Source organism: Pseudomonas sp. Mn2068 (assembly GCF_049319725.1).
In the GTDB taxonomy this organism is placed as follows: domain Bacteria; phylum Pseudomonadota; class Gammaproteobacteria; order Pseudomonadales; family Pseudomonadaceae; genus Aquipseudomonas; species Aquipseudomonas gingeri.
The window spans coordinates 1-57,671 of the sequence record NZ_JBMOUG010000026.1; the positions used below are offsets into that span (position 1 = coordinate 1).

At 62.9% G+C, this 57,671-nt stretch carries 47 protein-coding genes; 25 read left to right on the plus strand and 22 right to left on the minus strand.

The genetic code is table 11. The features are described from left to right. Positions 1 to 185: 185 nt before the first annotated feature. Positions 186 to 563 (minus strand): hypothetical protein, encoded by a 378-nt coding sequence (locus tag ACL9RJ_RS32455; protein WP_017124188.1) that lies wholly within the window; start codon positions 561 to 563, stop codon positions 186 to 188. A gap of 153 nt (positions 564 to 716) precedes the next feature. Here ACL9RJ_RS32455 and phoB point away from each other — a divergent pair, with 153 nt between their 5' ends. From phoB to ACL9RJ_RS32470, 3 genes are all read left to right on the plus strand, one after another. Continuing rightward, complete coding sequence (gene phoB, locus ACL9RJ_RS32460) at positions 717 to 1,406, plus strand: phosphate regulon transcriptional regulator PhoB (RefSeq protein ID WP_003176964.1); 690 nt, start codon at positions 717 to 719, stop codon at positions 1,404 to 1,406. Between the two features lie 43 nt (positions 1,407 to 1,449). Continuing rightward, positions 1,450 to 2,772 (plus strand): phosphate regulon sensor histidine kinase PhoR, encoded by a 1,323-nt coding sequence (gene phoR / locus ACL9RJ_RS32465; RefSeq protein WP_017124187.1) that lies wholly within the window; start codon positions 1,450 to 1,452, stop codon positions 2,770 to 2,772. Between the two features lie 123 nt (positions 2,773 to 2,895). Continuing rightward, a complete protein-coding gene (locus ACL9RJ_RS32470; RefSeq protein WP_042934555.1) occupies positions 2,896 to 4,239 on the plus strand; it encodes a hemolysin family protein in 1,344 nt (447 codons plus the stop codon). 143 nt (positions 4,240 to 4,382) lie between these two features. Here the strand turns inward: ACL9RJ_RS32470 and ACL9RJ_RS32475 are convergent, their stop codons facing one another. The 7 genes from ACL9RJ_RS32475 to ACL9RJ_RS32505 all read right to left on the minus strand — a co-directional run bounded on the left by ACL9RJ_RS32475 (position 4,383) and on the right by ACL9RJ_RS32505 (position 13,574). Then, a complete protein-coding gene (locus ACL9RJ_RS32475) occupies positions 4,383 to 5,279 on the minus strand; it encodes a peptidoglycan DD-metalloendopeptidase family protein (RefSeq protein WP_017124185.1) in 897 nt (298 codons plus the stop codon). Between the two features lie 153 nt (positions 5,280 to 5,432). Beyond that, positions 5,433 to 6,353 carry a response regulator gene (locus tag ACL9RJ_RS32480; protein WP_178990526.1) on the minus strand — a complete coding sequence of 307 codons (921 nt, stop codon included), beginning with the start codon at positions 6,351 to 6,353 and terminating at the stop codon, positions 5,433 to 5,435. Between the two features lie 161 nt (positions 6,354 to 6,514). Further along, positions 6,515 to 7,276: a phosphate signaling complex protein PhoU gene (phoU, locus tag ACL9RJ_RS32485; RefSeq protein WP_017124183.1), complete on the minus strand. Its 762-nt coding sequence runs from the start codon at positions 7,274 to 7,276 to the stop codon at positions 6,515 to 6,517. A gap of 119 nt (positions 7,277 to 7,395) precedes the next feature. Continuing rightward, on the minus strand, positions 7,396 to 8,229 hold the full coding sequence (gene pstB / locus ACL9RJ_RS32490; protein ID WP_017124182.1) for a phosphate ABC transporter ATP-binding protein PstB: 834 nt from the start codon (positions 8,227 to 8,229) through the stop codon (positions 7,396 to 7,398). Between the two features lie 172 nt (positions 8,230 to 8,401). Beyond that, on the minus strand, positions 8,402 to 10,072 hold the full coding sequence (pstA, locus tag ACL9RJ_RS32495) for a phosphate ABC transporter permease PstA (RefSeq protein WP_177108482.1): 1,671 nt from the start codon (positions 10,070 to 10,072) through the stop codon (positions 8,402 to 8,404). A 15-nt stretch (positions 10,073 to 10,087) separates the two neighbouring features. Next, on the minus strand, positions 10,088 to 12,121 hold the full coding sequence (locus tag ACL9RJ_RS32500) for an ABC transporter permease subunit (RefSeq protein ID WP_177118229.1): 2,034 nt from the start codon (positions 12,119 to 12,121) through the stop codon (positions 10,088 to 10,090). A 451-nt stretch (positions 12,122 to 12,572) separates the two neighbouring features. Then, positions 12,573 to 13,574: a phosphate ABC transporter substrate-binding protein PstS gene (locus ACL9RJ_RS32505; RefSeq protein ID WP_422765998.1), complete on the minus strand. Its 1,002-nt coding sequence runs from the start codon at positions 13,572 to 13,574 to the stop codon at positions 12,573 to 12,575. Between the two features lie 338 nt (positions 13,575 to 13,912). Here ACL9RJ_RS32505 and ACL9RJ_RS32510 point away from each other — a divergent pair, with 338 nt between their 5' ends. Then, positions 13,913 to 14,971 (plus strand): helix-turn-helix domain-containing protein, encoded by a 1,059-nt coding sequence (locus tag ACL9RJ_RS32510; protein WP_212810294.1) that lies wholly within the window; start codon positions 13,913 to 13,915, stop codon positions 14,969 to 14,971. Next, complete coding sequence (locus ACL9RJ_RS32515; protein WP_212810295.1) at positions 14,968 to 15,468, plus strand: type II toxin-antitoxin system VapC family toxin; 501 nt, start codon at positions 14,968 to 14,970, stop codon at positions 15,466 to 15,468. The genes ACL9RJ_RS32510 and ACL9RJ_RS32515 overlap by 4 nt, the downstream gene beginning before the upstream one ends. A 1-nt stretch (position 15,469) precedes the next feature. Here the strand turns inward: ACL9RJ_RS32515 and ACL9RJ_RS32520 are convergent, their stop codons facing one another. Then, positions 15,470 to 16,759, minus strand: coding sequence for an MFS transporter (locus ACL9RJ_RS32520; RefSeq protein ID WP_017124178.1), 1,290 nt, complete (start codon positions 16,757 to 16,759; stop codon positions 15,470 to 15,472). 425 nt (positions 16,760 to 17,184) lie between these two features. Between ACL9RJ_RS32520 and ACL9RJ_RS32525 the strand changes: the two genes are divergently transcribed. Beyond that, complete coding sequence (locus tag ACL9RJ_RS32525; protein WP_017124176.1) at positions 17,185 to 17,586, plus strand: acyl-CoA thioesterase; 402 nt, start codon at positions 17,185 to 17,187, stop codon at positions 17,584 to 17,586. Between the two features lie 54 nt (positions 17,587 to 17,640). Continuing rightward, complete coding sequence (locus tag ACL9RJ_RS32530; RefSeq protein WP_212810296.1) at positions 17,641 to 18,543, plus strand: D-hexose-6-phosphate mutarotase; 903 nt, start codon at positions 17,641 to 17,643, stop codon at positions 18,541 to 18,543. Positions 18,544 to 18,576: 33 nt separating this feature from the next. Here ACL9RJ_RS32530 and ACL9RJ_RS32535 read toward each other — a convergent pair whose 3' ends face one another. The 5 genes from ACL9RJ_RS32535 to ACL9RJ_RS32555 form a co-directional block, all read right to left on the minus strand. Continuing rightward, the gene (locus tag ACL9RJ_RS32535) at positions 18,577 to 19,113 is read right to left on the minus strand and encodes a DUF3299 domain-containing protein (RefSeq protein ID WP_017124174.1); all 537 of its coding nucleotides are present in this window, start codon (positions 19,111 to 19,113) and stop codon (positions 18,577 to 18,579) included. An 80-nt stretch (positions 19,114 to 19,193) separates the two neighbouring features. Further along, positions 19,194 to 19,439, minus strand: a complete 246-nt coding sequence (locus ACL9RJ_RS32540) for a GlsB/YeaQ/YmgE family stress response membrane protein (protein WP_017124173.1) — start codon at positions 19,437 to 19,439, stop codon at positions 19,194 to 19,196. A 109-nt stretch (positions 19,440 to 19,548) separates the two neighbouring features. Beyond that, a complete protein-coding gene (locus tag ACL9RJ_RS32545; protein WP_212810297.1) occupies positions 19,549 to 20,631 on the minus strand; it encodes a 5-(carboxyamino)imidazole ribonucleotide synthase in 1,083 nt (360 codons plus the stop codon). Between the two features lie 11 nt (positions 20,632 to 20,642). Beyond that, complete coding sequence (gene purE / locus ACL9RJ_RS32550; protein ID WP_017124171.1) at positions 20,643 to 21,134, minus strand: 5-(carboxyamino)imidazole ribonucleotide mutase; 492 nt, start codon at positions 21,132 to 21,134, stop codon at positions 20,643 to 20,645. A 748-nt stretch (positions 21,135 to 21,882) separates the two neighbouring features. Next, positions 21,883 to 22,800 carry a LysR substrate-binding domain-containing protein gene (locus tag ACL9RJ_RS32555; RefSeq protein WP_017124170.1) on the minus strand — a complete coding sequence of 306 codons (918 nt, stop codon included), beginning with the start codon at positions 22,798 to 22,800 and terminating at the stop codon, positions 21,883 to 21,885. 184 nt (positions 22,801 to 22,984) lie between these two features. Between ACL9RJ_RS32555 and aspA the strand changes: the two genes are divergently transcribed. The 7 genes from aspA (at position 22,985) to ACL9RJ_RS32590 (ending at position 31,791) form a co-directional block, all read left to right on the plus strand. Then, positions 22,985 to 24,409 (plus strand): aspartate ammonia-lyase, encoded by a 1,425-nt coding sequence (aspA, locus tag ACL9RJ_RS32560; RefSeq protein WP_422765999.1) that lies wholly within the window; start codon positions 22,985 to 22,987, stop codon positions 24,407 to 24,409. Positions 24,410 to 24,843: 434 nt separating this feature from the next. Continuing rightward, a complete protein-coding gene (locus tag ACL9RJ_RS32565) occupies positions 24,844 to 26,292 on the plus strand; it encodes an alanine/glycine:cation symporter family protein (protein ID WP_017124168.1) in 1,449 nt (482 codons plus the stop codon). A 135-nt stretch (positions 26,293 to 26,427) separates the two neighbouring features. Continuing rightward, positions 26,428 to 27,432, plus strand: coding sequence for an asparaginase (locus tag ACL9RJ_RS32570; protein WP_177118212.1), 1,005 nt, complete (start codon positions 26,428 to 26,430; stop codon positions 27,430 to 27,432). Positions 27,433 to 27,951: 519 nt separating this feature from the next. Then, positions 27,952 to 28,404 (plus strand): SgcJ/EcaC family oxidoreductase, encoded by a 453-nt coding sequence (locus ACL9RJ_RS32575; protein WP_017124166.1) that lies wholly within the window; start codon positions 27,952 to 27,954, stop codon positions 28,402 to 28,404. A gap of 90 nt (positions 28,405 to 28,494) precedes the next feature. Further along, positions 28,495 to 29,487 (plus strand): AraC family transcriptional regulator, encoded by a 993-nt coding sequence (locus ACL9RJ_RS32580; RefSeq protein WP_017124165.1) that lies wholly within the window; start codon positions 28,495 to 28,497, stop codon positions 29,485 to 29,487. A 159-nt stretch (positions 29,488 to 29,646) separates the two neighbouring features. Further along, the gene (locus ACL9RJ_RS32585; protein ID WP_212810298.1) at positions 29,647 to 30,678 is read left to right on the plus strand and encodes a histone deacetylase family protein; all 1,032 of its coding nucleotides are present in this window, start codon (positions 29,647 to 29,649) and stop codon (positions 30,676 to 30,678) included. Positions 30,679 to 30,690: 12 nt separating this feature from the next. Continuing rightward, a complete protein-coding gene (locus ACL9RJ_RS32590; protein WP_017124163.1) occupies positions 30,691 to 31,791 on the plus strand; it encodes a polyamine ABC transporter substrate-binding protein in 1,101 nt (366 codons plus the stop codon). Between the two features lie 148 nt (positions 31,792 to 31,939). Here the strand turns inward: ACL9RJ_RS32590 and ACL9RJ_RS32595 are convergent, their stop codons facing one another. Together ACL9RJ_RS32595 and ACL9RJ_RS32600 are read right to left on the minus strand one after the other, a co-directional pair. After that, positions 31,940 to 35,293 carry a dermonecrotic toxin domain-containing protein gene (locus ACL9RJ_RS32595; protein WP_422766000.1) on the minus strand — a complete coding sequence of 1,118 codons (3,354 nt, stop codon included), beginning with the start codon at positions 35,291 to 35,293 and terminating at the stop codon, positions 31,940 to 31,942. Between the two features lie 86 nt (positions 35,294 to 35,379). Then, on the minus strand, positions 35,380 to 36,930 hold the full coding sequence (locus ACL9RJ_RS32600; protein ID WP_177118215.1) for a PLP-dependent aminotransferase family protein: 1,551 nt from the start codon (positions 36,928 to 36,930) through the stop codon (positions 35,380 to 35,382). A 116-nt stretch (positions 36,931 to 37,046) separates the two neighbouring features. Here ACL9RJ_RS32600 and ACL9RJ_RS32605 point away from each other — a divergent pair, with 116 nt between their 5' ends. The 6 genes from ACL9RJ_RS32605 (at position 37,047) to ACL9RJ_RS32630 (ending at position 42,271) form a co-directional block, all read left to right on the plus strand. Beyond that, positions 37,047 to 37,670, plus strand: a complete 624-nt coding sequence (locus tag ACL9RJ_RS32605; protein ID WP_177118216.1) for an FMN-binding negative transcriptional regulator — start codon at positions 37,047 to 37,049, stop codon at positions 37,668 to 37,670. Between the two features lie 9 nt (positions 37,671 to 37,679). Next, complete coding sequence (locus tag ACL9RJ_RS32610; protein ID WP_177118217.1) at positions 37,680 to 38,126, plus strand: GNAT family N-acetyltransferase; 447 nt, start codon at positions 37,680 to 37,682, stop codon at positions 38,124 to 38,126. 18 nt (positions 38,127 to 38,144) lie between these two features. After that, a complete protein-coding gene (locus ACL9RJ_RS32615; protein ID WP_177118218.1) occupies positions 38,145 to 38,816 on the plus strand; it encodes a GNAT family N-acetyltransferase in 672 nt (223 codons plus the stop codon). Between the two features lie 479 nt (positions 38,817 to 39,295). Beyond that, positions 39,296 to 41,287: an autotransporter outer membrane beta-barrel domain-containing protein gene (locus ACL9RJ_RS32620; RefSeq protein WP_422766002.1), complete on the plus strand. Its 1,992-nt coding sequence runs from the start codon at positions 39,296 to 39,298 to the stop codon at positions 41,285 to 41,287. Positions 41,288 to 41,575: 288 nt separating this feature from the next. Further along, entirely contained in the window at positions 41,576 to 41,875 is a 300-nt protein-coding gene (locus tag ACL9RJ_RS32625) for a hypothetical protein (protein ID WP_017129381.1), read from the plus strand. Positions 41,876 to 41,965: 90 nt separating this feature from the next. Further along, positions 41,966 to 42,271 carry a hypothetical protein gene (locus ACL9RJ_RS32630; protein WP_177118220.1) on the plus strand — a complete coding sequence of 102 codons (306 nt, stop codon included), beginning with the start codon at positions 41,966 to 41,968 and terminating at the stop codon, positions 42,269 to 42,271. Positions 42,272 to 42,374: 103 nt separating this feature from the next. Here the strand turns inward: ACL9RJ_RS32630 and oadA are convergent, their stop codons facing one another. After that, positions 42,375 to 44,183, minus strand: coding sequence for a sodium-extruding oxaloacetate decarboxylase subunit alpha (gene oadA / locus ACL9RJ_RS32635; RefSeq protein WP_017129379.1), 1,809 nt, complete (start codon positions 44,181 to 44,183; stop codon positions 42,375 to 42,377). Positions 44,184 to 44,194: 11 nt separating this feature from the next. Further along, on the minus strand, positions 44,195 to 45,610 hold the full coding sequence (locus ACL9RJ_RS32640; protein WP_017129378.1) for an acetyl-CoA carboxylase biotin carboxylase subunit: 1,416 nt from the start codon (positions 45,608 to 45,610) through the stop codon (positions 44,195 to 44,197). 199 nt (positions 45,611 to 45,809) lie between these two features. Here ACL9RJ_RS32640 and ACL9RJ_RS32645 point away from each other — a divergent pair, with 199 nt between their 5' ends. Continuing rightward, positions 45,810 to 46,772, plus strand: a complete 963-nt coding sequence (locus ACL9RJ_RS32645; protein WP_177087301.1) for a LysR family transcriptional regulator — start codon at positions 45,810 to 45,812, stop codon at positions 46,770 to 46,772. Here ACL9RJ_RS32645 and ACL9RJ_RS32650 read toward each other — a convergent pair. From ACL9RJ_RS32650 to ACL9RJ_RS32660, 3 genes are all read right to left on the minus strand, one after another. Beyond that, a complete protein-coding gene (locus ACL9RJ_RS32650; RefSeq protein WP_083875491.1) occupies positions 46,714 to 46,905 on the minus strand; it encodes a PA3496 family putative envelope integrity protein in 192 nt (63 codons plus the stop codon). The genes ACL9RJ_RS32645 and ACL9RJ_RS32650 overlap by 59 nt on opposite strands. Positions 46,906 to 47,055: 150 nt before the next feature. Further along, on the minus strand, positions 47,056 to 47,922 hold the full coding sequence (gene hexR, locus ACL9RJ_RS32655) for a transcriptional regulator HexR (protein ID WP_017129376.1): 867 nt from the start codon (positions 47,920 to 47,922) through the stop codon (positions 47,056 to 47,058). A gap of 210 nt (positions 47,923 to 48,132) precedes the next feature. Beyond that, a complete protein-coding gene (locus ACL9RJ_RS32660) occupies positions 48,133 to 51,009 on the minus strand; it encodes an EAL domain-containing protein (protein ID WP_422766001.1) in 2,877 nt (958 codons plus the stop codon). A gap of 295 nt (positions 51,010 to 51,304) precedes the next feature. Here ACL9RJ_RS32660 and uvrD point away from each other — a divergent pair, with 295 nt between their 5' ends. From uvrD to ACL9RJ_RS32680, 4 genes are all read left to right on the plus strand, one after another. Continuing rightward, positions 51,305 to 53,485, plus strand: coding sequence for a DNA helicase II (gene uvrD, locus ACL9RJ_RS32665; protein ID WP_017129374.1), 2,181 nt, complete (start codon positions 51,305 to 51,307; stop codon positions 53,483 to 53,485). A gap of 38 nt (positions 53,486 to 53,523) precedes the next feature. Next, positions 53,524 to 53,964: an EamA family transporter gene (locus ACL9RJ_RS32670; RefSeq protein ID WP_017129373.1), complete on the plus strand. Its 441-nt coding sequence runs from the start codon at positions 53,524 to 53,526 to the stop codon at positions 53,962 to 53,964. 191 nt (positions 53,965 to 54,155) lie between these two features. Continuing rightward, on the plus strand, positions 54,156 to 55,028 hold the full coding sequence (locus ACL9RJ_RS32675) for a Tim44 domain-containing protein (protein ID WP_103032609.1): 873 nt from the start codon (positions 54,156 to 54,158) through the stop codon (positions 55,026 to 55,028). Between the two features lie 134 nt (positions 55,029 to 55,162). Continuing rightward, positions 55,163 to 55,570 carry an SMI1/KNR4 family protein gene (locus tag ACL9RJ_RS32680; RefSeq protein WP_017129371.1) on the plus strand — a complete coding sequence of 136 codons (408 nt, stop codon included), beginning with the start codon at positions 55,163 to 55,165 and terminating at the stop codon, positions 55,568 to 55,570. Between the two features lie 141 nt (positions 55,571 to 55,711). On the opposite strand, the gene ACL9RJ_RS32685 is transcribed toward ACL9RJ_RS32680, so the two are convergent. Continuing rightward, positions 55,712 to 57,475, minus strand: a complete 1,764-nt coding sequence (locus tag ACL9RJ_RS32685) for a cation:proton antiporter (protein ID WP_017129370.1) — start codon at positions 57,473 to 57,475, stop codon at positions 55,712 to 55,714. Positions 57,476 to 57,671 lie beyond the last annotated feature (196 nt).

The window sequence follows — 57,671 nt, forward strand, 5'->3', positions numbered from 1 at the left end:
GCCGGCTCCTACAGGACGGTGTGTCACCGCCGAACATCGTCAAGCCCGGGACCTTGTGGGAGCTGGCTTGCCAGCGATGACGATGCAAGCTACGCCACCGCTATCGCCAGCAAGCCGGCTCCTACAGGGCGGTGTGTCACCGCCGAACATCGTCAAGCCCGGCTCCTACAGGAGACCGGGTCGGATCAGTGCTTGGCTACGTGCCACATGCCGCCTTTACCGTCGCCATTGATGTCGCCAGGCTTGGTGTCGTCCTTGTAGGTGTACATCGGCTTGCCATCATGCGCCCACTGCATCTTGTTGTCGGCGCGCTTGATCAGTGTCCACTTGCCTTCGGGCTTGGCGCCCTCCGCAGCGATCATCGGTGGCCAGTTCTCGGCACACTTGTCATTGCACATGGATTTGCCGCCGGCGTCCTTGTCAAAGGTGTACAGGGTCATGCCCTTGCCATCGACCATCTTGCCGTCTTTCATCATGGCCGGCTCGGCGGCGAACCCCAGGGTCGGCAGCGTCAATGCCGCCGTTACCATCAGGGCTTTCAGTGAAAACGAAGAATGAGTCATCAGAACCTTCCTTTTGTGGTTGTAGATTCGAACTCCCAGCGTAGCCCATGGAAATGACAATCGTCGGCCTCGCGGAAAAGCTGTCACATGACTGCAATAATTTCGTTATCTAATGCGGCGCAAGACAGTTAAATGACAAGAGGATTAAGGGATATGGTTGGCAGGAGCATTCTGATCGTCGACGACGAAGCCCCGATTCGGGAGATGATCGCTGTCGCCCTGGAAATGGCCGGCTATGACTGCCTGGAAGCCGAAAACTCCCAGCAGGCCCATGCGATCATCGTCGACCGCAAACCTGACCTGATCCTGCTCGACTGGATGCTGCCCGGCACCTCGGGTATCGAACTGGCCCGGCGCCTCAAGCGCGACGAACTGACCGGCGATATCCCGATCATCATGCTCACCGCCAAGGGTGAGGAAGACAACAAGATCCAGGGTCTTGAAGTCGGCGCCGATGACTACATCACCAAGCCCTTTTCCCCCCGCGAGCTGGTCGCCCGCCTGAAGGCCGTGCTGCGCCGCGCCGGTCCGACCGACGGTGAAGCGCCAATCGAAGTCGGTGGCCTGCTGCTCGATCCCATCAGCCATCGCGTGACCATCGACGGCAAGCCCGCGGAAATGGGCCCCACCGAATACCGTCTGTTGCAGTTCTTCATGACCCACCAGGAACGCGCCTACACCCGCGGGCAGTTGCTGGACCAGGTCTGGGGCGGCAACGTCTATGTCGAAGAGCGTACCGTTGATGTGCATATCCGCCGTCTGCGCAAAGCCCTCGGCGATGCCTACGAGAATCTGGTACAAACGGTGCGCGGCACCGGCTATCGGTTTTCCACCAAGGGCTGAGCCGCTTTTCGCGCAATGATTGCTGACAAGGACGCATGTTGAAGTGAATCAAAACTGGCATGGCACCCTGATCCGCCATCTGTTGTTGCTGGTGACCGCCTGCCTGCTGGTCGGCCTGATCAGCGGCTATTACGGCTGGGCGCTGGCTGCCGGCCTGGGGATTTACCTGGGCTGGACCCTCAAGCAGTTGCTGCGCCTGCACGAATGGCTGCGCCAGCACAAACCCGACGAAGCACCGCCGGACGGCTATGGCCTGTGGGGCGATGTATTCGACAGCATCTATCACCTGCAACGCCGCGACCAGCGCGTGCGCGGGCGCCTGCAAGCGGTGATCGACCGGGTCCAGGAGTCCACCGCCGCCCTCAAGGACGCGGTGATCATGCTCGACAGCGACGGCAACCTGGAATGGTGGAACCGCGCCGCGGAAACCCTGCTCGGCCTCAAGACCCCGCAGGACAGCGGCCAGCCGGTGACCAACCTGGTCCGCCACCCGCGCTTCAAGGAATATTTCGAGCAGGACAGCTACGCCGAGCCGCTGGAAATCCCGTCGCCGACCAACGACCGCATGCGCATCCAGCTGTACATCACCCGCTACGGCAATAACGAACACCTGATGCTGGTGCGCGATGTCACGCGCATCCACCAGCTGGAACAGATGCGCAAGGACTTCATCGCCAACGTTTCCCACGAACTGCGCACCCCGCTGACGGTGATCTGCGGTTACCTGGAAACCCTGCTGGATAACGTCGAGGAAGTGAACCCGCGCTGGGTCCGCGCGCTGCAGCAGATGCAGCAGCAGGGCGGGCGCATGCAGACCCTGCTCAATGACCTGCTGTTGCTGGCCAAGCTGGAAGCCACCGACTACCCGTCGGACAACCAGCCGGTGCGCATCGACACCTTGCTGCAGTCGATCCGCAACGATGCCCAGGCCCTCTCCGGGCAGCGCAACCAGACCATCACCCTGGAGGCCGACGACAGCGTCCGGCTCAAGGGCAGCGAGGCGGAATTGCGCAGCGCGTTCTCCAACCTGGTGTTCAACGCCGTCAAATACACCCCGGCCGAAGGCAATATCCGCATCCGCTGGTGGGGCGACGAACACGGTGCCCACCTCAGCGTGCAGGATTCGGGCATCGGCATCGACAACAAACACCTGCCGCGCCTGACCGAGCGCTTCTACCGCGTCGACTCCAGCCGCAACTCCAACACCGGCGGCACGGGCCTGGGCCTGGCCATCGTCAAGCACGTGCTGCTGCGCCATCGCGCCCGCCTGGAAATCAGCAGCGTACTGGGCCACGGCAGCACCTTCACCTGCCATTTCGTCCCCGCGCAAGTGACCCGCGCGCACAAAAACAACCTGTCCGCCTGAGCACCGATGGTGCCAGGCCACTAGGCAACGGGCCCATGTGCCGCTACATTGGATGACTTGTGCCTGCCCTTCAGGTACCGAAACACACCTCAAATTGAAATACGGAACCCGTAAAACTCCATCATGGACCCTTCCCCTAGTAGCTTGACCCTCGCCACGATATTCGCCGATTTCGGCATGATTCTCTTTGCTCTGATCCTGGTTCTGCTCAACGGCTTCTTCGTTGCGGCCGAATTCGCCATGGTCAAGCTGCGCTCGACCCGGGTCGAGGCCATCGCCCACAAGAACGGCTGGCGCGGACAGATCCTGCGCACCGTGCACAGCCAGCTGGACGCCTACCTGTCCGCCTGCCAGTTGGGTATCACCCTCGCCTCCCTGGGCCTCGGCTGGGTCGGTGAGCCGGCCTTCGCCCACCTGCTGGAGCCGGTGCTCGGCGCCGTCGGCGTGAACTCTCCCGAAGTGATCAAGGGCGTGTCGTTCTTCACCGCGTTCTTCATCATTTCCTACCTGCACATCGTGGTCGGCGAGCTGGCCCCGAAATCCTGGGCAATCCGCAAGCCGGAACTGCTCTCGCTGTGGACCGCGGTGCCGCTGTACCTGTTCTACTGGGCGATGTACCCGGCCATCTACCTGCTCAACGCCAGCGCCAACGCCATCCTGCGGATCGCCGGCCAGGGTGAGCCCGGCCCCCATCACGAACACCACTACAGCCGCGAAGAACTGAAGCTGATCCTGCACTCCAGCCGTGGCCAGGACCCGAGCGACCAGGGCATGCGCGTGCTGGCCTCGGCCGTGGAAATGGGCGAGCTGGAAGTGGTCGACTGGGCCAACTCCCGGGAAGACCTGGTGACCCTGGACTGCAACGCGCCGCTCAAGGAAATCCTCGCCCTGTTCCGTCGCCACAAGTTCAGCCGTTATCCGGTGTACGACGCCGAACGCAACGTGTTCGTCGGCCTGTTGCACATCAAGGACCTGCTGCTGGAACTGGCGGCCCTGGACCATATTCCCGAATCGTTCAACCTGGCCGAGCTGACCCGCCCGCTGGAGCGCGTGTCCAAGCACATGCCGCTGTCGCGCCTGCTGGAACAGTTCCGCCAGGGCGGCTCGCACTTCGCCCTGGTGGAGGAAGCCGACAGCAAGGTGATCGGCTACCTGACCATGGAAGACGTGCTGGAAGTCCTGGTGGGCGATATCCAGGACGAACACCGCAAGGCCGAGCGCGGCATCCTCGCCTATCAGCCGGGCAAGCTGCTGGTGCGGGGTGACACGCCGCTGTTCAAGGTCGAACGCCTGCTGGGCATCGACCTGGACCATATCGAAGCCGAAACCCTCGCCGGGCTGATCTACGAAACCCTGAAACGGGTGCCGGAAGAGGAAGAAGTGATGGAAGTCGAGGGCCTGCGCATCATCATCAAGAAGATGAAGGGTCCGAAGATCATCCTGGCCAAGGTGCTCAAGCTCGACTGATACCCGGACCGCGATAGCCGCGGTCCTTGTAGGAGCCGGCTTGCTGGCGATAGCGATCCAGCAGCCGACGTGCCTATCGACTGACACACCGCAATCGCCGGCAAGCCGGCTCCTGCAGCGGGTGTGTATTCAAGTCGGCGCTGTCACTGCCCGCCTACCGCGAAGTTCGGCAAGGCCTCCACCGGCTGGTTGAACTGGTACGGAATCGATACCAGCCCCAGCCCGGTATTGCGCTGCACCACGAAATGCAGGTGCGGCCCGGTGCTGTTGCCGGTATTGCCCGACAGCCCCAGCGGGCTGCCCACCGCCACGTGCTGGCCTTCGCGTACGCTGACCGAACCTTGCTTGAGGTGCAGATAGACGCCCATGGTGCCGTCGTCGTGCAGCACCCGGACGAAGTTGCCGGAAGGGTCCGAGCCACGCCCGGACTGGGCATTCTCGGTCTTGACCACCACCCCGCCGCGCGCCGCGATGATCGGCGTGCCCACCGGCATGGCGATGTCCATCGCATAGCGGCTCTTGGCGCCGAAGTGGCTGTAGGGACCGTTCGGACCCTGGGTCAGGCGAAACGGCCCGCCACGCCACGGCAACGGGTAACGATAGCCCTGGGCCTGCCCCGAGGGATCGCCGAGGGAATAGCGGAACTTGGGGGTATACAGGAACGGCTGTCCGGGCCGGGTCGCGGTGAGCAGCGCCAGGCGCTGGCTGCTGCGGGCCGGCAGCACCTTGCGGATCGGCTGCAGAGGCGCGCCGCTGACGTTCTTCAGCGCGCCGAAACCCAGCTCGATCTCCACCGGCGCATACAGGTCGTTGCGCACATAGACGCTGTCGCCCCCTTTCTGCTTGCGGATATCCAGGTGCACCTGGCGTTCCAGGTGCTCGACCATCCGATCGCGGAACACAAACACCTGCGCGCCAGGCGCCGGACGATCGCTGTACGAGACCACGCCATTGGCGTCCACGTACTTGTAGATCGTCATGGCCGCAGCCGAGGTGGCGACCATCAACAGGCCGCAGGAAAACAGCAAGCGCAGCAGCATAAGCGGAAATCGCCGAATCGAACGTGAGCGCCAGCCTAGCAGGTGGAGATGGAGCTTGTGTTAATCACGCAGGCATCGGCGACTGTCGGAAAGCAGCGACCAGGGGGACGGACAACGCGGCGCATCAGGCGCACCGCGTTATCAGGCAAGGCATCAGGCCCCGGGTACGAAGTGCTTCTGGGCGGTGCCGCGGGCGATCAGGCGGGAGATGTAGTCGAGCTTCTGTGCATCCTGGTCGATAAACCGGAAGGTCAGTTGCAGCCAGTCGCTGTCCGGCTTCGGTTCGTGGGCAACGATCGCGTGCAGGTAGCCGTTCAGGCGGGCGATCTCGGCGTTGTCGCCCTGCTCCAGGTCGAGCACGGCGCTTTCGAGCACTTGCGGCAGAACCTCGCCACGGCGCACCACCAGCAAGGCTTCCTTGATGCTCAGCGCCTTGATCACGCATTGCTGGGTGCCGCTGGACAGGCGCAACTGGCCCTGGCCGCGACCACCGGTGGCCGCACTGGCTGCCGGCGCCGCAGCGGGGCGTACCGGCGGGCTGTTGAGCAAGCCCTTGCTCGGGGCCGGGGCAGGCGCGGCAGCGGCCACAGGCGCCACCACAGCGGCCTTGCCGCCGGTCAGCGCACTGAGGGAGTCGTTGGCAAAGGCCGAGTTGGCCTTGGTCGGGGCACTGTTCATCAGGGCATCGAGCTTGCCGACCTTGTGCAGCGCCTGCTTGACCTTGGTCAGCAGCTGTTCGTTGGTAAAGGGCTTGCTGACGTAGCCGGACACACCGGCCTGGATCGCCTGCACCACGTTCTCTTTATCGCCACGGCTGGTGACCATCACGAACGGCATGGTCTTGAGGTTGTCCTGGGCACGGCACCAGGTCAGCAGTTCCAGACCGGACATCTCGGGCATTTCCCAATCACACAGCACCAGGTCGAACGCTTCGCGCGCCAGCAGCGCCTGGGCCTTGCGACCGTTGACGGCGTCTTCGATCCGGATGCCCGGGAAGTAGTTGCGCAGGCACTTTTTCACCAGATCGCGGATGAACGATGCGTCATCCACCACCAACACACTGACTTTACTCATTGACCATTCCTCTAAAAATCCCGGCCAGCATACTGGCTAATGGCTATTTGCCCAAAACTGATGAGTCACGCCGGGACTTTATCGTTCGCGGGTGCGCGTAAAATTCATGCGCCACAAACAAAAACGCCCGACCTAAGGCCGGGCGTTTCTCTCGGGCAATCTTACTTATCGTCAGCTTCGCCGGGAACATTAGCGGTTTCGGACAAGGTACCCTCAACTTCCTGGCGCATGCGCTTGAGGCCCATGTGCCGCACGTCGGTGCCGCGAACCAGGTAGATCACCAGTTCGGAAATATTGCGCGCGTGGTCGCCGATCCGTTCCAGCGAGCGCAGCACCCAGATAATGCTCAGGACCCGCGAGATAGAGCGCGGGTCTTCCATCATGTAGGTTGCCAGCTCACGCAGGGCGGTCTTGTATTCACGGTCGATGATCTTGTCATACTGCGCCACGGACAACGCCAGCTCGGCGTCGAAGCGGGCGAAGGCGTCCAGTGCGTCGCGCACCATGTTGCGCACCTGGTCGCCGATATGCCGGACCTCGACATAACCACGCGGCGCCTCGCCTTCCTCGCACAGCTGGATGGCGCGCCGGGCGATCTTGGTCGCTTCGTCGCCGATGCGCTCGAGGTCGATCACCGACTTGGAGATGCTGATGATCAGCCGCAGATCGGACGCCGCCGGCTGGCGACGCGCGAGGATGCGCAGGCATTCCTCGTCGATATTGCGTTCCATCTGGTTGATCTGGTCATCGATCTCGCGCACTTGCTGGGCCAGGCCCGAATCGGCCTCGATCAGCGCGGTGACCGCGTCGTTGACCTGCTTTTCCACCAGCCCGCCCATGGCCAGCAGGTGGCTGCGTACTTCTTCCAGCTCCGCATTGAACTGCGCGGAGATATGGTGGGTAAGACCGTCTTTATCAATCATCGGGATTCGCTCCGCGAAACAGGCAGCTTTCAGGCTGCACGTTTCAAGCAGTTATGGGTTGATCTGAACTCGCTCGGCTTCCATTGCGCCGCTTCTTGGCCCGCGGCTCGCCACTGCTCCTAGCCATAACGACCGGTGATGTAGTCTTCGGTCTGCTTCTTCGCCGGATTGGTGAACAGGGTATCGGTGTCGCCAAATTCAACCAGCTTGCCCATGTACATGAACGCGGTGTAGTCGGAAACCCGAGCCGCCTGCTGCATGTTGTGGGTCACGATGACAATGGTGAACTTGGATTTCAATTCGTAGATCAGTTCTTCGACCTTGAGTGTCGAGATCGGATCGAGCGCCGAACACGGTTCGTCGAGCAGCAGGACTTCCGGCTCCACGGCGATGGTCCGGGCGATGACCAGGCGCTGCTGCTGGCCACCGGACAGACCGAGTGCCGAATCGTGCAGGCGGTCCTTCACTTCATCCCACAGGGCCGCGCCCTTGAGGGCCCATTCCACGGCCTCGTCGAGGATGCGCTTCTTGTTGATGCCCTGGATGCGCAGGCCATAGACCACGTTTTCATAGATGGTCTTGGGGAACGGGTTCGGCTTCTGGAACACCATGCCGACCTTGCGGCGCAGCTCGGCGACGTCCTCGCCCTTGCGGTAGATGTTGTTGCCGTAGAGGTTGATCTCGCCCTGTACGCGGCAGCCGTCGACCAGATCGTTCATCCGGTTGAAGGTGCGCAGCAGGGTCGACTTGCCGCAGCCGGACGGGCCGATGAAGGCGGTCACGCGCTGCTTGGGGATGTTCATGCTGACGTCGAACAACGCCTGCTTCTCGCCGTAGAACAGGCTCAGGCCGGGGACTTCGATGGCCACGGTTTCGCTTGCCAGGTCCAGGCTCTGTTTGCTGCGGCCCAGGGCGGACATGTTGATGCCGTGGGTATGGGTTTCATGCTGCATGGGTAAACTCCCTGCGCTGACAAATTCATTTCGGAACGCCGCTTCGCGGGCTCCCGGTCAATATCTGGCTGGACGCGGACTACTGTGGGAGCGGGCTTGCCCGCGAAGTTTCTGGCGACCGTGACGGCCCCTTCGCGGGCAAGCCCGCTCCCACAAGCTGCATGCCAACCTGTTAACTATCCAGCGCCTTGTACTTCTCGCGCAGGTGGTTGCGGATCCACACGGCCGACAGGTTCAGCGTGGCGATCACCAGCACCAGCAGCAACGCCGTGGCATACACCAGCGGACGCGCCGCCTCGACGTTCGGGCTCTGGAAGCCGACGTCGTAGATGTGGAAGCCCAGGTGCATGATCTTCTGGTCCAGGTGCAGGTACGGATAGTTGCCATCCACCGGCAGCGACGGCGCCAGTTTCACCACACCCACCAGCATCAGCGGTGCCACCTCACCGGCGGCGCGGGCCACGGCGAGGATCATGCCGGTCATCATCGCCGGGCTGGCCATCGGCAGGACGATCTTCCACAGCGTCTCGGCCTTGGTCGCGCCCAGGGCCAGCGAACCTTCACGCACGGTGCGGGGAATCCGCGCCAGGCCTTCCTCCGTCGCCACGATCACCACCGGCACCGCCAGCAGCGCCAGGGTCAGCGAGGCCCAGAGCAGGCCCGGGGTACCGAAGGTCGGCGCCGGCAGGGCTTCGGGGAAGAACAGCCGGTCGAGCGAACCGCCCAGCACGTAGACGAAGAAGCCCAGGCCGAACACGCCGTAGACGATCGCCGGAACGCCCGCCAGGTTGTTCACGGCAATGCGGATCACCCGGGTCAGGGTGTTCTGCTTGGCGTATTCACGCAGGTAGACCGCCGCCAGTACGCCGAACGGTGTCACGATCATCGCCATGATGAGGGTCATCATCACGGTACCGAAGATCGCCGGGAAGATCCCGCCTTCGGTATTGGCTTCACGCGGGTCGTCGCTGAGGAATTCCCAGACCTTGCTGAAGTAGAAACCCACCTTGGTCATGGTGCCCATGGCGTTCGGCTGGTAGGCATGGACCACCTTGCCGATGCCGATCTCCAGTTCCCTGCCGTTACCATCGCGGGCCGTCAGGCTGTCGCGGTTGAACTGGCTGTGCAGGTCGCCGAGGCGGGCCTCGATGGCCTGGTAACGGGCATTGAGCTCGGCCTTCTCGGCATCCATGTCGGCCTGGGCAGTGGCGTCGAGCTTGCCTTCAAGCTCGAGCTTGCGGCCATGCAGGCGAATCCGCTCGAGGCCAGCGTTGATCGCGCCGATATCGGTTTTTTCCAGGCTCTTGAGCTGCTTGGCCAGGTCGTTCACACGGTCGATACGCGCCTGCAGCTCAGGCCAGGCGGCCTGCCCTTCGGCGACGATCTTGCCGTTTTCCTTGACGTTGACCAGGGTGCCGTAGAAGTTGCCCCACTCACGACGCTCGACGGTCATCAGATCCGCCGGCGTGCTCTGGTCGGTCAGCCACTCGCCGACGACCCAGGTGAAGTCGTTGCCGTTCAGGTCGCGGTTACCGACCTTGATCAGTTCCCGGGTCATGAACTCGGGACCCTGATCCGGCACCGGCAGGCCGGCCGACTTGAGACGCGCACGCGGCACTTCTTCCTTCTGCACCACTTCGCCGACCACGACCTGGGCGGTCTGGCCCGGCACGCTGTACTGGGCGTGGACCACGTCCGCCGGCCAGAAGTGGCCCAGGCCACGAACCGCAATCACCGCCAGCAGGCCGATGGTCATGATGACCGCGATGGACACCGCACCACCGCTGATCCAGACGCCAGGGGCGCCGCTCTTGAACCAACTGTTCAGGGAGTTCTGTTTCACAGACTTCTACCTTTATTAAAGCGACGAGTATTTCTTGCGCAGACGCTGACGAATCAGTTCCGCGAGGGTGTTCATGATGAACGTGAACAGCAGCAGCACCAGTGCCGAGAGGAACAGCACGCGGTAGTGACTACCACCCACTTCCGACTCCGGCATCTCCACCGCCACGTTGGCCGCCAGGGTGCGCAGGCCTTCGAACAGGTTCATCTCCATCACCGGGGTGTTGCCGGTGGCCATCAGCACGATCATGGTCTCGCCGACGGCACGGCCCATGCCGATCATCAGCGCCGAGAAGATGCCCGGGCTGGCGGTGAGGATCACCACCCGCGTCATGGTCTGCCATGGCGTGGCGCCCAGGGCCAACGAGCCCAGGGTCAGGCCGCGCGGCACGCTGAACACGGCGTCTTCGGCGATCGAGTAGATGTTCGGGATCACCGCGAAACCCATGGCCAGGCCGACCACCAGGGCGTTGCGCTGGTCGTAGGTGATGCCCAGGTCGTGGGAAATCCACATGCGCATGTCACCGCCGAAGAACCAGGTCTCCAGGTGCGGGCTCATGAACAGCGAGAGCCAGCCGACGAACAGGATCACCGGGATCAGGATCGCGCTTTCCCAGCCATCCGGCACCCGCAGGCGCAGCGACTCGGGCAGGCGGCTCCAGGCGAAACCGGCGACCAGGATGCCGATCGGCAGCAACATCAGCAGGCTGAAGATCCCCGGCAGGTGCCCTTCGACATACGGCGCCAGGAACAGGCCGGCGAAGAAGCCGAGGATCACCGTCGGCATCGCTTCCATCAGCTCGATCACCGGCTTGACCTTGCGGCGCATGCCCGGGGCCATGAAGTAGGCGGTGTAGATCGCGGCGGCGACGGCCAGCGGTGCGGCCAGCAGCATGGCGTAGAACGCGGCCTTCAGGGTCCCGAAGGTCAGCGGCGACAGGCTCAGCTTGGGCTCGAAGTCGGTGTTGGCGGCGGTCGATTGCCAGACGTACTTGGGTGCGTCGTAGTTCTCGTACCAGACCTTGCTCCACAGCGCGCTCCAGGAAACTTCCGGGTGCGGGTTGTCGAGTTCCAGCGGCTGGATCTTGCCACCCTGCTCGACGATCACCCGGTTGGCCCGCGGCGACAGGCCGAAGATACCCGGGCCGTCGACCACCTGGTCCACCAGCAGTGTGCGGTGCGCGGTACTGTGGAACACACCGAGCTTGCCGGAGGCATCCAGGGCGACAAAGCCCTTGCGACGTTCTTCGGCAGTGATCTCGACGATTGGCGTGGTGCCCATCTGGAAGCTGCGGATCGGTTTCAGGCGCAGCTCGCCATCCGGGTCGCGGGCCATGAACCACTGGCCGAGACCACCCTTGGAGTCACCGATGATCAGCGAGATACCGCCCACCAGTTGCGTACTGGCGGTCACTTCGGTGTTGGCATCGTCCAGCAGCTTGTAGCGACCGTTCAGGCTCTTGTCGCGCAGGCTGAACACGTCAGCCTGGGCGCGCCCGTTGATCACGTACAGCCATTGCTGGCGCGGATCGATGTAGATGGCTTTCACCGGCTCGGTCATCTGCGGCAGATCGATGCTCTTCTGCTCGCTGGTGACCTCGCCGGTCATCATGTTCTCTTCCTTGGTCAGCGCCAACACGTGCAGTTGCGCACCGTTGGAGCCCACGGCGACCAGTGTCGTTTCGCTGGCGTTGAGGTTCACGTGCTCAAGCGCGTGGCCCTGGCCATCGAGGGTGATCGGGGTTTCGCCGTAGGGGTATTCGACCGCCGGGGAAATGGTCTTCTTGCCGTCCGGGTACGTCACTTTATAGGTGTGACGGAACACCAGGGCCTGGCCATTGGACAGACCGACGATAACCAGCGGGATGCCCGGCTGGTCCTTGCTGATGGAGGTCACCTTGGTGCCCGCCGGAAGCGGCAGGTTGACCCGCGACAGTTCAGTGGCATCGGCAACGGAGAAGAACAGCACCTGCCCCTGGTCGGAAACCCGCATGCCCACCTGGTTCTGTTCTTCCAGGGAGATCATCAGGGGGTTGCCGGCATCGCGCATCCAGGCCGGGGTAATGGCTTTTTCCGCGGTCAGCGAAGCGCCCTGGAACAGGGGCAGGACCACATAGGCGAGAAAGAAGAAGATCAGCGTGATCGCCGCCAGGACGGCCAGGCCGCCGACAAACACATACCAGCGGGTCAGGCGGTCCTTGAGCGCGCGAATGCGACGCTTGCGCTTGAGTTCAGGCGTATTGAAGTCAATGCGCTTCGGGGGAGAAGTTGTAGTCATGGTGGAATTGGCCAGATCGTTCATGCGCACACCCTAGCGATCCTGTATGACAGAAAGATGACAGTGCAGTGACGCACGGAAGCCGCCGCCCAGCGTGGCTGGCAGCGGATTCGGAAATTAGTGTGTGGGAGCGCGGTTATCCGCGAAGGTGCCCCGGGGACACCACAAGCTCCGCGGGCAAACCCGCTCCCACATGCCGGAGCCTGGGGCTCCGGCTCAAGGCTTACTTCTTGGCGACGTTGCCGCCTTCGCTCAAGCCCAGGTCAGCCAGTGCCTTGGCGGCAACCTTGGCTGGCAGTGGGATGTAGCCGTCCTTCACGACAACTTCCTGGCCCTGCTTGGACAGAACCAGCTTCACGAACTCGGCTTCCAGCGGGGCCAGAGGCTTGTTCGGTGCCTTGTTGACGTAGACGTAGAGGAAACGCGACAGCGGGTATTTGCCGTTCAGTGCGTTTTCTTCGCTGTCTTCGATGAACTCGGTGCTGCCTTTCTTCGACAGGGCAACGGTTTTCACGCTGGCGGTCTTGTAGCCGATACCCGAGTAGCCGATACCGTTCAGCGAGGAGCTGATGGACTGCACGACGGAAGCCGAACCAGGTTGTTCGTTCACGTTAGGCTTGTAGTCGCCTTTGCACAGGGCTTCTTCTTTGAAGTAGCCGTAGGTGCCGGATACCGAGTTACGACCGAACAGCTGGACCGGCTTGTTGGCCAGGTCGCCGGTCACGCCCAGGTCGCCCCAGGTCTTGACGTCGGCCTTGGCGCCGCACAGACGAGTCGAGGAGAAGATCGCGTCGACCTGTTCCATGGTCAGGTGCTGGATCGGGTTGTCCTTGTGCACGAATACCGCCAGGGCGTCCACAGCGACCGGGATGGCGGTCGGCTTGTAGCCGTACTTCTGCTCGAAGGCAGCCAGTTCGGTGTCCTTCATCTTGCGGCTCATCGGGCCCAGGTTCGAAGTGCCTTCAGTCAGGGCAGGTGGCGCGGTGGCGGAACCGGCGGCCTGAATCTGGATGTTCACGTTCGGGTATTCTTTCTTGTAGCCCTCGGCCCACAGGGTCATGAGGTTTGCCAGGGTATCGGAACCGACGCTGGACAAGTTGCCCGACACGCCTTGTACTTTTGTATAGGCCGGAATGGACGGGTCTACACCAGCGGCCACCGCGTGGGCAGTCGCGACGCCAGCAGCGACAAAAGTCATTGCCGCCAACAAACGTTTCAGTTTCATGCCTTGCTCCTAGCAGAGAGGGTTAAGTTGGATCGGGGCCAAGTATCGGCAGGCCGCATGAACACTCTATGACTGGTATGTGACAATTAGATGAAAGGCCAGCATCAAACAGAACGATCCCAATCTTTGTGAAAAGCCCCTGAAAACCTTGGATTTTCACGCGTTCAGCCAGATTCCCAGCACAAGCTCCGCATCATTTAGAAACACTCTGTAAACCATTGCCGCCACCATCCAGGTCTGAGCCCAGGCAATCGGCAGCGATCGGCTACATCTTGAAACTTCTCTACAGTTGACAAAACATAGCTAAAATACAAATTTGTCAACCTTGAGGAGGTTTCATGATCAACGACCGAATCCGCCAGGCCCGGCTGCTACGAGGCATGACTCTCGAGGCCCTGGCACTTCAGATGGGGGATATCACCAAGCAGGCCCTCAGCAAGTATGAGAAAGGGTTGGTGACTCCGAGCTCTACACGCCTGCTGCAATTGTCCAGGGCTCTGGATATGAGCCCTGAGTACTTCTTCCGCGCGCACTCGGTGGTGCTGGCTCCCCTGGAGTTTCGCAAACTGGCCAGGATGCCCCGGTACCGCCAGGTTCAGGTTGAAGAGCAGATGCGCGAATACCTTGAGCGTTATATAGCTCTGGAAGCGTGTTTCGACCCCCTGGATATCCTCACTTCCACCACTCCCGCCCAGATGATTCCCGTGACCTGTGCCGACGAGGCAGAGCAGGCCGCACAGACCTTGCGAGAATTCTGGGGCATTGGTGGCGACCCGGTTTCCCACTTGAGCGAGCAACTGGAAGAACATGGGATCAAGGTGGTCATGCTCAAGGGGCCGGATGACTTCGACGGTGCCTGTGCCGCCACCCGTGACGGACACCATGTGCTGATTGCGCTCAATGGCGAACGTCCCGGTGAACGCATCAGGTTCACCGCTGCCCATGAGCTGGGGCACTGGGTCATGCGACTCCCCGAGGCGATGCCTGAGCGGGACAAGGAAAACTGCTGCCATCGCTTCGCTGGGGCTTTCCTTTATCCGGCCAAATGCGTGATCGGCGATTTCGGTCATCACCCCAGATCGAAAGTACATCCACGCGAACTGCTGATTGCCAAGCGCCAATATGGACTCTCGATGCACGCGGCGTTACGCAGGCTCAAGGACCTGAATCTGCTCAGCGAGAATGGCTATAAATCCCTCATCATTCGATTCAGCGCCAACGGCTGGCGCAAATCAGAACCCGAGCCCATGCCATGCAGGGCTCCCCATCGCTTCGAATCACTGGTGTTCTGGGGATATGCGGAAGGCTTGATCACCCAGTCTCGTGCCGCCGAATTTCTACGCAAGCCCGTGACCGCCCTTGACCCGAACTTTCTGGGATCACTGGAGAGTGCATGAGTCTGATCTACGTCAGCGATACGAATATCTGGATCGACTTCAGAAATGCCGGATTGCTGGAGCAGTTGTTCAGGCTACCGTTCGCCTTGTGTTGCACTGACTTCGTATTGGCAGAATTGAAAGATTTCCCCCGCGAAGAGCTACTTGCCCATGGATTACGGGTCGAATCTTTTGACGGTGATGGGGTCATGAGGCTGTTCACGCTCAAGATAGAACACAACAACAGCTCCCTGGCCGACGTCTCATGCTATTTACTGGCCCAGGAAACCGGGCGCCCGCTTCTGACCGGGGATGGCAGACTCAGGCGCCAGGCGTTACGTGACGGGCTACAGGTACGTGGAGCGCTCTGGCTGCTGGATCTGATGGTGGAGCACACTGTCGTCCCCCCCGCCCGGGCAGCCGACTCACTGGAAAGCATGACAGCTCAGGGGGCACGGCTACCCGAGCAGGAATGCCGTGCCCGGATCAGCCGCTGGCGAGGGTGTCAGCTTCTATAAGCTAGCGGCCCTTCGCCCACAGGTAGCCGCCGACCAGCACGCCGACGCTGCAAATTATTGCAACATAATACGCAGGGCCCATCGGGCTTTCCTTGAGCAGCAGGGTGACGACCATCGGTGTCAGGCCGCCAAAGATCGCGTACGCCAGGTTGTAGGAGAACGACAGGCCGCTGAAGCGCACCACCGCCGGGAAAGCCTTGACCATGACATAAGGCACGGCGCCGATGGTGCCGACGAACAGGCCGCTCAGGGCATACAGCGGGAACAGCCACTCGGGGTGGGTCGGCAGGCTGCTGTAGAAGGTCCAGAACGTTGTCATCAGCGCCAGGCTGCCGACCACGAACACGCGGCCCGCGCCGAAACGGTCGGCCAGTGCGCCGGAGATGATGCAGCCCAACGTCAGGCAGACCGTCGCCAGGCTGTTGGCCTCCAGCGAGACGGTCGGGGCGAAGTGGTAGGCGGTCTGCAGCACGGTCGGGGTCATCAGGATCACCACCACCACGCCGGCCGACAACAGCCAGGTCAGCAGCATCGAGATCACGATCGCCCCGCGGTGATCACGCAATACCGCGCCCAGGGGAATGCCTTCGGACAAGGCCTTGCGCTGCTGCAGCTCGGCGAACACCGGGGTTTCATGCAGCCAGCGCCGCAGGTATACCGAGAACAGGCCGAACACACCGCCCAGCAGGAACGGGATCCGCCAGGCGTAATCGCTCACTTCGACCGGGGTGTAGACACTGTTGATCAGCGTCGCCACCAGCGAGCCCAGCAGGATGCCGGCGGTCAGGCCCGACGTCAGGGTGCCGCAGGCAAAGCCGATCTGCCGTTCCGGAACGTGCTCGGCGACGAAGACCCAGGCGCCCGGCACTTCACCGCCGATTGCGGCGCCCTGGATCACCCGCATCAACAGCAGCAGGATCGGCGCCCAGATGCCGATCTGCGCGTAGGTCGGCAGCAGGCCCATGATCAGGGTCGGCACGGCCATCAGGAAAATGCTCAGGGTGAACATTTTCTTGCGCCCCAGCAGGTCGCCGAAGTGCGCCATGACGATTCCGCCCAGCGGCCGCGCCAGGTAGCCGGCGGCGAAGATGCCGAACGTCTGCATCAGGCGCAACCACTCGGGCATGTCCGCCGGGAAGAACAACTTGCCCACCACAGCCGCGAAGAACACGAAAATGATGAAGTCGTAGAACTCCAGCGCACCTCCCAGGGCAGACAGCGACAACGTCTTGTAGTCATTACGGGTCAGCGGGCGCGAAGGTTGCGCAAGGCTGGGAGACACAGTGCTCATTGCAAGGCTTCTCTTGTATTGATAGGCAGGCCCGCAAAGATCGCACAAGCCGGGGAGGAGGAAAACGGTAAAGCGCAAAAAGGTCTCGCGGGCGGGGGCAGTGTCGCCAAGGAGAGGTGCACAGGGCAGGAAAAAACAACAAAATGTTTCAGAAAGTAAATGATGGCCCGATATAGAGCGATCGAAAGGGCTTTCTGATGGTCGTAGTCGAGCGGGTCGATCGATATACTGGTCAGTGTCGCCCTGATGGATGCTGTGCAAAAACGTCGTTGGAAACCCATTCCAGCCGGTTTCGCAGAGTTTCCCTTTAGTACGCCTTAGAGAAACGTGACGAACGTAGTATGTTCGAGCTGAATCGTTTTTCCTGAAGACGGCTATTCACCGGCAGTACCAACGTAGCGTCACGGGTCAGAGGCACCCCCCGTATGATCGAACTCGAACAAGAAGACCCAATCCCGCAAGGCGACCTCGCCCTGCAAATCACCGCGCTCCCGCGTGAAACCAATGGTTTCGGCGACATCTATGGCGGCTGGCTGGTCAACCAGATGGACCTCGCCGGCACGGCGATGGCCAGCAAGGTGGCCGGCGGGCGCGTGGCCACGGTCGCCATCGACCGCATGGCGTTCCTCGTGCCGGTCGCGGTCGGCGCGCAGTTGTCCTTTTATACCCAGGCCCTGGAAATCGGCCGCAGCTCGATCAAGATGATGGTCGAGGTGTGGAGCGACGACCCGCTGTCCAGCGAATGGCGCAAGGTCACCGAGGCGGTGTTCGTGTTCGTCGCCATCGACGGCAGCGGTCGCACCCGCTCCGTACCGCCACGGCGCTAAACCCGGGCGGTTTTTTGCGGTCCATTGCAGTTCCTGTTGCCGAGCGAGAACACCATGAGTACGCCCTACGTTGAAACGGTCAAGCTGGATGAACTGAACTGCTGGCGGATCCGCCACGGTCAGGCCGAATTGCTGGTAGCCCAGCAAGGCGCGCATATCCTCAGTTATCAGTTGGCCGGGCAACCGCCGCTGATCTGGCTCAACGACCAGGCCGAGTTCAAGCACGGCAAGAGCATTCGCGCCGGTGTGCCGGTGTGCTGGCCGTGGTTCGGGGTCTTCGCGCGCAACCCGGACAGCGTCCAGGCGATGCGCCAGAGCAGCGAGCCGCCAACCGCCCATGGCTTCGTCAGGACGCTGGAGTGGACATTGCTCGGTATCCAGGCCGACGACGACGGCGTGCTGGCGGAATTCGCCGTGCCGGCTCCCGAAGGTGGCTTTGCCGGCTGGCCGCACAAGGTCGGCCTCAAGCTGGCGATTCACCTGGGCGAACGGTTGCGGATCAGCCTCTCCAGCGAAAACCTCGACGATCATCCGGTCACCCTCAGCCAGGCACTGCACACCTATTTCGCCGTCAGCGATGTGCGCAACGTGCATGTCGAAGGCGTGGACGGCCTGGCCTATATCGACACGGCGGATGACTGGAAGCCGGCCCGGCAACAGGGCGAGTTGCGTTTCGTCGGTGAAACCGACCGCATCTACCAGGATGCGCCGGCGCAGTTGAGCATTGTCGACCCGACCTGGGAACGGCGGATCGAGCTGGACACCAGCGGCTCGCGCTCGGCGGTGATCTGGAACCCGTGGATCGGCCGCGCCAGCCAGTTCACCGACATGGCCGACGACGGCTGGCAGAAGATGCTCTGCATCGAAACCGCGAACGTGATGGATGACGTGGTGACGCTGGCACCGGGTGCCAGCCATACGCTGGGCGTGACTATCGGCAGCAGCCCGCTGGCCTGACATGAGGCGAGCGGGCTTGCCCGCTCGCCACCCTCAAAGATCCGACTCCTTCACCACCCGCACCTTACCCGCATCCAGCGCATACGCCGCATCGGCCAGGTCGTTGCTGACCTTCTCGATCTTCAGGGTCCCGGTCACCCACAGCGGCGTGTAGATATCGTCCAGCTTCAGGCCCTTGGGATAACGCACCAGCACCAGCTGGTTCGGCGGCGGTGGCGGCACGTGGATGCAGGCACCCGGATAGGGAACCAGGAAAAACAGGGTACTGCGGCCCTTGGCGTCGGTTTCCAGCGGCACCGGATAGCCACCGATACGAATGTCCTTGCCGTTCATGGCGGCGACGGTCTTGGTCGAATACATCACCGCCGGCAGGCCCTTGCTCTGCTTCAAGCCGCCCTTGGCGGTAAAGGTGCCGTTGGCTTCAGGCGAGTCATGGCTGATTTCCGGCATTTCTTCGAGGGCTTTCTGGTCCGACTTGGGCATCAGTTCCAGCCAGTCGGTTTCCGGCAGCTCGCCGGCGTGGGCCAGGCCGCTGCCCAGCAAAAGGAGTGTCAACAGAAGACGGCGCATGAGGGGCTCGGCAACAGGAAGTCAGGGCGAGCATTCTAGTCCTCTCCACGCGCCGCGCGGAGAGGACCTGGTCAGTTCGATCAGTTCTTTTTGATCAGACCGTAGATCACCAGCAGGACAATCGCACCGACGACCGCGCCGATAAAGCCCGCGCCTTGCCCGGCCTGGTAGATGCCCAGCGCCTGGCCACCGTAGGTCGCCGCCAGCGAACCGCCGATCCCCAGCAGGATGGTCATGATCCAGCCCATGCTGTCGTCGCCCGGCTTGAGAAAGCGCGCCACGAGGCCGACGATAAGACCGATGAAAATGGTTCCGATGATACCCATGACGTTGCCTCTGAGTGAGTGAGCCACACGCCAAAGCCTAGTCAGCACTTTGGCATCCTGCCATCAGAGGCTGGCGGGATCCGATGGTTCCCGCCGCGCAGGGATATCTTTACTCGGCGATCAGCGCTTCGACCCGCAGGATCTGCTGTTGCAGCGTGGCCTTGTCGGCGCAACGCAGGTTGGCGTGGCCGACCTTGCGCCCGGCCTTGAAGGCCTTGCCGTAGTGGTGCAGGTGGCAGTCGGCGATGGCGATGACCTTCTCCACCGGCGGCACGCTGCCGATAAAGTTCAGCATCGCGCTCTCGCCGACCTTGGCGGTCGAGCCCAGCGGCAGGCCGGCTACCGCCCGCAGGTGGTTCTCGAACTGGCTGCACTCGGCGCCTTCGGTGGTCCAGTGCCCGGAGTTGTGCACACGCGGGGCAATCTCGTTGGCCTTGAGGCCGCCGTCGACTTCGAAGAACTCGAAAGCCATCACGCCGACATAGTCCAGTTGCTTGAGCACCCGGCTGGAATAGTCTTCGGCCAGGGCCTGCAATGGGTGGTCGGTGCTGGCGATCGACAGCTTGAGGATGCCGCTCTCGTGGGTGTTGTGCACCAGCGGGTAGAAGCGGGTTTCGCCATCGCGGGCACGCACGGCGATCAGCGAGACTTCGCCGGTGAACGGCACGAAACCTTCCAGCAGGCAGGCGACGCTGCCCAGTTCGGCAAAGGTGCCGACCACATCGGCCGCGGTGCGCAGGACTTTCTGGCCCTTGCCGTCGTAACCCAGGGTACGGGTCTTCAACACGGCCGGCAGGCCGATGCTGGCGACCGCCGCATCCAGGTCCGCCTGGGACTGGATATCGGCGAAGGCCGGGGTCGGGATCCCCAGCTCCTTGAACATGCTTTTTTCGAACCAGCGATCGCGGGCGATGCGCAGGGCTTCGGCGCTCGGGTAGACCGGCACGAACTGCGACAGGAAAGCCACGGTTTCCGCGGGGACGCTTTCGAACTCGAAGGTCACCAGGTCGACTTCATCGGCCAACTGGCGCAGGTGATCCTGATCGCCGTAGTCGGCTCGCAGATGTTCGCCCAGGGCGGCTGCGCAGGCATCCGGCGCCGGGTCGAGGAAAGCGAAGTTCATCCCCAGCGGCGTACCCGCCAGGGCCAACATGCGGCCGAGCTGGCCGCCACCGATTACACCGATCTTCATCGTCAAAAACCTCAGGCGACGCGCGGGTCTGGATTATCCAGCACGCTGTCTGTCTGTTCAGCACGGAATTTTTTCAGCACGGTATGAAAGTGCGGATGCTTGGCGCCCAGGATGCTCGCCGACAGCAGCGCGGCGTTGATCGCGCCGGCCTTGCCGATGGCCAGGGTGGCGACCGGGATGCCCGCGGGCATCTGCACGATCGACAGCAGCGAGTCCACGCCCGAGAGCATCGACGACTGCACTGGCACGCCCAGCACCGGCAGGTGGGTCTTGGCCGCACACATGCCCGGCAGGTGGGCCGCGCCACCGGCACCGGCGATGATCACCTCGATGCCACGGGACTCGGCCTCTTCGGCGTACTGGAACAGCAGGTCCGGGGTGCGATGGGCCGAAACCACTTTCACCTCGTAAGGGATGCCGAGCTTTTCCAGCATATCGGCGGTGTGGCTAAGGGTGGACCAATCGGACTTGGAGCCCATGATCACGCCAACCAGTGCGCTCATCGTCGTGCCTCTTCTCTTGGGCGCCCGCAGGCGCGTCAAAAAACAACAAGCCACGCGGGAAGACCGGCGTGGCTTGTTATGCGAATTATGGCCGGGCGAACCGGCCGAAGGCCGCGCAGTATACCGAAAAATCCGCGTCGTACGCACTTTCTGCGACCGTCTGTCGTTCGCTGGATTTTAGCCGCTGAAGGCCGGTTTACCTGACTTTCAGGTCAATCCAGGACATTGTGGGAGCTGGCTTTCCAGCGATTGCGGCCGCAAGAGCAATGCAAGGCTCAAGGGCCTCATCGCCGGCAAGCCGGCTCCTACAAGGTCCCAGGCTGGACGATAGTCCGTGGTGAGCCCCGATCCTGTGGGAGCGGGCTTGCCAGCGATTGCGGTCGCAAGAGCAATGCAAGGCTCAAGGGCCCCATCGCCGGCAAGCCGGCTCCTACAAGGTCCCAGGCTGGACGACAGTCCGTGGTGAACCCCGATTCTGTGGGAGCTGGCTTGCCAGCGATTGCGGTCGCAAGAGCAATGCAAGGCTCAAGGGCCCCATCGCCGGCAAGCCGGCTCCTACAAGGTCCCGGGCTGGACGATAGTCCGTGGTGCCCCCCTCAACCCTGTGGGAGCTGGCTTGCCAGCGATTGCGGCCGCAAGAGCAATGCAAGGCTCAAGGGCCTCATCGCCGGCAAGCCGGCTCCTACAGGGTCCCAGGCTGGACGACAGTCCGTGGTGCCCCTCCGATCCTGTGGGAGCTGGGCGATATTCAGGTCGGGGCCGGCGTCTGCGCCGCAGCGCCTTCCAGCTTGCGCCACAACAGGCGCACATTCGCCTTGCGCACCAGCGCGCAGCGATACAGGCGGATCTCCAGCGGCACATGCCATTGCGCGCCGCCACAAACCACCAGTTCGCCCCGCGCCAGCTCGGCCCGCACGCTCAACTGCGGCACCCAGGCGATGCCCAGGCCCTCCAGCGCCATGCTCTTGAGGCTGTCGGCCATGGCCGTCTCGTACACCGTGGTGAAACGCAGGTTGCGCTGGCGCAGCAGCAGGTTCACCGAACGCCCGAGAAATGCCCCGGCGCTGTAGGCCAGCAACGGCACGCTGGCCTCGCCTTCCAGGTCGAACAGCGGCTTGCCGTCCGGCCCCGCCGCGCACACCGGGAGCATTTCGGTATGCCCCAGGTGCAACGACGGAAAGATCTCCGCGTCCATCTGCAACGCCGCATCCGGGTCATAGAACGCCAGCATCAGGTCGCAACCGCCCTCGCGCAGCGCATGCACCGCGTCGCCAACGTTGGTCGCCACCAGCCGCGTGGCGATGTTCAGCCCTTCGTTGCGCAACTGCGCGATCCACCGCGGGAAGAAGCCCAGCGCCAGGGAGTGCGCCGCCGCCACCTGCATGACTTCGCCCTGCCCGCCTTCCAGATGATGCAGATGGCGCACCACCTCGCCCAGTTGCTCGACCACCGTTCGCGCCGTCACCAGGAACAGCTGGCCGGCCGCCGTCAGCTCGATCGGCGTGCGCGAGCGATTGACCAGGGTCAGGCCCAGCGCCGCTTCCAGGCTGCGAATCCGTCGGCTGAACGCCGGCTGCGTGACGAAGCGACGCTCGGCAGCCTGGGAAAAGCTACGCGTCGCCGCCAGGGCACTGAAATCTTCCAACCATTTGCTTTCGAGATTCATTGGCCCTTCCCTCCTCCAAGCGCACCATTTTGGTTCACACGCTCGCCACACACAATGCGTCACATCGGCATTATGCCGTTTGTGCATAGGGCAGCGCCGAACAGCATTGGCCCAAAAATTCCCTCAAGCCTAGCATTGCCAACGTTCCGGCATTGACCGGGTCCATTTCGAGATGATTTCTATCATGTCCTCCGCTGCATCTTTCCGCTCAGAAAAAGACCTGCTTGGCGTACTCGACGTACCTGCCGACGCGTACTACGGCATCCAGACCCTGCGAGCGGTGAACAACTTCCGCCTCTCCGGCGTTCCGATTTCGCACTACCCGAAACTGGTCGTGGCCCTGGCCATGGTCAAGCAAGCCGCCGCCGACGCCAACCGCGAACTGGGGCACCTGAGCGAAGCCAAGCACGCCGCCATCAGCGAGGCCTGTGCCCGCCTGATCCGCGGTGATTTCCACGAGCAGTTCGTGGTGGACATGATTCAAGGCGGCGCTGGCACTTCAACCAACATGAATGCCAACGAAGTCATCGCCAACATCGCGCTGGAGGCCATGGGCCACGGCAAGGGCGAATACCAGTACCTGCACCCGAACAACGACGTGAACATGGCGCAGTCGACCAACGACGCCTACCCGACGGCCATCCGCCTGGGTCTGCTGCTGGGCCACGACGCCCTGCTCGCCAGCCTCGACAGCCTGATCCAGGCCTTCGCCGCCAAGGGTGAAGAGTTCAGCCACGTCCTGAAAATGGGCCGCACCCAGTTGCAGGACGCCGTGCCGATGACCCTCGGCCAGGAGTTCCGCGCCTTCGCCACCACCCTGAGCGAAGACCTGGCCCGCCTGAAGACCCTAGCACCGGAAGTGCTGACCGAAGTCAACCTGGGCGGCACCGCCATCGGCACCGGCATCAACGCCGACCCGCGCTACCAGCAACTGGCCGTCGACCGCCTGGCGATCATCAGCGGCCAGCCGCTGGTTCCGGCCGCCGACCTGATCGAAGCCACCTCCGACATGGGCGCCTTCGTGCTGTTCTCCGGCATGCTCAAGCGCACCGCGGTCAAGCTGTCGAAGATCTGCAACGACCTGCGCCTGCTGTCCAGCGGCCCACGTACCGGCATCAACGAAATCAACTTGCCGGCGCGCCAGCCGGGCAGCTCGATCATGCCCGGCAAGGTCAACCCGGTGATCCCGGAAGCGGTCAACCAGGTGGCCTTCCAGATCATCGGCAACGACCTGGCCCTGACCATTGCGGCCGAAGGCGGCCAGTTGCAACTGAACGTAATGGAGCCGCTGATCGCCTTCAAGATCTTCGACTCGATCCGCCTGCTGCAACGCGCCATGGACATGCTGCGCGAACACTGCATCGTCGGCATCACCGCCAACGAAGCACGCTGCCGCGAACTGGTGGAACACTCCATCGGCCTGGTCACCGCGCTGAACCCGTACATCGGCTATGAAAACGCCACCCGTATCGCCCGCATCGCCCTCGAAAGCGGCCGCGGCGTACTGGAACTGGTGCGCGAGGAAGGCCTGCTCGACGATACGATGCTCGCCGACATCCTGCGCCCGGAAAACATGATTGCCCCGCGTCTGGTTCCACTGAAGGCCTGACCCTCAGTGACAGATCGCAAACCGCTCACCAGGTCGAGGGACTAGACACCTCTCACCTTTTGAGGGCCTGAAGGTCACTCTTCAGGCCCTTTTTTTTAACTGATTTTTCATGGCAACACCGTTCCCGACAACCGTTCAGCAGACGCGCATTACTCGCCAACCGACTGGCGAGGCTTCTAGGACAGCGGTTCCAGGGTGCAAAGATGAAAAATGACAGGCCGTGCAGACGTTGGCGGTCCTGATCGGTATAGTGCCGCCCCTCTTCGCGTAAGCGATCCGCGGCACAGTGGAACCGAAACACGCGAAACAACACTAAAAACAACCCGCGAAAGCTCGGGACGATTTATCGCCAGCCCACACTGCCCTGCAACACCGGGTGTAACGCGATATTTCAAACGAGCCGCCTTTGCATCAAAAACAGCGAGGAACCATCCATGCTCGAAGTCATTAACGACTTCCTCTCAGGGAAAGTACTGATCGTGCTCATTGTCGGGCTCGGTAGCTACTTCACGATCCGCTCACGGTTCGTCCAGTTTCGCCATTTCGCCCATATGTTCACGGTTTTCAAGGAATCCCTGCGCGGCCAGGCGGGCCAACTCAGCTCCTTCCAGGCCCTGATGCTGAGCCTGGCCGGCCGCGTCGGCGCCGGTAACATCGCCGGTGTCGGCATCGCCGTGACCCTCGGCGGCCCGGGCGCCGTGTTCTGGATGTGGGTCACCGCACTGGTGGGCATGTCCAGCAGCTTCTTCGAATGTACGCTGGCCCAGGTCTACAAGCGCGCCGATGGCGACGGCCTGTACCGTGGTGGTCCGGCCTACTACATCCAGCATGGCCTGAAGCTCAAGGGCATGGCGGTGATATTCTCCATCCTGCTGCTGGTCACCTACGGCTTCGCCTTCAACGGCCTGCAGTCGTACACCGTCACCCACTCCCTGCAGAACGCCTTCGGCTTCGACCCGGCCCACACCGGTATCGCCCTGGCCGTGCTGCTGGCAATCGTCTTCCTCGGCGGCATCAAGCGCATCGCCGCGGTCTCCGACCTGCTGGTTCCGATCAAGACCCTGGCCTACATCGGCGTCACCCTGTACGTGATCGGCAGCCAGATCGAGCACGTTCCGGCCATGCTGGAAACCATCTTCAAGAGCGCCTTCGGCCTTGACCCTGCGTTCGGCGGCCTGCTCGGCAGCGCCATCGTCATGGGTGTGAAGCGTGGCGTGTTCGCCAACGAAGCAGGCCTGGGCAGCGCCCCGAACGTCGCCGCCGTGGCCGCCGTGAAACACCCGGGCGCCCAGGGCGTGGTCCAGGCGTTCAGCGTGTTTCTCGACACCTTCGTGATCTGCACCTGCACCGCCCTGCTGATCCTGCTGTCGGGCTTCTACACGCCGGGCTTCGAAGGTGACGGCATCGTCCTGACCCAGAACTCCCTGGCCGCGGTGGTCGGTGACTGGGGCCGCGTGTTCGTCAGCGTCGCCCTGTCGCTGTTCGTGTTCACCTGCATCCTCTACAACTACTACCTGGGCGAGAACAGCCTGCAGTTCCTGACCCGCAACCGTGTCGTGCTGATGGTCTACCGCGCCCTGATCCTGGCCCTGGTGGTCTGGGGTTCGGTGCAGAACCTGGGAACCGTGTTCGCTTTCGCCGACATCACCATGACCTGCCTGGCCTTCGTCAACCTGATCGCCCTGGCCATGCTGTTCAAGGTCGGCCTGCGCGTGATGCGCGACTACGACGGACAGCGCCGCGCCGGCGTTGGCCAGCCGGTGTTCGATTCCAGCAAGTTCGCCGACCTGGATCTGGACCTGAAAGCCTGGCCGGCCAATCCGGACCAGCCAGTGTCCCGCGAGCAGGAAGCAGCCCAGGGCGTGCCCGCCACGCAACGCTGATCGCAGCCCCTCGGGCGGCGCCCTGCCGTCCGATGCGAAAGATCCACCGGGTGGCGTCCCAGCCGCCCGACGTGACACACCTTGCGTCCGCAGGCATGCTGCGGCGCAAGGTGTATTCGTCCAGGAGAACCATCAATGAACCCCGTCACTTATCCCGCCGCGCGGCACGTCATGGTGCTCTACACCGGCGGCACCATCGGCATGCAGGCCAGTGCCGGCGGCCTGGCCCCGGCTTCCGGTTTCGAAGCGCGGATGCGCGAGTACCTGCTCAGCCAGCCGGCACTGGTCGTTGCGCAATGGCGCTTTCGTGAGATGGCGCCGCTGATCGACAGCGCCAACATGACCCCCGAGTACTGGCTGCGCCTGCGGGACGCGGTGGTCGATGCGGTCGAGCAGCAACAGTGCGACAGCGTGCTGGTCCTGCACGGCACCGATACCCTGGCCTACAGCGCGGCGGCCATGAGCTTCCAGTTGCTGGGGCTACGGGCACCGGTGGTGTTTACCGGCTCCATGCTGCCGGCGGGCGTGCCGGACAGCGATGCCTGGGAAAACGTCAGCGGTGCGCTGGTCGCCCTCGGCCAGGGCCTGGCGCCGGGGGTGCATCTGCATTTCCATGGCGAAATGCTCTCGCCGACCCGCTGCGCGAAGATTCGCAGCTTTGGCCGTCATCCGTTCGCGGCCCTCGCTCGTACCGGTGGTGCGGCCAGGGCCACTGACTTGCCGGCGCAACTGGACTACCACCAGGCCCGCCAGCTGACGACGGTCGGCGTCCTGCCACTGGTGCCGGGCATCGGCGCCGCGCAGCTGGACGCGATGATCGACAGCGGTATCCAGGCCCTGGTGCTGGAGTGTTTCGGCAGCGGCACCGGACCGAGCGACAACCCGGCGTTCCTCGCCAGTCTCCAGAGGGCGCAGAAGCGGGGCATAGTGGTGGTGGCGATCACCCAGTGCCATGAAGGCGGTGTCGAGCTGGACGTCTATGAGGCCGGCAGCCGTCTGCGCGGCGTCGGCGTGCTGTCCGGCGGCGGCATGACCCGGGAAGCGGCGTTCGGCAAACTGCATGCCCTGCTCGGGGCCGGCCTGGAGTCGGCCGAAGTGCGACGTCTGGTCGAACTCGATCTGTGCGGCGAACTGCGCTGACAATCGCCTGCCGATCCCTGCGACACCCGACCTCCAGTGAGCCCCGCGCACTGGAGGTCAATTCTTCCTTCCTACCCAGCCAATCTGATCAGTCCGATATATACGTAGGATTATTCTCATACACCATTCCTACGCTACTCCTGCCCAATCGCCTCGGGTAGGCTGGTCAAAGTTGCAAATCACAAACAACCTTGTTTGAACTTCGTATTTTAAATACGCAGCTTGCAACTAAAAAAGCAGAAGCTCCATCAATACCCGTATTGAACGGCTTGTTACTTTAACGCGGAAACTTCGGATAACTCGCCGACGCAGTGTCACGCCTGTCCATAAGTGTCGACTTCTGTATGTGTCTTGTTCATCCGTCGCCAGCGCACCAAAGCGCAGCGGCCCGGCCCCCGGGCATCACCTGGATAATGCGGGCCTCCCGTTTCGAACGGATCGAGTGTGCGGTCATGGAAGCCTTGGCTCTTTCTTATTCAGACGCTGTCAGGACAGCCATGGGAAAACCAGAGAGAAACCATGAGAAAACATATCGCAATAACCGCACTGTGCAGTCTTTTTTCCGTATCGGCCTTTGCGGCCAAACCGCAGGCCTGCAGTCCGGTGGAAACTTCAGGAATTGAAAGTCTGTTCGACGATTGGAACAATGCGTTACAGACGGGCGATGCCCGGAAAGTTGCCGACAGGTATCTGCCGGACGCGGTGCTGTTGCCCACGGTCTCGAACAAGGTCCGCTTGACCGACGCCGAGCGGATCGACTACTTCGAGCATTTCCTGGCCAACAAGCCGGTGGGCAAGATCGACAGCCGGACCATCCGCATCGGCTGCAACGAGGCCATCGACACCGGCACCTATACCTTCGCCTTCAAGGACCAGTCGACCGTGTCCGCCCGCTACACCTTCACCTACGCCTGGAATGGCCAGGACTGGAAAATCTCCACCCACCACTCCTCGGCCATGCCGGAGAAATAACCGGCTCCTCTGCGCCCATGCCATGCGGTGAATCTGCCGACCGGCACTAAACTTGCTCGATTCCCACACCTCCCAAGGCCGGAATCGAGCATGCTCCACTCCCACCTCACCACCCTCAACGCCGTGTCCCTGGTGCTCAATGCCTTTCGTGACGAAGGCCTGTCCAGCGATGTGCTCCTGGCCGGCAGCGGCATCAGCGCCGCCGACCTGAGCCGCGCCGATACCCGCATCACCACCAACCAGGAGATGCAGGTATGCGCCAATGCCGTGGCCCTGCGCCGGGAAATCGGCCTGGAACTGGGCCGGCGGATGCACGTTTCATCCTACGGCATGCTCGGCTACGCCCTGCTCACCAGTGCCACCTTCGGTGACGCTTTGCGCCTGGCCCTGCGCTATCCGGCGCTATTGGGAACACTCTTCGAACTGAGCCTGGACGAAGACGGCGAGCGGATCTGGTTCACCGCCAGCGATTACCGGGAGAATCCGGTGCTGGCCGTCTTCAATGTCGAGTTCTGCCTGGTGTCGCTGAAAGTCATCTGCGACGACCTGCTCGGACGCCCGCTGCCGCTGCTGGCCGCGCGCTTCGAACATGAGGCGCCGGACTACCGCGCCAACTACGCCGACAGCTTCGACTGCCCGCTGCAGTTCTCGGCCACCCGCAACGCCTTCGCCTTCGACAGGCGCTGGCTCGACCAGTCGCTGCCCCTGGCCGATGCCATCACCCACCAGGCCATGGCCGAACGCTGCCGCAAGCAGAACCTGGAGTTCACCGGCCGCCAGGCCTGGCTGGGACGTATCCGCCAGTTGCTCGCCGCCCAGTTGCACACCGCCCCGGGCCTGGAAGGCCTGGCCGAACAGATGAATTGTTCGGCACGGACCCTGCGCCGTCACCTGCATGACCTGGGCTGCAGCTACCAGGAACTGCTCGACGAGCTACGCTTCGAGCGGGCCAAGCAGCTGCTGGCGGACGACCAGCTTCCGATCCATCGGATCGCCGACGAGCTGGGCTTCAGCGAAACCGCCAGCTTCCGTCACGCCTTCGTCCGCTGGAGCGGCGTCAGCCCCAGCCAGTTCCGCCCCTGACCGGCACCGCCCCGCAAAGGAGCGGCGCTGCCTCATTGAGGGGCGAAATTCGGACATACCTTTTGGCCATATCGATCCCCTTTTGGCCGCTCCTGCCGTTCTCCGAACCGCGTCGGGCATCAAGAATGAGCCCACGTCCACGCTATCGGAGAACAATAAATGCTGACGGTCTACTCAGACGATCACCACCTGCACCATGGCCGCTGCGAGCTGATCGACGGGCAACTGATGCCCTGCTTCGAGATGCCTTCGCGGGCCGACCACGTGCTGGCCCGCGTGCGGCACCAGGCCCTGGGCCCGGTCCGTGAGCCCGAGGATTTCGGCCTGGAACCGATCCGCCGCGTCCACGACGACGCCTACCTGACGTTCTTCAAGGGCGCCTGGGAGCGCTGGGCCGAACTCGGTCATGACGGCGACCTGCTGCCCTTCACCTGGCCGGCACGGACCCTGCGCAAGGTGATCCCGAGAAACCTGCACGGCGAACTCGGCTACTACAGCTTCGACGGCGGCGCCCCGATCACCGCCGGCACCTGGCAGGCGGCCTACAGCGCGGCCCAGGTGGCCCTGACCGCCCAGGCGGAAATCCAGCGCGGTGCCCGCAGTGCCTTCGCCCTCTGCCGTCCACCCGGACACCATGCCGCCAGCGACCTGATGGGCGGCTACTGCTACCTGAACAACGCGGCCATCGCCGCCCAGGCCTTTCTCGACCAGGGCCACGGGAGAGTCGCGATCCTCGATGTCGACTACCACCACGGCAACGGCACCCAATCGATTTTCTACGAGCGCAGCGACGTGCTCTTCACTTCGATCCACGGCCACCCGGAAGCGGAGTTCCCGTTCTTCCTCGGCTATGCCGACGAGCTGGGCGAAGGCGCCGGCGAAGGCTTCAACTTCAACTACCCGCTGGCCGCCGGCAGCGGCTGGGAGCGCTGGAGCGCGGCCCTGGAACAGGCCTGCGGGGAAATCGAGCGCTACGCCGCCGATATCCTGGTGGTCTCCCTCGGCGTGGACACCTTCAAGGACGATCCGATTTCGCAGTTCAAGCTCGACAGCCCCGACTACCTGCGCATGGGCGAACGCATCGCCCGCCTGGGCAAGCCGACGCTGTTCGTGATGGAAGGCGGCTATGCGGTGGAAGAAATCGGCATCAATGCCGTGAACGTACTCGAAGGTTTCCAGAACGCCCAATGAGGAACTAGAAGAATGAACAGACTCAAGCGTTTTATCGCCCCGGCCCTGTGCGCCGCCGTGCTCAGCGGCGCAGTCCAGGCCGAGGACCGCACCCTGCGGGTCTACAACTGGTTTGACTACATCACGCCCAAGGCCCTGGAAGACTTCAAGGCCCAGAACAGCCAGGTCAAGCTGGTCTACGACATCTTCGACACCAACGAGGCGCTGGAGGCCAAGCTGCTCACCGGCAACTCCGGCTATGACGTGGTGGTGCCGTCCAACGTGTTTCTCGCCAAGCAGATCGAAGCCGGAGTGTTCCAGCCGCTGGATCGCAGCAAGTTGCCGAACTGGAACCACCTCGATCCCAAGCTGATGAAGCTGATCGAAGCCAACGACCCGGGCAACAAGTTCGCCGTGCCCTACATGTACGGCACCATCCTGATCGGCTTCAACCCGGCCAAGGTCAAGGCGGCGCTGGGCGACAACGCGCCGGTGGACAGCTGGGACCTGATCTTCAAGGAAGAGAACATCAGCAAGCTCAAGCAGTGTGGCGTCGCCCTGCTCGACTCGCCTTCGGAAATCCTGCCGCTGGCCTTGCAGCACCTGGGCCTGAACCCCAACAGCAACAATCCCAAGGATTATGAAAAAGCCGAGGCGCTGCTGCTGAAGATCCGTCCGTACATCACCTATTTCCACTCGTCCAAATACATGGCGGATATCGCCAACGGCGACATCTGCGTGGCCGTCGGCTACTCCGGCAGCTTCTCCCAGGCCGCCAACCGGGCCAAGGAAGCCAAGAACGGCGTGGTGGTGGACATGCGCCTGCCCAAGGAAGGCGCGCCGATCTGGTTCGACATGCTGGCGATCCCCAAGGGTGCGAAGGACCCGGAAGATGCCTACACCTTTATCAACTACCTGCTGCAACCCCAGGTGATCGCACCGATCAGCGACTTTGTCGGTTATCCCAACCCGAACAAGGACGCCACCGAAATGGTTGACCCGGCGATCCGTACCAATGCCAACCTGTACCCGACCGAAGCGGCGATGAAGACGCTCTACACCCTGCAGCCGCTGGACCAGAAGGCCGAACGGGCACGGACGCGGGCCTGGACCAAGATCAAGTCGGGGACCTGAGTATCGAGCTGCGTTCTACCGGCGTTTCGCGCTGAAACACCACTGCGTGGGAGCCGGCTTGCTGGCGATGGCGTCCGGACAGTCAATGCGAGACTCACCGGCCTCATCGCTGGCAAGCCAGCTCCTACACGGGGAGCGTGGGCAATCTTCAGCCACTCAGCGGCAGGAACAGCGTGGCGGCGGTCTCGGCGTCGATCGGTCCACGCCAGATGGGCGTGACGTTCACACCCGCGGCCTCCTGGGCACTCTGAAAACTGATGCCCAGATGGCGTTGCTGGAGGGTCTTGAGGTGCGCCTTGCCGTACTCGGCCAGTGGTTTGCTCGCGGTGTCGTAATGGAAGTGCGCGTACCATAACGGCCTGCCCTGCCGGTCGCGGATCTCGTACTCCTCGAGAAAGTCGGGTTTCTTGCCTCCGGGGATAGCCCGGCGCCCCCCCAGCTTGCGGATCGTGATCTGTTCCTGCTCCCGCAGAAACCTGATCGCGGTGACGGTCGGCAAGGCTTTGCGGGTCAAGCTGATCCGCTGGCTCAGCCCCTCGTTGGCCAGGATACTGGCCGCCTCCTCCAGCTCGGCAATCAGCGTGCGGGGCGACTGCGTCAGTCCGCGGGTCAATCCTCGCAGCTCCTGGATGACCTCCTCGAAAGGCTGCGCCTTGGTCTCGAGGATGTGCTGGATATCGAGAGGCGAATGCACCACTTTCGCGGTGCGCTCGGCGTCCGCCAGCAGTGCCGGCAAAGTCGCCAACAGGTCACGACCCTTCTTCTCCAGGGACTTGAGCTTCTTCGCCGCACGCACGCTCAACTCTCCCACGCCTCCCAGCAGGCGCAGGCCACGATCCAACCGCCAGAGCCCCGAGCTGTCGCGACGCAACCAGGGGCCCTGGCGCGCCGGATGCCGGTCATTGATGATCACCACCCCATCGAGCCTGCGCGACACCCGAAACCACGCCCCCTCGACACGGGCATAGAAAAGTTTGTCATGCTGATACAGACCCTTCCATTCGCCCGACTCCAGCAAGCTGCCGGGGGAATCGTCCAGCGACAGCTTGAAGGACTCCAGCCTGACCAGTTCGGAGGCCGTGAAAGGTCGATCCGGGCGGGTCCAGGCAAACACCAGCTGGCTGGAAACCTTGATGGCGGGGTCCTTGACCACCGCGTTACCGAGGGGGACGGCGACCGGCACAGGGGACCGCCCCTGCGCAGCGAACGACCGACGGTGATAGACCAGCACCACAGCCAGGCTCAGCAAGACATCGGCGAACGCCGACCAGGGTTCGGACGCGTTCGGATCGACGAAGGTCTTGAGATCGGACATCAGTTGCACGAGCAACCCGACCTCTGCCAGGGGCGCGGGCGCAAAAGGCACCAGCAGGTTGAACAGCGTCCATCCCAGGTCCGCGAAACGGTTCCAGCGGTCTTCGGCGTCGGAGACGGAAATCGCCTCGGCATGGGCGATCAGTGCCTCGACGGTGGCGGCGAACAGCGCAGCGCCGAACGCCCCGGGCAACTCGCTGGTATCGAGCAAAGCCGGCTTGGGAACGGCCGGCAAGTCCTCATCCAGGCGCGTGACCCGGACCACGTGCGGCTCCTTGAATCCGCCCTGGTCATAGATTGCGCGCCTGTTGCTGTCGAGGCCGCCGAGGACCGACTGCCGCAACACCCCTGGCGCCTGAACGGCCGCCAACAGTTCGTCAAGGGAGGCAAACTCGAGCATGAGCCTGGCGCTACCCGGACGAAACAGCACCTGTGGTCCCTGGTCCGTGGACCGCGGGCCGATCACAAACATGTTGCGCACCCGGTCCGGGGTGGCCTGCGGTTGTGCGACGAAAGCCAGGGGCCTGACCACAATGGGCTGGCCCCCGACCTCCTGCACGCCATTATCGTGGGTCACCACCGCCTCGACATAAAGCCGGGCGCTCTCCGTCAGTTGCCGTTTGAACCGCAACTCCAGCGCCAGCATCGGCAGCAGGACATGCAGGTAGTCGCTGAAAAGCCTCTCTTGCCGCGCTCGCTCGACCGGGTCGTGCTGCAATCTCTGCGCAAGCAGCTCAGGGTAGGTCCGACCGACATCGGCATCGCTCACCGCCGTGCGCAGCGCGTCATAGGTCATCCAGGGAGGCGCCGCCTGGCCCTGGTAAAGAACCCGCGCCGCTGCCCCTAGAGGAAATGCCTCGAGGTTCTCCAGCGCCATGGCGACATAATCCCGGGTCTGTGACTCGTAGCGGACGTCGGAAGCGCTCTCGACCATTTCGAGCGGGCGGTTGGCGATACGCGTCAAGGTCACGCTGATGTCGCTGACCGACACGGTCGCGGCCTGCGGATATTTCGCCAGCAAACTCGCCTGCAACGACTCGCCAGCGAAGGTCGCGATATCGGGAATGCCATCGAGAAACGTCTTGCCGGCATGACGCCGATAGACCGCCGCGAGCGCCACCACATAATGACCATAGAGGGTGCGATCCGACGCCGAAGCATTGCGCAAACCCTCCGGGAGCAAGTCACGCAGGCGCCCCAGTTTCGCCTCATGACCGGAACGGAAGGCCCCGAACAATGCCTGCAGGCCGGTCAGCTCCAGCAGATGCTGCTCAAGGGCTTGCGGGTCGCGATAGTCAGCCGGCCTGATGGCGTCGATAGCCTCCAGCTGTCGTGCCAGCAGGGTCACGGTCAGGGCATCGAAGACGTGATGATCGGGCGAATAATTTCTGAATTCCGAATCCTGCCCGTTCAGGGTCACCTCCAGGGAGCTTTCCAGCGCTTGCGTGGAATCGAACACTTCGATCCCGCCGAACAGCGTGTAAAGCAAGACGATCTGGCGCTTGCCAACCCAACGGCTCATGGCGAGCGCCTGCACCGGCAAGGGATCGGCGTCCTGCGCGCGGCTATCGATGATGGGGATATAGGCCTGTGCGCAATCGGCTCCGAACCTGGCCTGGCGCTCCTTCAGGTCGGGGTAGTCGAGCACCGCCTGCACGGTACTCAGTTCGTCGCCCGACAGCGCCGTGCTCGCCTGGCGCAATTGCTCCGCGAAGAACTCGGAAAGCCGCTGCCAGGGTGCAACCTCATCCGCCGACGGCGAACCCCAGAAGTCGACCAGGTCCTGTTTGTAAGCCTCCAGCAGCAACGGCGCCCACTCCTTCAGGAGCGCGTCGACCGCCGCGACACTCAGGGACAGTTGCTCCGGATGCTCCGCGCCGGGATAGAGCGTCAGGTAGCTGCCGTCCGGATGAGCCAGTTGCTCTTCGCCGAGGAAGCGTTCGATCAGCAGGTGCGCCAGGGTCAGGACGCGGTATTCCACCTCGTCCCCGCAAGGCTGCGGCTCGATAAGCGCGGCATGGGCAAGCCGTTCGCCGAGCAACGGATACTCGGCCTCCAGCATGTCGCGGACAAGGCCGGGGGTCGCGCTTTCCAGGGTCGGTCGGCGGGCGAAACAGTCACTGAGGGTGTAGACCAGCGCCGCCTGTTCGCTGTCGCTCAAGGTCGTGCCGGGAAGTGGGGACGTCATGTTCATTTATCCTGGTTTCGGGTTCCCGGACCAGATAAACATCGACTGCCCACTTGCCTGCGATAGCCGGTTAATACCCGACGCGGCTAGCGCTTCCAGACCTTACCCAGGCGTGCCAGCGCCGACTCGATATCGGCCTCGGGCACCGCGGCAAACCCCAGCACCAGGCCGGCGCGCCGGTCTTCGGGCGGCAGCGGCTGGGTCATCCAGTAGCTGCTCAGGGGGCTGATTTCCACCCCGACGCTCTCCGCCAGCGCGATCAGCTCCTGTTCCCGCTCCAGGCTCTCCACCGGGACCGTCACGTGCAGGCCCGCCGCGACCTCCGCCAATGGACCGCACCCCGCGATAGCCTGCGGCCAATGGGCCAGCAGGGTGTTGCGCCGGCTCAGGGCGGCCCGGCGCATGCGGCGGATATGCCGCTGGAAGTGCCCGGCGGCCATGAACTCGGCCATCACCGCCTGGGTACTGACCTCCGAGTGCCGCATATCCAGTGCCCGCCGCTGGGAAAAGGCCTCGACCAGCGTCGGCGGCAGCACCAGGTAGCCGAGGCGCAACGCCGGAAAGGCAATCTTGCCGAAGGTGCCGACATACAACACCCGCCCCTGTCGATCGAGTGCGGCCAGGGGGGCCAGCGGCGCGCCGCTGTAGCGGTACTCACCGTCGTAGTCGTCCTCGACGATCCAGCCGCCGCTGCGCTCGGCCCAGGCCAGCAGTTCCAGGCGCCGGGCCAGGCTCATGATCACCCCGGTAGGGTATTGATGGGACGGCGTCACATAGGCCAGCCGACAGTCCGGCAATTGCGCGAGTGCGGCGCAGTCCAGGCCCTCGTGATCCACCGCCACGCCATGCAGTGTGGCCCCCGCCACCGCGAAGGCCAGCCGCGCCGCGCGGTAGCCGGGATTTTCCACAGCGACGCCATCGCCGGGGTCCACCAGCAACTGTGCACAAAGGCTGATGCCCTGTTGTGCGCCGCTGGTGATCACAATTTGTTCAGGCGTGCAGGACAAGCCTCGGGAACCGCGCAGATAAGCCGCGATCAGGCCGCGCAGGCGCTCCTCCCCCGCCGACTGGCCGTAGCACAGCAGCTGCAAGTCCGGTTTACGCCAGAAAGCCGCCTGCAGCTTGGCCCAGACGCCAAAAGGGAACAGATCGAACGCCGGTACGCCGACCCGGAAAGCCCGCGGTGGACCCGATGGCGGTGCGTGCAAAGGGTTGTTCTCGATCCGCTGCAAGGCACGATTGTGGATAACTTTACTGGATGTAATCCCAGCGGTTTCAGTCGATTTTGTGGATAACCCTGTGGGTAAGCCTGTTGAAAACCCTGTGGATACTTTTGTGGACAACTTTTTGATCGGCAGAGACTTTTCCGGCAGTTGGGCAACGTAGGTGCCATCGCCGATGCGGCCCTCGATAAAGCCTTCGGCGTACAGCTGGTCATAGGCGCGCACGACGCTGTTGCGGGAAATCGCCAGGGCTGCCGCCAGGTCGCGACTGGCCGGCAAGCGGCTGCCGCTGGCCAGGCGTCCGTCCAGCACCCGCAGGCGCAGGGCCTGGTAGAGCTGGTGACTCAGTCCCTTGGCCGGGTCCAGGTAAATCCCGGCGGGATCGAACGGCAGCGGCAATGAAGGACTGGGCATGGCGTTGCACCTGTGAAATGGATCGATGAAATGGACCTACGAAAATCATCACTAATGGCTCTTACAAGCAACCAATAGCCTGCCTAGGATGCAGGCATTCGCCAAGGAAAATCTCCATGTACACACCGAGCGCTTTTTCCGAGCAGGATCTGCTCACCTTGCAACGGCATATTCAGGACACCCGCCTGGCGACGCTGGTCACCCATGGCAAGCTTGGCCTGCAAGCCAGCCACGTGCCGCTGCTGCTGGCCCCCGGGCAAGGTCCCAACGGCACGCTCTACGGCCATCTGGCCCGGGCCAATCCGCAGTGGCGGGAACTGGCCGAGGGCGGCGAAATCCTGGTGATCTTTGCGGGAGCCGACGCCTATGTCAGCCCTTCCTTCTATCCTGCCAAGGCCGAGCACGGCAAAGTCGTGCCGACCTGGAACTACGTGGCCGTGCACGCCTACGGCGAGGCCGAGGTGTTCGACGATGCCGAGCGCCTGCGCAACCTGGTCAGTGCCCTGACCGACCGGCATGAAGCGGGTCGGGACCAGCCCTGGAAAGTCGACGATGCCCCCGCGCCGTACATCGACAGCATGCTCAGGGCCATCGTCGGCTTTGCCCTGCCGATCCAGCGCCTGGAAGGCAAGCGCAAGCTCAGCCAGAACCGCAGCGCCGCCGACATCGCCGGTGTACAACAAGGGCTGGCGGCCAGCGCCGACAGCCAGGACCAAGCCCTCGCCCATTTGATGCGTTAAGGAGTCTGCATGAGCACCCTCGAAATCCGTCCGGTCAGCGCCGCCGACCAGGCCGCCTGGCGTCCCTTGTGGCAGGCCTACCTGAAGTTCTACGAAACCGAGCTGCCGGACACGGTCTACCAGTCGACCTGGCAGCGCTTTCTCGACCCGGCCGAAACCACCCATGCCGCCCTCGCCTGGCAGGACGGCAAGGCGGTGGGCCTGGTGCATTTCATCTACCACCGCTCGAACTGGAGCGTGCAGAATTCCTGCTATCTTCAGGATCTGTTCGTCGCGCCCGGTCAACGCGGGACGGGCCTTGGCCGATTGCTTATCGAGCACGTCTATGCCACGGCGGCCCAGGCCGATTGCAGTAAAGTGCACTGGCTGACCCACGAAACCAATGCCACGGCCATCCAGTTGTACGAGCGGATTGCCGAGCGCCCCGGCTTCATTCAATTTCGCCACGCGTTGTAAGCCCCCGAGGAAAGCGTCATGTCCACACACGTAGCCAACTGGCAAGGCGCGCCGGCGCCATCCACCCGCCACCTCGAGGGGCGCTTCATCACCCTGGAAAAGCTCGACCCCGCGCGCCATGGCGATGACCTGTTTCGCGCCCTGGAAGGCCCCGGCGCCGACCCGAAGTTGTGGAACTACCTGCCCTACGGGCCGTTCCCGCAACGCAGCGCGTTCAATGACTGGCTCGACGGCCATGCGGCGAGCGCCGACCCGTATTTCTTCGCCGTCATCGACAAGGCCAATGGCGAGGTCCAGGGCCTCCTCAGCCTGATGTCGATCGTCCCGGCCCAGGGCCGTATCGAGATCGGCCACGTCACCTTCGGCGCACCGATGCAGCGTTCGCCCAAAAGTACCGAGGCGGTCTACCTGCTGGCCCGAGAAGCCTTCGCCCTGGGTTACCGGCGCCTGGAGTGGAAGTGCAACAACGACAACGCCCGCTCCCGGGCGGCGGCCGAGCGGCTGGGCTTCCAGTTCGAAGGCGTGTTCCGCCAGCACATGGTGGTCAAGGGCAAGAACCGCGACACGGCCTGGTACAGCATCATCGATTCGGAATGGCCGGCGGTGAATGCCGGATTCGAGCGCTGGTTGTCGGAAGAGAACCTCGGCGCGGTCGGCCAGATCAAGACCCTGGCCGAGTGCCGCGGTTAACCCGCACAGCCCCCAAGCACAGCGCCCGCCACCCCGAAAACGCGGTGACTGACACCTCGGCCACCGCTGGCCCACACGCCTCCGCAGACGCCACCAAATCGCCGCGCAAGCGGCGACATCTCGCGCAAAAGACGGGTAAAAAGCCCGACATTTATCGATTACATGGATAGATACATTTCCGCCTCGATTTATTCCGAGGATGAAATGGAATGTCCCCCAAGAAGACCCACCTTGCTGCTGCACTGACATTGGCGCTGAACGGACTAACGGCTCAACACGTGCTGGCTCAGGACTTACGACACCGACAAATTCTAGAACCAGGCGCCTACGCGAAAGTCAGCACAGCGCCCACCTCTGCCGGCGTTTTTCTGGTCAAGCCTCACGCGGGCCCAGGGGGAGCCTATGAGGCATACATCCAGCCCGACGGTTCTGCTGTTCCGGTATACACACCTGCGCTCCCGCCACCCTGCCTGTCATGCATGCCTCCAAATGTCGCCGTCCCTCCATTACAAGTCAGCCAGCCAACGCCAATATTCAGCCGGCCTGTCAACCCGAATGCCAGGTACCTCGGAACGACCGCAGAGGGCGGTACGTGGTGGGAAGCTCCGATTGCCCCCACTTCGCAGCCACCGCTCTCTCAAGGGACGCCGGCGCCCCAGCCTATCGCCACGAACATCGGTATTGTCGAAACCAATCTGAGCAATATCGCGGCCAATACGGCTGCTATCCAAGCCAGCGCCCACAGCATCGCAGGCCATGACAAAAGGATCACTGACAACACCACCGCCCATCAAACCAACGCCAGCAACATCGCGGACCATGACAAAAGGATCACCGACAACACCACCGCCCATCAAACCAACGCCAGTAGCATCGCGGGCCATGACAACAGGATCACCGACAACACCACCGCCCATCAAACCAACGCCAGCAACATCGCGGGCCATGACAACAGGATCACCGACAACACCACCGCCCATCAAACCAACGCCAGTAGCATCGCGGACCATGACAACAGGATCACCGATAACACCAGCGCCCATCAAACCAACGCCAGCAACATCGCAGGCCATGACAACAGGATCACCGACAACACCACCGCCCATCAAACCAACGCCAGTAGCATCGCGGACCATGACAAAAGGATCACCGATAACACCAGCGCCCATCAAACCAACACCAGCAATATCGCGGGCCATGACAAAAGGATCACCGATAACACAAACACTATCGAAAGAATGGATGCCGAGGATAAAGCCTTCCGCGAAGAAATCAGGAAGAGTAATGCCCAACTGGAAAAACGGCTCACTGCCGCCGAAACCATAAACAAGCCTCAGCAGGATGATCCAAAAAAAGGAGGACAAGGCGGCAATGTCGGCAAGCCCATCCCCAAACCGGTCGAATCCCCCCTGCAAAATGCCCTGGCCGGCCTGAACGCCCAGGCCAAAAGAGATGCCTGGACACAGCTGTCCGGCGCGGCCAACGCCAACCTTGGCCGGGCGACCCTCAAGGGCGCCAGCCAAGTGGGCAACAGTGCCCTCTCGGCCATGCGCCAGCTCGGCAACGCCCCCTCGGAGCGCCTGCTCGCTGGAGCAAACGGCGCGCCCGGCCAGGTCTCGCTGTCGGGTCATTCGCAGATCAAGCCCAATGACACCCGCCTGTGGGTACAGGCCCTGAACAACGCCAGCACCTTCGACCAGCCCACGGAAACGAAGGCTTTCGAACAGAACACCAAGGGCCTGGTGATGGGCGTCGACTGGGCCCTGGACAATGAATGGCGGGTGGGCCTGCTGGGTGGCAAGTCGCAATCGGAGCATAAAGCCAGCCGCTTCGAAGGCGATCTCGACAGCTGGCATGTCGGCACCTACGCCCTGCACCAGAGCGGGCCGGTGGCCTTGCGCCTCGGCGCGATCCATAGCGACCACTCCGGCAAGACCAAGCGCAACGTGGAGTTCGGCAGCTACAAGGACCGTCTCGCCGGCAACTACGACGCCACCAGCCAGCAGGCCTTCGCCGAACTCGGCTACAACCTGGGCAGCGGCAGCCTGATCGCCGAACCTTTCGCCAACCTCGGCTACGAGCGTTACTCGCGCAAGGGCTATACGGAAAAAGGCGGCGAAGCCGCACTGAAGGCCAGTGCCCAGACCCTGGACAACTTCAGCACCACCTTCGGCCTGCGCACCGCCAGCATCAGGAACATGGACAGCGGCATGAGCCTGGCCCCACGCCTGAGCGCGGGCTGGAAACATCTGTACGGGGCGCTCGACGACACCAGTACCCAGCTCAACCAGGTGACCGGCAGAACCTTCAACACCAAGGCCATCGGCCAGGACCGCGACAGCCTGGTGGTCGAAGCCGGCCTTGACCTCAACCTGTCGGCCAGGCATTCCATCGGCGTGGCCTACAACGGCGAAATGGGCAGCAGCAGCCGCAGCAACGGGGTCATGGGCCAGTGGAAGATGGCTTTTTAAGCAGAACCCGCCGCCCGCTCGGTTGAAAAAACGGGCGATTGAAAACACCCCATGACCCGTAGGAGCCGGCTTGCTGGCGATGGCGCCCGCCAGAACGCAGCAAGACGCGCGAGCCTCATCGCCGGCGATCCGGCTCCTGCACGGCCCCTGTACGACCTCGACTGACCGCTGATCAGGACTGTCATTTCTGACAGTAGATGAGCCTCTCCAAACCCTCGTAGCCTGAAGACGTCGCCCGCTCGCCCACCCGGCAACGGGCATGGATGAACTTCAGCAATGAGGTGCGAAATGTTTGATAAGACACTACAAGACAGCCCCAAAGCCGATATGCCGGAAGAGGCGGTCGTGGGGAAAAGAGTCATGATCACGGGGCGGCCCGTCAACGCATTCAGCGGAATCTATAAGCTCGAATTTCGCGGCCCCGAAACCCCCTTCTTCGTCCCCATCCACCGCTCGTACTGGGACAGCATCTCGTTCATCGTGCCCGACAAGCTCGGCGAGCACGTTGTCGAAGGGCAATATTCCAATGGCACCTCCGTGCCATTGGAGGCACACATCTTCGGAACGCTCGACATCAAGCCGGCGTGAGCCCGCCAGAACCTGATCATCAATGAATGTTCGATGCCGTCATCCAGGCCCGACCGTTGATCGGGACTGTCATTTCGCAGGAGGCGCAAAATGATTACCAAAACACTGCAGGCAAAACCCAGAGTCGAGCTGCCGGATAAAGCGACCGTAGGGGAGGTCCTCACGCTCAGGGGCCCAATCGTAAACGCATTCAGCGGGCTCTATCAGTTCCACTTCTCGAAGGGCGGCGACGATGCCCCCAATCTCGTCAGTTTCGACATCATCGATTGGCAAACCATCTCGTTCATCGTTCCCAACAAAGTCGGCGAGGTCACTGTTACAAGCTACTATGCAACCGTCAGCGCCGTGCCGGAGGAGATCCAGCTGTCGGGGCGTATCACGATAGTGCCAGCCTGAATCCGCTGGGCCGCCGCGATGTCGTTGCTCCGGGCAGGAGGCAAAAAAAAAAGGGGGCACATGCCCCCCGAGGTATAAATCGTTGTGAGTCGAAGGCTGCCGTTCAGCCTTCGATCTCGATAAGGATTTCGCCAGGGTTGACCCGGTCGCCCTTGGCCACGTGGATGGCCGTGACCTTGCCGGCAACCGCTGCCTGCACTTCGGTCTCCATCTTCATCGCTTCGGTGATCAGGACGGCCTGGCCGGCTTTCACGGTGTCGCCTTCCTTGACCAGCACGTCGACGATATTGCCCGGCATGGTGGTGCTGACATGGCCCGGCGCGCTGGCCTGCTTGCGCTTGCTGCTGCCGCCACCGACGAATTCGTTGAGCGGCTCGAACACCACCTCTTCCGGCATGCCATCGATGGACAGGTAGAAGTGCCGCTTGCCTTCGGCCTTCACGCCGACACCGGTAATGTCGACGCGGTAGGTTTCGCCGTGCACGTCGATGACGAACTCGGTCGGTACGCCCTCGCCGCCTGCCGCACGCACGCCGCCGGCTTCAGGAATCGGCAGCAGCGCTTCGGGCACCAGGGTGCCGGCCTCGCGCTCTTCGAGGAACTTGCGCCCGATATCCGGGAACATGGCGTAGGTCAGCACGTCCTCTTCCGACTTGGCCAGGGCACCGATCTCGCCCCGCAGCTTGACCATTTCCGGCTTGAGCAGGTCGGCCGGACGCACGTCGATAACGTCCTCGCTGCCGATGGCCTGGCGCCGCAGCTTCTCGTTGACGGTACCCGGCGCCTTGCCGTAGCCGCCTTGCAGGTACAGCTTCACCTCGTTGGTGATGGTCTTGTAGCGCTCGCCGGCCAGCACGTTGAAGAACGCCTGGGTGCCGACGATCTGCGAGGTCGGGGTTACCAGCGGCGGGAAGCCGAGGTCTTCACGCACCCGCGGAATCTCCGCCAGCACTTCGCCCATGCGATTCAGGGCGCCCTGCTCTTTCAGCTGGTTGGCCAGGTTGGAGATCATCCCGCCCGGCACCTGGTTGACTTGCACGCGGGTGTCGACGGCGGTGAACTCGCTTTCGAACTGGTGGTACTTCTTGCGCACGGCGTAGAAGTACAGGCCGATTTCCTGCAGCAGTTCCAGGTCCAGGCCGGTGTCGAACTCACTGCCCTTGAGGGCCGCGACCATCGACTCGGTGCCCGGATGGCTGGTGCCCCAGGCGAAGCTGGAGATCGCGGTGTCGATGTGATCGGCACCGTTTTCCACCGCCTTGAGCTGGCACATCGCGGCCAGGCCGGCAGTGTCGTGGGAGTGGATGAATACCGGCAGCGACTGCTCGGCCTTCAGCGCCTTGACCAGTTCGCCCGTGGCGTAAGGGGTCAGCAGGCCGGCCATGTCCTTGATCGCCACCGAGTCGCAACCCATGGCTTCCATCTGCTTGGCCTGGGCCACGAATGCCTCGATGGTGTGCACCGGGCTGGTGGTGTAGGCGATGGTGCCCTGGGCATGCTTGCCCGCCGCCTTCACCGCTTCGATGGCCACGCGCAGGTTACGCACGTCGTTCATCGCGTCGAAGATACGGAACACGTCGATACCGTTGACCGCCGCCTTGGCGACGAAGGCCCTGACCACGTCATCGCTGTAGTGGCGATAGCCCAGCAGGTTCTGGCCGCGCAGGAGCATCTGCAGGCGGGTGTTGGGCAGGGCCGCGCGCAGTTGGCGCAGGCGCTCCCACGGGTCTTCCTTGAGGAAGCGCACGCAGGCGTCGAAAGTCGCGCCGCCCCAGACTTCCAGGGACCAGTAGCCGACCTTGTCGAGCTTGTCGCAGATCGGCAGCATGTCTTCGGTGCGCATGCGGGTGGCGAGCAGCGATTGGTGGGCGTCGCGCAGGATGGTGTCAGTTACATGGATCTTCTTGGACATTGTCATATTCCTCACAGGCCTGCGTGGGCGGCAATGGCGGCGGCGATGGCCAGGGCCAGCTCTTCGGGTTTGCGCTTGATCGAGTAGTTGGTCAGTTCAGGATGGCTTTCAACGAAGCTGGTATTGAACTGGCCGCTGCGGAATTCCGGATTGCGCAGGATTTCCTGGTAGTAGGCGGCGGTGGTCTTCACGCCTTGCAGGCGCATGTCGTCCAGGGCCCGCAGGCCACGGTCCATCGCTTCTTCCCAGGTCAACGCCCAGACCACCAGCTTCAGGCACATGGAGTCGTAGAACGGTGGAATGGTGTAGCCGGTGTAGATCGCCGTATCGGTGCGCACGCCGGGACCGCCGGGCGCGTAGTAGCGGGTGATCTTGCCGAAGCTGGGCAGGAAGTTGTTCTTCGGGTCTTCGGCGTTGATCCGGAACTGCAGGGCAAAACCGCGATGGATGATGTCTTCCTGCTTGACCGACAACGGCAGGCCGGAGGCGATGCGGATCTGCTCACGGACAATGTCGATGCCGGTGATTTCTTCGGTGATGGTGTGTTCCACCTGCACCCGGGTGTTCATCTCCATGAAGTACACCTCGCCCTCGGCGAGCAGGAACTCCACGGTACCGGCGTTCTCGTAGCCCACCGCCTTGGCCGCGCGCACGGACAGGTCGCCGATATAGGCACGCTGTTCCGGGGTCAGCTGGGGGCTGGGGGCGATTTCGATCAGCTTCTGGTTGCGGCGCTGGATCGAGCAGTCGCGCTCGAACAGATGCACCACGTTGCCGAAGCTGTCGCCGAGGATCTGCGCCTCGATGTGCTTGGGATTGACGATGCATTTTTCCAGGAACACTTCCGCCGAGCCAAAGGCCTTGGTCGCTTCGGAAATCACCCGGGGAAACGCCTGTTCCAGTTCTTCGCGGCTGTTGCAGCGACGGATACCGCGACCGCCACCACCGGAGGTGGCCTTGAGCATCACCGGGTAACCGATACGGTCGCCTTCGGTGAGGGCTTCCTCGATACCCGAGACGTTGCCTTCGGTGCCCGGAGTGACCGGCACGCCGGCCTTGATCATGCTGCGGCGGGCTTCGGTCTTGTCGCCCATGCGACGGATCACTTCCGCCGACGGACCGATGAACTTGATTCCACGTTCGGCGCAGATGTCCGCCAGCTCGGCGTTTTCCGAGAGGAAACCATAGCCGGGGTGCAGCGCGTCGCAACCGGTTTCCACGGCCAGGTTCACCAGCTTGCGCGGGTTCAGGTAACCGGCCAGCGGCTCGGCGCCGATGCTGTGGGCCTCATCCGCGCGCTTCACATGCAGGGCATGGCGATCGGCGTCGGAATAGATCGCGACCGAGCGAATGCCCATCTCGGCGCAGGCACGCACGATTCGTACGGCAATTTCACCACGGTTGGCGATCAGGATCTTTTTTATCACTTGGAAATTCCTAAGCCGCTGGAACAAACGACCCGGTTTACAGCCGGAAAAACGGGTCGGCGCGTGACCAGATGTTTCAAGCCAGTCGCGTCATCACACTAGTCCTACCCAGCGATAAACCAAAATCAATAATTATTGGGTCGCTCATAAGCAATGACTTATAGTTGGCCAACCCGAGGCCCGAGAGTGTTCGCCGAAAATGCGTAAGTCATTGATGCGTATGACATTGCGTCAACTGCAGATTTTCAATGAAGTCTGCGACCTGCGTTCCTATAGCCGCGCAGCCGACGAAATGTCTCTCACACAACCTGCCGTGAGCCTACAAATTCGTCAGTTGGAGGAGCTGATCGGCCAGCCCTTGTTTGATTATGTCGGCAAGAAGCTCTACATGACCGAGGCGGCTGAAGCGTTACAGCGCGCGAGCCGGGACATTTTCGGTCGCCTGGAAAACCTCGATATGCAGCTCTCGGACATGCAGGGTTCGCTGCAGGGGCAACTGAAACTGGCGGTGGAATCCAGTGCCAAGTACTTCGTGCCGCACCTGTTCGCCGCGTTCAAGCGCCAGCACCCCGAGGTCAACCTGCACCTGACGGTGGTCAACCGCGCGCAGGCGCTGCGCCGCCTGTCGGACAACCGCGATGACCTGCTGATCATGTCCATGGTGCCCCAGGACATGGGCCTGGAGTTCCTACCGTTCCTGAACAACCCGATCGTGGCGGTGGCGCGCCCCGACCATCCGTTGTGCCACATGGGCCCGCTGCGCCTGCAGGACCTGGAGCCCTACACACTGCTGATGCGCGAACCGGGATCGGGCACGCGGATGGCCTGCGAGGAGTACTTCAAGGAAAAGCGCGTGCACTTCTCGCAGACACTGGAAGTGACCTCGGGCGAGGCCCAGCGCGAGTGCGTGGTGGCGGGGCTGGGCCTGGCGCTGTTGACGCGCCATGCCCTGAGCCTGGAACTGGCGACCGGCGTGCTCCGGGAACTGCCGGTGGAAGAACTGCCGCTCTATCGCAGTTGGTGCGTGGTTCAGGCCAGGGATAAACGCCTGTCACCGGTCGCCCATGCGTTCCTGGGGTTTATCCGTAGTGAACGCTTGCAGATCAGCGGGCTGGTTGAGCGCTTCGACGGTCGGATGCCGAGTCCGCCTGCCAGTAATTGAGTGCGGCGATTTCCTGTTGCAGTTGGCGCAGTTCGGTGCGGTCTTCGATCGCGCGACGGAATTCCATGCGGCGCTGATCTTCCTGCTGCCGACGGGTCTTGACGCTGCTTTGCTCTTCGTGGTGCCGGGCCATTTCGAGTCTCCCAGGGTAGGTAAGAGACTTTCAAGATGGACGCCGGGCGTTACGATTTGGCGGCAGGCGGGTGACAGGCAGATGAATATTGCCTTGGATAATGAAGCGCCTGTGCGGTCGTCTTCGCGGGCACCGCGCACCCAACGGCTATCAGTCGTCCAGCGCCTTCACCGACTTGGGCGACAAGCGCAGGCTGCGCAAGCTGCGCTTGACGCTCTTGAGGTGGTTCACCAGGCTCGGGCCACGGGCCATGGCCACGCCCATCGCCAGTACATCGATCACCACCAGGTGGGCGATCCGCGAGGTCAGCGGCGTATAGATCTCGGTGTCTTCATGCACATCGATCGCCAGGTTGACCGTCGACAGCTCGGCCAGTGGCGTCTGGCTCGGACACAGGGTGATCAGGGTCGCGCCGCTTTCACGCACCAGGTTGGCGGTGATCAGCAGGTCCTTGGAACGCCCGGACTGGGAAATGCAGATCGCCACGTCGGTGGGCTTGAGCGTGACCGCCGACATCGCCTGCATGTGCGGATCGGAATAGGCCGCGGCGGTCAGCAGCAGGCGGAAGAATTTGTGCTGGGCATCCGCCGCCACCGCGCCGGATGCGCCGAAGCCGTAGAACTCCACGCGCTGGGCCGCCGACATGGCCGTCACCGCCCGCTGCAGCGCGGCCGGGTCGAGCTTCTCGCGCACTTCCATCAGGGTATGCAGCGTGGTGTCGAAGATCTTCAGGCTGTAGTCGGCGACCGAATCGTCTTCGTGGATCGCGAATTGCCCGAAGCTGGCGCCGGCCGCCAGGCTCTGCGCCAGCTTGAGCTTGAGATCCTGGAAACCCGAGCAGCCGATGGCCCGGCAGAAACGCACGATGGTCGGCTCGCTGATACCCACGCTGTGGGCCAGATCGGCCATGGAACTGTGCATCACCGCCGCCGGGTCGAGCAGCACGTGATCGGCAACCTTGAGCTCCGATTTGCGAAGCAGGTTGCGGGACTGGGCGATGTGTTGCAACAGATTCAAAGGACTGGACTCGATTGTTATGGGCGAACGCCTGGGATGTAGCAGTCTTGTAGTTATACTACATGAAATCGCCGATTGCCCGTTCCATTGCGTAACCAGGCTCCCTGTTGCCGCGCCGCATAGGCCATGTAGCCGCTGTGGCAAGCCACTCTCGCCGAGGCCCAACGGAATAAAAATTTCTTTCGGGACGATTTTCCATCCCTCGTTTCATCACGACCGGGTATCGCTGTCGGCGCGCAGCAACTGCACCAGCTCCGTCGCCTCAACCGGCCGACTGATCAGGTAGCCCTGCACCTCGTCGCAGCCATGCAGCTTGAGGAACTCCAGCTGCTGCGGGTTCTCCACGCCCTCGGCCACCACCTTCAACCCCAGACTGTGGGCCATGGCGATGATCGCGCGGGTGATCGCGGCGTCTTCCGAGCCCTCGTCCAGGCCGCGGATAAAGGTCTGGTCGATCTTCACGTAGTCCACCGGGAAGCGCTTGAGGTAACTCAGGGACGAATAGCCGGTGCCGAAGTCGTCGATGGCGAGCTTCACCCCCAGGTCGCGCAACTGCTGGAAGGTCGCGATGATGTGCTCGACGCTGTCGAGCAACTGGCTCTCCGTCAGCTCCAGCTCCAGCAGGTGCGGGGCCAGGCCGGTTTCCTCGAGCACCTGGCGCACCAGGCTGACCAGCTTGCCCTGGCGCAACTGGTGCACCGACAGGTTCACCGAAACCCGTACCGGCGCCAGGCCCTGGCGCTGCCACTCGCAGGCCTGCCAGCACGCCTGGCGCAGCACGAACTCGCCGATGGGGCCGATCAGCCCGGTCTCCTCGGCCAGCCCGATAAAGTCCCCGGGCGGCACCCGGCCCATGGACGGATGATCCCAGCGGACCAGGGCTTCGGCGGCGTTCAGCCGGCCCGTCGCGAGGCAGAGCTTGGGCTGGTAGAAGACTTTCAGTTGCTGCTCGTCGATGGCCTTGCGCAGCTGGTTTTCCAGTTGCAGGCGTTCGAGGGTGCTGGCCTGCAGGCTGTCGGTGTAGAACTGGAAGTTGTTGCCGCCCAGGTGCTTGGCATGCTGCATGGCGATGTTCGACTGGCTGACCAGCGCCGGGATTTCCCGCGCACTGTCCGGCAACAGGCTGATACCCATGGACGCGCTCACCACCAGCTCATGCCCCTCCACCGTCAGCGGCAGCCGCAGCTTGCCGAGCAGGCGGGTCGCCACCCGGGCCAGGCTGGAGAGATTGCCGTAGGCATCGAACAGCACGGCGAACTCATCGCCGGACAGCCGGGCGATGGTGTCCGCCTCCGGCAGTGCATTCACCAGGCGCCGGGCCATTTTCTGCAACAGCTGGTCGGCGACTTCATGGCCGAGGCTGTCATTGAGCAGCTTGAAGCGGTCCAGGTTGATATGCAGCAACGCCAGGCTGCGCCCGCCCTGCCGGGCGCGCTGGTTGGCTTCGCGCAGGCGTTCCTTGAACAGCGAGCGATTGGCCAGCCCGGTCAGCTCGTCGTAGTGGGTCAGGTAGCGCATGCGCTCTTCAGATTCGCGCCGGGCCGAAAGATCGGCGAAGAAGCCCACAATATGGCTGACTTTTCCCCGAGCATCGCGCACGACATTCAGTTGCAGCCATTGCGGATACAGTTCGCCGTTCTTGCGCGCTTCCACCAGTTCGCCCTGCCAGCTGCCGTGCTGCTCGAGGGACTGGTGGATCATCGAGTAGTGCCGCCGGGCATCGCGACTGCAGGGCAGTTCGACGACATTGCGCCCGAGCATGTCCTCGATCTGGTAGCCGGTCACCCGGCTGAAGGCCTGGTTGACCGCCAGCAGGGCGTAGTTCGGGTCGAAGATCACAATGCCTTCGCTGGCGGCCTCGAACACCGTTGCCGCCAGTTGTCGCTGCCCTTCCAGCTCCTTGTGGGAACTGATATCGCGGCGGGTGCCGACCATCCGTAGTACGCGACCACTGGCACTACGCTCCACCGCCCGTCCACGGTCTTCGATCCACACCCAGTGGCCGTCGCCATGGCGGACCCGGTATTCGATCAGGTAGTCCTCGGTGCGGCCCTTCAGGTGCTCCACCAGGGCGCGCTTGAGCGCCGGCAGGTCTTCGGGGTGCAGGCGCGGCTTGAGGTGACTGAGCATCGCCGTCACGTATTCGGGATCCAGGCCGAACAGTTCCTTGATCTGGGTGTGATGTACCTCGTCGGTCTGCAGGTTCCAGTCCCACAGGCCGAGCTCGCTGGCCTGCAGGGCCAGGGCCAGGCGCGTCTCGCTTTTGCTCAGGGCGCGGTTCGCCAGGTCCAGCTCCAGGCTGCGCTGGGCGACCCGGCTTTCCAGGCCGACCTGGGCTTCGCGCAACTCCAGCTCGGCGCGGCGCCGCTGTTCGACCTCCCGGGCCAGCTCCTGGTTGAGCTGCTCGCTGCGGGACTGGGCCTGTTGCAGGTTCTCGATCAGCGCCTGGTTCTGGAAACGCCGCAGCAGGCCGCGCTGGATCAGCCGGTTGATCTGCAGGGCCACCACGCTCAGGGATACCAGCAGGATCAGGCCGAGCCAGCCCCAGCCCTGTTGCGCGCCGCTGCCGCCCCAGAACAGATAGGTGATGGCCGGCACCAGGCAGGGCAAGGTGAAACTCAGGAAAGCCGTGATGCTCACGGCGTAGGCGACGCTGGCGGACAGGGTCGCCGCGCCGATCAGGCCGAAGACCCAGGCCTGCTCGAGAAAACTGTCGGTGGGCACCAGGGCGATACCGGCGCAGGCCAGGGTCAGGCCGCTGACGGCGGAGCCCAACAGGAACATGCGGCGCCAGATCGGCTGGGCCTGGCGGCTGGGAATCGCCGAATCGAAGGCCGCGACCTGGATCACCCGCAGGGCCACCAGCGCCATCAGCCATACCAGCCAGGTGCTGACCAGCAGGTAGCGCTGCGGGCTCCAGAGCAACCAGGCGCAGACCAGGCCATTGATCAGCATGAACAGAGTGGGCAGCAGCGAGCCCTGATACAACAGGCGCGTACGCTCGACCGCCAACTCGGTGGCGAACTGCTTGCGGATAACCCGCCCAGCCTCCACGGAGGGGCTCAGCGCATCGAAGCTGTGAGTCATGGGCATTGTTCTTATAATGATTGAGCCATAAACGTCGCAGGAGCATACACAAGCATCCGGTCGGACCAAACTGCTCCAGGTCATAAAATGCAACGGATTTACCCACGGCAAAAACCTTCGATACAGGGCGAAGTCAGAGCCGGCGCCGCCTGCGGGCAGTGACCGACCGGTCGTCATCGGCGCTGTTTTTTCTCCGGCCGGGCCTCTGGACCCGATCGCCCCCCTGCGACCGTCCGATATCGACCACCCGGCATTAGGGTTTGCCCGCCCGCAGCCAGCACCCTAGAATGCGCCGATGCGCGATGATCTCTCCCTTCTGCTGAATTCCCTCAACGATGCCCAACGCCAGGCCGTAGCGGCCCCCGTTGGCCGTCAGTTGGTCCTGGCCGGTGCCGGCTCCGGTAAAACCCGGGTGCTGGTGCACCGTATCGCCTGGTTGATCCAGGTCGAAAACGCCTCGCCCTACTCGATCCTGTCGGTGACCTTCACCAACAAGGCCGCTGCCGAGATGCGTCATCGTATCGAGCAGTTGATGGGCATCAGCCCCGGCGGCATGTGGGTCGGCACCTTCCACGGCCTGGCGCATCGCCTGCTGCGGGCGCACTGGCAGGAGGCCGGCCTGAGCCAGACCTTCCAGATCCTCGACAGCGACGATCAGCAGCGGCTGGTCAAGCGGGTGATCCGCGAACTGGGCCTGGACGAACAGCGCTGGCCGGCGCGCCAGGCGCAATGGTTCATCAACGGCCAGAAAGACGAAGGCCTGCGCCCGCAGAATATCCAGGCCAGCGGCGACCTGTTCCTGGCGACCATGCGCGGCATCTATGAGGCCTACGAGGCCGCCTGCGCCCGCGCCAACGTGATCGACTTCTCGGAACTGCTGCTGCGCGCCCTCGATCTGTGGCGCAACAACGAAGGTCTGCTCAAGCACTACCAGAAGCGCTTCCGGCACATCCTGGTCGACGAGTTCCAGGACACCAACGCTGTGCAGTACGCCTGGTTGCGCCTGCTGGCCAAGGGCGGCGACAGCCTGATGGTGGTCGGCGACGACGACCAGTCGATCTATGGCTGGCGCGGGGCGAAAATCGAGAACATCTACCAGTATTCCGAAGACTTCCCGGACGCCGAGACCATCCGCCTGGAGCAGAACTACCGCTCCACCGCCGGTATCCTCAAGGCGGCCAACGCCCTGATCGCCAACAACACCGGGCGCCTGGGCAAGGAGCTGTGGACCGACGGCGGCGAAGGCGAGGCGATCAACCTCTACGCCGCCTTCAACGAGCACGACGAGGCGCGCTATGTGGTGGAAACCATCGAAAGCGCGCTGAAGACCGGCCTGGCCCGCAGCGACATCGCCATTCTGTACCGTTCCAACGCCCAGTCGCGGGTGCTGGAAGAAGCCTTGCTGCGCGAGCGCATCCCTTACCGGATCTACGGCGGCCAGCGCTTCTTCGAACGCGCCGAGATCAAGAACGCCATGGCCTACCTGCGCCTGCTGGAAGGCCGGGGCAACGATGCGGCGCTGGAACGGGTGATCAACGTCCCGGCCCGCGGCATCGGCGAGAAGACCGTCGAGTCCATCCGCGAGCACGCCCGCCACAGCGATGTGTCGATGTGGGAAGCCATGGGCCAGCTGATCGCCAATAAAGGCCTGACCGGTCGCGCCGCCAGCGCGCTGGCTGCCTTTATCGAGCTGATCGAGAACCTGGCCGCGAAAACCAGGGACACGCCGCTGCACCTGATGACCCAGATCGTCATCGAGCAATCCGGGCTGATCGCCTATCACGAAGCGGAAAAAGGCGAGAAAGGCCAGGCCCGGGTGGAAAACCTCGAGGAACTGGTCAGCGCCGCGCGCAACTTCGAGGCCTCCGAAGAAGAGGAAGACCTGTCGCCGCTGGCCGCCTTCCTCGGCCACGCTTCGCTGGAAGCCGGCGATACCCAGGCCGACGAGCACGAAGACAGCATCCAGCTGATGACGCTGCACAGCGCCAAGGGCCTGGAATTCCCCTACGTGTTCCTGGTGGGCATGGAAGAAGGCCTGTTCCCCCACAAGATGAGCCTGGAAGAGCCGGGGCGTCTGGAGGAAGAACGGCGCCTGGCCTATGTCGGGATTACCCGGGCCATGCAGAACCTGGTCATGACCTACGCGGAAACCCGGCGCCTGTATGGCAGCGAGACCTATAACAAGGTGTCGCGCTTCGTCCGCGAAGTGCCGAAGGGACTGATCCAGGAAGTGCGGCTGTCCAACAGTGTCAGCCGCCCGTTCGGCGGCGGCCAGCAGCAGAGCAGCAGCCTGTTTGGCGGCAGCGATATCCCCGATACCGGTTTCAGCCTGGGCCAGGCGGTGCGTCACAGCGTGTTCGGCGACGGGGTGATCCTCAACTTCGAGGGCGCCGGCGCCCAGGCCCGGGTGCAGGTCAACTTCAGTGAAGGCAGCAAGTGGCTGATGCTCGGCTACGCCAAGCTGGAAGCCATCTGAGGCCGGTGGAACGATCCGTCGACGGAGAGCGCAATATCATGGGTTCAGGCTTTTTTTCCTCGTGGACATTCTGGGCCCTGCTGTCGGCGACTTTCGCCGCCCTGACCGCGATTTTCGCGAAGATCGGCATCGATAACGTCAACTCGGACTTCGCCACCCTGCTGCGCACCGTGGTGGTCCTGATCAGCCTGGCCTTGATTTTGTACGCAACGGGCCAATATCAGTCATTGAGCTCGATATCCGCCAGGAGCTATCTGTTCCTGCTGCTGTCGGGCCTGGCTACCGGTGCCTCCTGGCTCTGCTACTTTCGCGCCTTGAAAGTCGGCCCGGCCTCGCTGGTGGCACCGGTGGACAAGCTCAGCGTGGTGCTGGTGGCGATCATCGGTGTCCTGCTGCTGGGAGAGAAGCTCGACCTGCGGCAGTGGGGCGGCATCGGGATGATTACGGCCGGCGTGGTATTGCTAGCTTTCCGACGCTAATCCAGAAGATTTCATACAAAGCTTGATGACATGCATGACAGACCGATGAGTATTGGTCCTGTTGCCTTTCATGAAATGTTCAGCTTTGGAATGAGAGGATCAGGCAAAAGCCGGAAACACTCTCTCGCTAGCCAGTAACATTTCACCTGTGCAGTATGGCGCGCGTGCACTCCACAAACGGGAATTCCCTTATGCAACGTTTTCTTAGCATCGCCCTGGCGCTCTGCATCGGCCTGACGATGAGCCTCGACGCCAACGCCAAGCGCTTTGGCGGCGGCAAAAGCATGGGCTCGGCTCCGAGCCACCAGACCAGCCAGATGGCTCCTGCCGCTGGCGCAGCCGGCGGTGCGGCGGCTGTAGGTGCGGCCGGTGCCGCGGGCGCGGCGGCCAAGGCCGGCGGCGCCTCGCGCTGGCTGGGCCCATTGGCCGGCATCGCCGCCGGTGGCCTGCTCGCCTCCATGTTCATGGGCGGCGGCTTCCAGGGCATGCAGTTCTTCGACATCCTGATCATGGCGGTCATCGCTTTCGTGATCTTCCGCTTTATCGCCGCCCGTCGCCGCAAGCAGCAGGAGCACCTGGCTCCGGCCGGCGCGCCGTACCAGCGTGAAGTGTTCGAACAACCGGCCCCGGCACAGAACTCGATCTTCGGCGGTTCGGCTGCCCCGGCAGCGCCTCGTCGCGTGATCAACGCCCCGGCCTGGTTCAACGAGGAGCGCTTCCTGGAAGCCGCCCGCAGCCACTTCCAGTCGCTGCAGCAGCACTGGGACGCCAATGAAATGGACAAGATCGCCGAGTTCGTGACCCCGCAGATGCTGCAATTCCTCAAGCAGGAACGCGCAGACCTGGGCGACGGCTTCCAGTCCACCTACATCGACAACCTCCACGTGCAACTGGACGGCCTGGACGATCGCGCCGACAAGACCATCGCCACCCTGACCTTCAGCGGCGTGTCGAAGACCTCGCGCTTCGACCAGGGCGAGGCCTTCAGCGAAAGCTGGAACATGGAACGCCCGCAAGGCGACAACCAGCCTTGGCTGGTCGCAGGTATCCGCCAGAACGGCTGATCCAGGCGCTTTGCCTACAGCAATAAAAAACCCCGGACTTGTCCGGGGTTTTGCATTTCACGATTGCACTTGTAGCAAGCTACTGTATAAAACGCGTCATACACACCGCGCCATGAAGCAAGAGGATTGAGGCCGTGGAAGAAGTCATCGAACAATTGCGTGAAGCCAACGAACCGGTACCGGTGCCCCTGGAGTTGCCCGACGAGGACCAGTTGGTCGAAGTGGAAGAGGAGTTGTTCATCAACATTCCCTTCGTCTTCAAGGAATTCCTCCTGACCGTCAGCGACGTGGTCTATGGCAGCCTGGAGCCGGTGACCGTCACCGACCCGCAGTCCCATACCTACCTGCCCGACGTGGCCGCGAACGCCTGGGACAGCGGTGTACCGCGGGACCTGATCCCGATCTGCCAGGACGGCGACAACTACTACTGCGTCGAGGAAGACGGCACCGTGGTGCTGTGGTCCGGCGAAGAAGAGCTGATCACCGAGGAGTCCTGGGAATCGGTCTGGCACTGGGCGCGGGACGTCTGGCTGGAAAGCTGATCAACGCGACATCGCTGACCCGTGGGAGCCGGCTTGCCGGCGATCGCAATCTTGCGGGTGCCAGAGATCCATCGCCGCATGGCCGCCTGTGGCGGATCGCGAGCAAGCTTGCTCCCACAGGTGGAAATCGGTGCCTGGACCTCAGTGCCCTGCCGCATCCTTGTTGTTCTCCAGGGTCTCCAGCAGGGCGACCTGCATCCGCGTATGCACGCGGATGAACCAGCGCCACAGCACCGCCGCCACCGCCGCCGCGACCACGGCGATCAGCATGAGCAATTCGTTGGTCGGCAGGATGCTCGCCGACAGTGCCGACAGCAGCAGGAAAATCACCAGCAGCGAAAGGATCGGGATCACTTCGGCGATCACCCGGCGTACGCGCTGGGTATGCCGCCCGGCCATCTCCGGCTTCACCCCCATCTCCGCCAGCAACATCGACAGAGCCTTGAGCTTGCGATAGGCGGCGATCAGGAACGGCAGCGACAGCAGCAGCGCTCCGCCCCAGATCAATGCCTTGTGCCAGCTCGGCTCGCTGACCCAGCCTTCCAGGTAAGCGGCGATCGGCAGCGCAAAAAAGCCGCCGGCAAAGAAGATCGCCACCACCAGCGCCAGGTTGACCCCGACCTGCAGGAGGATTCGCCGGATCATCGAAGCCAGCAACGCGCCTTCGCCCTGGGGCTGGATGCTGCGCAACCACTCGCCGTAGAGGCTGAACACCCGCCCGATACGACGCGGCACCACCGCGGCCAGCTTCAGCGACAGCGGGTCCGCCGCCCGGATCAGGTAGGGCGTGAGCAAGGTGGTGATCACCGATACCGCCACGGCCACCGGATAGAGGAAGTGGCTGGTCACCTGCAGGGTCATGCCCAGCGCGGCAATGATGAAAGAAAACTCGCCGATCTGCGAAAGCCCCATGCCGACCCGTAGTGAAGTACGGCCGTCATTGCCGGCGATAAAGGCCCCCAGGCCGCAGGAGAGCATCTTGCCCAGCACCACCGCCACGGTGATCACGGCAATCGGCCAGGCGTAGTCGAGCAGCACCGCCGGATCGAGCATCAGGCCGATGGCGACGAAAAAGATGGCGCTGAACAGGTCGCGAACCGGCTCGATCAGGCGTTCGATCTTCAGCAACTGGCGCGATTCGGCCATGATCGCGCCGATCAGGAACGCCCCCAGCACCATGCTGTATTCGAGCCTCACCACCAGCAGGCAGAAACCGAAACACAGCCCCAGCACGGTGATCAGCAGCATCTCGTTGCTTTCGAAGCGAGCCACATAAGCCAGCAGCCGCGGCACCAGCAGGATCCCGATCACCAGGGCGACAATCATGAACAACGACAGCTTGCCGACGGTGGAGAAGACTTCGCCGGAACTCACCGTGCCGCTGACGGCGATGCTCGACAGCAGCGCGATGATGCCGATGCCGAGGATATCCTCGACGATCAGCACGCCGAAGATCAGCTGCGCAAAGCGCTGGTTCTTCATCTTCAGGTCATTGAGCGCCTTGACGATGATGGTGGTCGAGGAAATCGCCAGGATCGCCCCGAGGAACAGCGAATCCATGGTGTTCCAGTCGAACCAGCGGCCGATCTCGTAGCCGATCCAGATCATCAGGACGATTTCCAGGAACGCCGCGATAAACGCCGTCGCCCCGACCTTGAACAACTTGCCCAGGCTGAACTCCAGCCCCAGGCAGAACATCAGGAAGATCACCCCGAGTTCGGCCAGGGTCTTGATGGTCTCTTCGTCATGGATCAGGCCGAAAGGCGGCGTGTGCGGGCCGATGATGAAACCGGCGACGATATAGCCGAGGACCACCGGCTGCTTGAAGCGGTGGAACAGAATGGTGACTACACCCGCCACCAGCATGATCACGGCCAGGTCCTGAATAAAACTGATGGCATGCATGGCGTGACGCTCCTTGTGTTTTCGCGAACAACCGGACAACCGCTCACAACTCCATCAGTTGTGAGCGATCACCGTTCCAGGTGTAAGAATTTTCTATGGCATGGCTTTTTGAAGGTTAACACCGGGACTTCCGACAAAAAGCCGGTGCAATATGTAGAAACAGATCCCCGGGTGCGTGACGATGGCCCGATCGGCG

Excerpts from the sequence above, each read along its gene's own strand:
- ACL9RJ_RS32505 (WP_422765998.1), bottom strand. The coding sequence starts at position 13,574 with ATGAAACTGAAACGTTTGTTGGCGGCAATGACTTTTGTCGCTGCTGGC.
- uvrD (WP_017129374.1), top strand. The coding sequence starts at position 51,305 with ATGCGCGATGATCTCTCCCTTCTGCTGAATTCCCTCAACGATGCCCAA.
- ACL9RJ_RS32555 (WP_017124170.1), bottom strand. The coding sequence starts at position 22,800 with ATGAATCTCGAAAGCAAATGGTTGGAAGATTTCAGTGCCCTGGCGGCG.
- ACL9RJ_RS32675 (WP_103032609.1), top strand. The coding sequence starts at position 54,156 with ATGCAACGTTTTCTTAGCATCGCCCTGGCGCTCTGCATCGGCCTGACG.
- ACL9RJ_RS32570 (WP_177118212.1), top strand. The coding sequence starts at position 26,428 with ATGAACCCCGTCACTTATCCCGCCGCGCGGCACGTCATGGTGCTCTAC.
- phoU (WP_017124183.1), bottom strand. The coding sequence starts at position 7,276 with ATGATTGATAAAGACGGTCTTACCCACCATATCTCCGCGCAGTTCAAT.
- ACL9RJ_RS32670 (WP_017129373.1), top strand. The coding sequence starts at position 53,524 with ATGGGTTCAGGCTTTTTTTCCTCGTGGACATTCTGGGCCCTGCTGTCG.
- ACL9RJ_RS32685 (WP_017129370.1), bottom strand. The coding sequence starts at position 57,475 with ATGCATGCCATCAGTTTTATTCAGGACCTGGCCGTGATCATGCTGGTG.
- ACL9RJ_RS32605 (WP_177118216.1), top strand. The coding sequence starts at position 37,047 with ATGTACACACCGAGCGCTTTTTCCGAGCAGGATCTGCTCACCTTGCAA.
- phoB (WP_003176964.1), top strand. The coding sequence starts at position 717 with ATGGTTGGCAGGAGCATTCTGATCGTCGACGACGAAGCCCCGATTCGG.
- pstB (WP_017124182.1), bottom strand. The coding sequence starts at position 8,229 with ATGCAGCATGAAACCCATACCCACGGCATCAACATGTCCGCCCTGGGC.
- ACL9RJ_RS32565 (WP_017124168.1), top strand. The coding sequence starts at position 24,844 with ATGCTCGAAGTCATTAACGACTTCCTCTCAGGGAAAGTACTGATCGTG.
- ACL9RJ_RS32525 (WP_017124176.1), top strand. The coding sequence starts at position 17,185 with ATGATCGAACTCGAACAAGAAGACCCAATCCCGCAAGGCGACCTCGCC.
- ACL9RJ_RS32540 (WP_017124173.1), bottom strand. The coding sequence starts at position 19,439 with ATGGGTATCATCGGAACCATTTTCATCGGTCTTATCGTCGGCCTCGTG.
- ACL9RJ_RS32595 (WP_422766000.1), bottom strand. The coding sequence starts at position 35,293 with ATGACGTCCCCACTTCCCGGCACGACCTTGAGCGACAGCGAACAGGCG.
- ACL9RJ_RS32645 (WP_177087301.1), top strand. The coding sequence starts at position 45,810 with ATGCGTAAGTCATTGATGCGTATGACATTGCGTCAACTGCAGATTTTC.
- ACL9RJ_RS32590 (WP_017124163.1), top strand. The coding sequence starts at position 30,691 with ATGAACAGACTCAAGCGTTTTATCGCCCCGGCCCTGTGCGCCGCCGTG.
- ACL9RJ_RS32535 (WP_017124174.1), bottom strand. The coding sequence starts at position 19,113 with ATGCGCCGTCTTCTGTTGACACTCCTTTTGCTGGGCAGCGGCCTGGCC.
- ACL9RJ_RS32575 (WP_017124166.1), top strand. The coding sequence starts at position 27,952 with ATGAGAAAACATATCGCAATAACCGCACTGTGCAGTCTTTTTTCCGTA.
- ACL9RJ_RS32545 (WP_212810297.1), bottom strand. The coding sequence starts at position 20,631 with ATGAAGATCGGTGTAATCGGTGGCGGCCAGCTCGGCCGCATGTTGGCC.
- ACL9RJ_RS32480 (WP_178990526.1), bottom strand. The coding sequence starts at position 6,353 with ATGAGTAAAGTCAGTGTGTTGGTGGTGGATGACGCATCGTTCATCCGC.
- ACL9RJ_RS32650 (WP_083875491.1), bottom strand. The coding sequence starts at position 46,905 with ATGGCCCGGCACCACGAAGAGCAAAGCAGCGTCAAGACCCGTCGGCAG.
- ACL9RJ_RS32475 (WP_017124185.1), bottom strand. The coding sequence starts at position 5,279 with ATGCTGCTGCGCTTGCTGTTTTCCTGCGGCCTGTTGATGGTCGCCACC.
- ACL9RJ_RS32630 (WP_177118220.1), top strand. The coding sequence starts at position 41,966 with ATGATTACCAAAACACTGCAGGCAAAACCCAGAGTCGAGCTGCCGGAT.
- ACL9RJ_RS32510 (WP_212810294.1), top strand. The coding sequence starts at position 13,913 with ATGATCAACGACCGAATCCGCCAGGCCCGGCTGCTACGAGGCATGACT.
- ACL9RJ_RS32520 (WP_017124178.1), bottom strand. The coding sequence starts at position 16,759 with ATGAGCACTGTGTCTCCCAGCCTTGCGCAACCTTCGCGCCCGCTGACC.
- ACL9RJ_RS32600 (WP_177118215.1), bottom strand. The coding sequence starts at position 36,930 with ATGCCCAGTCCTTCATTGCCGCTGCCGTTCGATCCCGCCGGGATTTAC.
- ACL9RJ_RS32585 (WP_212810298.1), top strand. The coding sequence starts at position 29,647 with ATGCTGACGGTCTACTCAGACGATCACCACCTGCACCATGGCCGCTGC.
- ACL9RJ_RS32660 (WP_422766001.1), bottom strand. The coding sequence starts at position 51,009 with ATGACTCACAGCTTCGATGCGCTGAGCCCCTCCGTGGAGGCTGGGCGG.
- ACL9RJ_RS32625 (WP_017129381.1), top strand. The coding sequence starts at position 41,576 with ATGTTTGATAAGACACTACAAGACAGCCCCAAAGCCGATATGCCGGAA.
- aspA (WP_422765999.1), top strand. The coding sequence starts at position 22,985 with ATGTCCTCCGCTGCATCTTTCCGCTCAGAAAAAGACCTGCTTGGCGTA.
- ACL9RJ_RS32620 (WP_422766002.1), top strand. The coding sequence starts at position 39,296 with ATGCCTCCAAATGTCGCCGTCCCTCCATTACAAGTCAGCCAGCCAACG.
- ACL9RJ_RS32580 (WP_017124165.1), top strand. The coding sequence starts at position 28,495 with ATGCTCCACTCCCACCTCACCACCCTCAACGCCGTGTCCCTGGTGCTC.
- ACL9RJ_RS32470 (WP_042934555.1), top strand. The coding sequence starts at position 2,896 with ATGGACCCTTCCCCTAGTAGCTTGACCCTCGCCACGATATTCGCCGAT.
- ACL9RJ_RS32500 (WP_177118229.1), bottom strand. The coding sequence starts at position 12,121 with ATGCGCGATGCCGGCAACCCCCTGATGATCTCCCTGGAAGAACAGAAC.
- purE (WP_017124171.1), bottom strand. The coding sequence starts at position 21,134 with ATGAGCGCACTGGTTGGCGTGATCATGGGCTCCAAGTCCGATTGGTCC.
- ACL9RJ_RS32615 (WP_177118218.1), top strand. The coding sequence starts at position 38,145 with ATGTCCACACACGTAGCCAACTGGCAAGGCGCGCCGGCGCCATCCACC.
- ACL9RJ_RS32610 (WP_177118217.1), top strand. The coding sequence starts at position 37,680 with ATGAGCACCCTCGAAATCCGTCCGGTCAGCGCCGCCGACCAGGCCGCC.
- ACL9RJ_RS32455 (WP_017124188.1), bottom strand. The coding sequence starts at position 563 with ATGACTCATTCTTCGTTTTCACTGAAAGCCCTGATGGTAACGGCGGCA.
- oadA (WP_017129379.1), bottom strand. The coding sequence starts at position 44,183 with ATGTCCAAGAAGATCCATGTAACTGACACCATCCTGCGCGACGCCCAC.
- ACL9RJ_RS32515 (WP_212810295.1), top strand. The coding sequence starts at position 14,968 with ATGAGTCTGATCTACGTCAGCGATACGAATATCTGGATCGACTTCAGA.
- ACL9RJ_RS32530 (WP_212810296.1), top strand. The coding sequence starts at position 17,641 with ATGAGTACGCCCTACGTTGAAACGGTCAAGCTGGATGAACTGAACTGC.